Source organism: Micrococcus sp. EWR3.9.1, assembly GCF_052615555.1.
In genome coordinates this window covers 55,810-111,140 of the sequence record NZ_JBQXFD010000007.1, presented here as the reverse complement: position 1 = coordinate 111,140, position 55,331 = coordinate 55,810, and the positions used below count along the sequence as shown (strand labels likewise).

48 protein-coding genes (2 of these 48 only partly in view) are annotated in these 55,331 nt (G+C 74.3%); 22 read left to right on the top strand and 26 right to left on the bottom strand.

The genetic code is table 11. The features are described from left to right. The 4 genes from ACUJ8O_RS06520 to ACUJ8O_RS06505 all read right to left on the bottom strand — a co-directional run. Positions 1–984 carry the 5' portion of an aminotransferase class IV gene (locus tag ACUJ8O_RS06520; RefSeq protein WP_036383651.1) on the bottom strand. It extends 18 nt beyond the left edge of the window, so 984 of the gene's 1,002 nt are visible here — the first part of the coding sequence; the start codon lies at positions 982–984; the stop codon falls past the left edge of the window. Positions 985–1,048: 64 nt separating this feature from the next. Beyond that, positions 1,049–4,330, bottom strand: coding sequence for an MMPL family transporter (locus ACUJ8O_RS06515; RefSeq protein ID WP_371506670.1), 3,282 nt, complete (start codon positions 4,328–4,330; stop codon positions 1,049–1,051). A 155-nt stretch (positions 4,331–4,485) separates the two neighbouring features. Beyond that, the gene (locus tag ACUJ8O_RS06510; RefSeq protein ID WP_044658845.1) at positions 4,486–4,998 is read right to left on the bottom strand and encodes a para-aminobenzoate synthase component I; all 513 of its coding nucleotides are present in this window, start codon (positions 4,996–4,998) and stop codon (positions 4,486–4,488) included. Next, positions 4,995–5,471 carry a MarR family winged helix-turn-helix transcriptional regulator gene (locus tag ACUJ8O_RS06505; protein WP_044658846.1) on the bottom strand — a complete coding sequence of 159 codons (477 nt, stop codon included), beginning with the start codon at positions 5,469–5,471 and terminating at the stop codon, positions 4,995–4,997. Before ACUJ8O_RS06505 ends, ACUJ8O_RS06510 begins: the two co-directional genes overlap by 4 nt. Positions 5,472–5,535: 64 nt before the next feature. Here ACUJ8O_RS06505 and ACUJ8O_RS06500 point away from each other — a divergent pair, with 64 nt between their 5' ends. After that, entirely contained in the window at positions 5,536–7,818 is a 2,283-nt protein-coding gene (locus ACUJ8O_RS06500) for an MMPL family transporter (RefSeq protein WP_371506671.1), read from the top strand. Between the two features lie 77 nt (positions 7,819–7,895). On the opposite strand, the gene ACUJ8O_RS06495 is transcribed toward ACUJ8O_RS06500, so the two are convergent. Further along, on the bottom strand, positions 7,896–8,546 hold the full coding sequence (locus ACUJ8O_RS06495) for a Dps family protein (protein ID WP_036340005.1): 651 nt from the start codon (positions 8,544–8,546) through the stop codon (positions 7,896–7,898). 324 nt (positions 8,547–8,870) lie between these two features. Here ACUJ8O_RS06495 and dnaK point away from each other — a divergent pair, with 324 nt between their 5' ends. From dnaK to ACUJ8O_RS06470, 5 genes are all read left to right on the top strand, one after another. Next, a complete protein-coding gene (gene dnaK / locus ACUJ8O_RS06490; RefSeq protein ID WP_036340002.1) occupies positions 8,871–10,730 on the top strand; it encodes a molecular chaperone DnaK in 1,860 nt (619 codons plus the stop codon). Between the two features lie 161 nt (positions 10,731–10,891). Continuing rightward, complete coding sequence (locus ACUJ8O_RS06485; protein ID WP_010080231.1) at positions 10,892–11,554, top strand: nucleotide exchange factor GrpE; 663 nt, start codon at positions 10,892–10,894, stop codon at positions 11,552–11,554. 69 nt (positions 11,555–11,623) lie between these two features. Beyond that, on the top strand, positions 11,624–12,601 hold the full coding sequence (locus ACUJ8O_RS06480) for a DnaJ C-terminal domain-containing protein (RefSeq protein WP_036337106.1): 978 nt from the start codon (positions 11,624–11,626) through the stop codon (positions 12,599–12,601). Continuing rightward, complete coding sequence (locus tag ACUJ8O_RS06475) at positions 12,598–13,149, top strand: heat shock protein transcriptional repressor HspR (protein WP_371506672.1); 552 nt, start codon at positions 12,598–12,600, stop codon at positions 13,147–13,149. Before ACUJ8O_RS06480 ends, ACUJ8O_RS06475 begins: the two co-directional genes overlap by 4 nt. Beyond that, the gene (locus ACUJ8O_RS06470; RefSeq protein WP_233263206.1) at positions 13,128–14,195 is read left to right on the top strand and encodes an alpha/beta hydrolase; all 1,068 of its coding nucleotides are present in this window, start codon (positions 13,128–13,130) and stop codon (positions 14,193–14,195) included. Before ACUJ8O_RS06475 ends, ACUJ8O_RS06470 begins: the two co-directional genes overlap by 22 nt. Before the next feature lie 22 nt (positions 14,196–14,217). On the opposite strand, the gene trmB is transcribed toward ACUJ8O_RS06470, so the two are convergent. The 3 genes from trmB to ACUJ8O_RS06455 all read right to left on the bottom strand — a co-directional run bounded on the left by trmB (position 14,218) and on the right by ACUJ8O_RS06455 (position 17,358). Then, positions 14,218–15,213 carry a tRNA (guanosine(46)-N7)-methyltransferase TrmB gene (gene trmB / locus ACUJ8O_RS06465; RefSeq protein WP_445373253.1) on the bottom strand — a complete coding sequence of 332 codons (996 nt, stop codon included), beginning with the start codon at positions 15,211–15,213 and terminating at the stop codon, positions 14,218–14,220. Positions 15,214–15,283: 70 nt separating this feature from the next. Beyond that, entirely contained in the window at positions 15,284–16,606 is a 1,323-nt protein-coding gene (locus tag ACUJ8O_RS06460; RefSeq protein WP_445373252.1) for a hypothetical protein, read from the bottom strand. A gap of 5 nt (positions 16,607–16,611) precedes the next feature. Next, a complete protein-coding gene (locus ACUJ8O_RS06455; protein ID WP_036339327.1) occupies positions 16,612–17,358 on the bottom strand; it encodes a DedA family protein in 747 nt (248 codons plus the stop codon). Between the two features lie 200 nt (positions 17,359–17,558). On the opposite strand from ACUJ8O_RS06455, the gene ACUJ8O_RS06450 reads away from it, so the two are divergent. Beyond that, positions 17,559–18,152: a hypothetical protein gene (locus tag ACUJ8O_RS06450; protein ID WP_445373251.1), complete on the top strand. Its 594-nt coding sequence runs from the start codon at positions 17,559–17,561 to the stop codon at positions 18,150–18,152. A gap of 99 nt (positions 18,153–18,251) precedes the next feature. Here the strand turns inward: ACUJ8O_RS06450 and ACUJ8O_RS06445 are convergent, their stop codons facing one another. From ACUJ8O_RS06445 to ACUJ8O_RS06435, 3 genes are read right to left on the bottom strand one after another with little or no spacing between them, the layout of a single operon-like run. Beyond that, positions 18,252–19,055 (bottom strand): amino acid ABC transporter ATP-binding protein, encoded by an 804-nt coding sequence (locus ACUJ8O_RS06445; protein ID WP_036339321.1) that lies wholly within the window; start codon positions 19,053–19,055, stop codon positions 18,252–18,254. 1 nt (position 19,056) lies between these two features. Further along, positions 19,057–19,887 carry an amino acid ABC transporter permease gene (locus ACUJ8O_RS06440; protein WP_052001180.1) on the bottom strand — a complete coding sequence of 277 codons (831 nt, stop codon included), beginning with the start codon at positions 19,885–19,887 and terminating at the stop codon, positions 19,057–19,059. Further along, positions 19,884–20,705: an ABC transporter substrate-binding protein gene (locus ACUJ8O_RS06435; RefSeq protein ID WP_010080238.1), complete on the bottom strand. Its 822-nt coding sequence runs from the start codon at positions 20,703–20,705 to the stop codon at positions 19,884–19,886. The genes ACUJ8O_RS06440 and ACUJ8O_RS06435 overlap by 4 nt, the downstream gene beginning before the upstream one ends. Positions 20,706–21,018: 313 nt before the next feature. On the opposite strand from ACUJ8O_RS06435, the gene ACUJ8O_RS06430 reads away from it, so the two are divergent. Next, entirely contained in the window at positions 21,019–21,720 is a 702-nt protein-coding gene (locus ACUJ8O_RS06430; protein WP_262347842.1) for a hypothetical protein, read from the top strand. Positions 21,721–21,724: 4 nt separating this feature from the next. On the opposite strand, the gene ACUJ8O_RS06425 is transcribed toward ACUJ8O_RS06430, so the two are convergent. Further along, positions 21,725–22,906, bottom strand: a complete 1,182-nt coding sequence (locus tag ACUJ8O_RS06425; RefSeq protein WP_069941133.1) for a YihY/virulence factor BrkB family protein — start codon at positions 22,904–22,906, stop codon at positions 21,725–21,727. Positions 22,907–23,057: 151 nt separating this feature from the next. On the opposite strand from ACUJ8O_RS06425, the gene clpB reads away from it, so the two are divergent. Further along, positions 23,058–25,652: an ATP-dependent chaperone ClpB gene (gene clpB, locus ACUJ8O_RS06420; protein WP_445373250.1), complete on the top strand. Its 2,595-nt coding sequence runs from the start codon at positions 23,058–23,060 to the stop codon at positions 25,650–25,652. Between the two features lie 127 nt (positions 25,653–25,779). Here clpB and ACUJ8O_RS06415 read toward each other — a convergent pair whose 3' ends face one another. Then, on the bottom strand, positions 25,780–27,198 hold the full coding sequence (locus ACUJ8O_RS06415) for a M20/M25/M40 family metallo-hydrolase (RefSeq protein ID WP_445373249.1): 1,419 nt from the start codon (positions 27,196–27,198) through the stop codon (positions 25,780–25,782). Positions 27,199–27,493: 295 nt separating this feature from the next. On the opposite strand from ACUJ8O_RS06415, the gene ACUJ8O_RS06410 reads away from it, so the two are divergent. The 3 genes from ACUJ8O_RS06410 to ACUJ8O_RS06400 all read left to right on the top strand — a co-directional run bounded on the left by ACUJ8O_RS06410 (position 27,494) and on the right by ACUJ8O_RS06400 (position 29,829). After that, entirely contained in the window at positions 27,494–27,700 is a 207-nt protein-coding gene (locus ACUJ8O_RS06410; protein ID WP_036339330.1) for a DUF3073 domain-containing protein, read from the top strand. Then, the gene (locus ACUJ8O_RS06405) at positions 27,697–28,641 is read left to right on the top strand and encodes a Sir2 family NAD-dependent protein deacetylase (RefSeq protein ID WP_095347362.1); all 945 of its coding nucleotides are present in this window, start codon (positions 27,697–27,699) and stop codon (positions 28,639–28,641) included. Before ACUJ8O_RS06410 ends, ACUJ8O_RS06405 begins: the two co-directional genes overlap by 4 nt. A 198-nt stretch (positions 28,642–28,839) precedes the next feature. Beyond that, complete coding sequence (locus ACUJ8O_RS06400) at positions 28,840–29,829, top strand: hypothetical protein (protein WP_036314245.1); 990 nt, start codon at positions 28,840–28,842, stop codon at positions 29,827–29,829. Positions 29,830–29,928: 99 nt separating this feature from the next. On the opposite strand, the gene purM is transcribed toward ACUJ8O_RS06400, so the two are convergent. The 7 genes from purM to ACUJ8O_RS06365 form a co-directional block, all read right to left on the bottom strand. Further along, positions 29,929–31,086 carry a phosphoribosylformylglycinamidine cyclo-ligase gene (purM, locus tag ACUJ8O_RS06395; RefSeq protein ID WP_445373248.1) on the bottom strand — a complete coding sequence of 386 codons (1,158 nt, stop codon included), beginning with the start codon at positions 31,084–31,086 and terminating at the stop codon, positions 29,929–29,931. Next, positions 31,083–32,696 carry an amidophosphoribosyltransferase gene (gene purF / locus ACUJ8O_RS06390; RefSeq protein WP_336575411.1) on the bottom strand — a complete coding sequence of 538 codons (1,614 nt, stop codon included), beginning with the start codon at positions 32,694–32,696 and terminating at the stop codon, positions 31,083–31,085. The genes purM and purF overlap by 4 nt, the downstream gene beginning before the upstream one ends. Beyond that, positions 32,693–33,100 carry a hypothetical protein gene (locus tag ACUJ8O_RS06385; RefSeq protein ID WP_010080248.1) on the bottom strand — a complete coding sequence of 136 codons (408 nt, stop codon included), beginning with the start codon at positions 33,098–33,100 and terminating at the stop codon, positions 32,693–32,695. Before ACUJ8O_RS06385 ends, purF begins: the two co-directional genes overlap by 4 nt. A gap of 141 nt (positions 33,101–33,241) precedes the next feature. Next, positions 33,242–33,643: a sterol carrier family protein gene (locus tag ACUJ8O_RS06380; RefSeq protein ID WP_336575410.1), complete on the bottom strand. Its 402-nt coding sequence runs from the start codon at positions 33,641–33,643 to the stop codon at positions 33,242–33,244. Beyond that, on the bottom strand, positions 33,640–34,713 hold the full coding sequence (locus ACUJ8O_RS06375) for an asparaginase (protein WP_445373247.1): 1,074 nt from the start codon (positions 34,711–34,713) through the stop codon (positions 33,640–33,642). The genes ACUJ8O_RS06380 and ACUJ8O_RS06375 overlap by 4 nt, the downstream gene beginning before the upstream one ends. Before the next feature lie 76 nt (positions 34,714–34,789). Further along, positions 34,790–35,587, bottom strand: coding sequence for an ABC transporter ATP-binding protein (locus tag ACUJ8O_RS06370; protein WP_216881144.1), 798 nt, complete (start codon positions 35,585–35,587; stop codon positions 34,790–34,792). 79 nt (positions 35,588–35,666) lie between these two features. Then, complete coding sequence (locus ACUJ8O_RS06365) at positions 35,667–36,818, bottom strand: ABC transporter permease (RefSeq protein WP_356965122.1); 1,152 nt, start codon at positions 36,816–36,818, stop codon at positions 35,667–35,669. A gap of 186 nt (positions 36,819–37,004) precedes the next feature. Here ACUJ8O_RS06365 and ACUJ8O_RS06360 point away from each other — a divergent pair, with 186 nt between their 5' ends. Continuing rightward, positions 37,005–38,384, top strand: a complete 1,380-nt coding sequence (locus ACUJ8O_RS06360; protein ID WP_445373246.1) for a sensor histidine kinase — start codon at positions 37,005–37,007, stop codon at positions 38,382–38,384. Next, positions 38,381–39,010: a response regulator gene (locus tag ACUJ8O_RS06355; RefSeq protein ID WP_069941145.1), complete on the top strand. Its 630-nt coding sequence runs from the start codon at positions 38,381–38,383 to the stop codon at positions 39,008–39,010. The genes ACUJ8O_RS06360 and ACUJ8O_RS06355 overlap by 4 nt, the downstream gene beginning before the upstream one ends. 42 nt (positions 39,011–39,052) lie before the next feature. Here ACUJ8O_RS06355 and ACUJ8O_RS06350 read toward each other — a convergent pair whose 3' ends face one another. Further along, positions 39,053–39,322, bottom strand: a complete 270-nt coding sequence (locus ACUJ8O_RS06350) for a hypothetical protein (RefSeq protein ID WP_069941146.1) — start codon at positions 39,320–39,322, stop codon at positions 39,053–39,055. 62 nt (positions 39,323–39,384) lie between these two features. On the opposite strand from ACUJ8O_RS06350, the gene purD reads away from it, so the two are divergent. From purD to ACUJ8O_RS06335, 3 genes are all read left to right on the top strand, one after another. Next, the gene (purD, locus tag ACUJ8O_RS06345; RefSeq protein WP_069941147.1) at positions 39,385–40,674 is read left to right on the top strand and encodes a phosphoribosylamine--glycine ligase; all 1,290 of its coding nucleotides are present in this window, start codon (positions 39,385–39,387) and stop codon (positions 40,672–40,674) included. Then, positions 40,671–41,618, top strand: a complete 948-nt coding sequence (locus ACUJ8O_RS06340) for a phosphoribosylaminoimidazolesuccinocarboxamide synthase (RefSeq protein WP_122054582.1) — start codon at positions 40,671–40,673, stop codon at positions 41,616–41,618. The genes purD and ACUJ8O_RS06340 overlap by 4 nt, the downstream gene beginning before the upstream one ends. 173 nt (positions 41,619–41,791) lie before the next feature. Then, the gene (locus ACUJ8O_RS06335) at positions 41,792–42,847 is read left to right on the top strand and encodes a hypothetical protein (RefSeq protein ID WP_069941148.1); all 1,056 of its coding nucleotides are present in this window, start codon (positions 41,792–41,794) and stop codon (positions 42,845–42,847) included. A gap of 39 nt (positions 42,848–42,886) precedes the next feature. On the opposite strand, the gene ACUJ8O_RS06330 is transcribed toward ACUJ8O_RS06335, so the two are convergent. Genes ACUJ8O_RS06330 through ACUJ8O_RS06315 form a run of 4 tightly spaced genes read right to left on the bottom strand, consistent with a single transcriptional unit; the run spans position 42,887 to position 49,786 of the window. Further along, complete coding sequence (locus ACUJ8O_RS06330; RefSeq protein ID WP_036338250.1) at positions 42,887–44,752, bottom strand: ABC transporter ATP-binding protein; 1,866 nt, start codon at positions 44,750–44,752, stop codon at positions 42,887–42,889. After that, positions 44,749–46,587, bottom strand: a complete 1,839-nt coding sequence (locus tag ACUJ8O_RS06325; RefSeq protein WP_041103979.1) for an ABC transporter ATP-binding protein — start codon at positions 46,585–46,587, stop codon at positions 44,749–44,751. The genes ACUJ8O_RS06330 and ACUJ8O_RS06325 overlap by 4 nt, the downstream gene beginning before the upstream one ends. 41 nt (positions 46,588–46,628) lie before the next feature. Beyond that, positions 46,629–47,597 carry a metallophosphoesterase gene (locus tag ACUJ8O_RS06320; RefSeq protein WP_217565102.1) on the bottom strand — a complete coding sequence of 323 codons (969 nt, stop codon included), beginning with the start codon at positions 47,595–47,597 and terminating at the stop codon, positions 46,629–46,631. Positions 47,598–47,602: 5 nt separating this feature from the next. Further along, positions 47,603–49,786: a transglycosylase domain-containing protein gene (locus ACUJ8O_RS06315; RefSeq protein ID WP_217565104.1), complete on the bottom strand. Its 2,184-nt coding sequence runs from the start codon at positions 49,784–49,786 to the stop codon at positions 47,603–47,605. Between the two features lie 68 nt (positions 49,787–49,854). On the opposite strand from ACUJ8O_RS06315, the gene ACUJ8O_RS06310 reads away from it, so the two are divergent. From ACUJ8O_RS06310 to ACUJ8O_RS06300, 3 genes are read left to right on the top strand one after another with little or no spacing between them, the layout of a single operon-like run. Further along, a complete protein-coding gene (locus ACUJ8O_RS06310; RefSeq protein ID WP_010080276.1) occupies positions 49,855–50,022 on the top strand; it encodes a DUF4177 domain-containing protein in 168 nt (55 codons plus the stop codon). After that, positions 50,019–50,519: a RidA family protein gene (locus tag ACUJ8O_RS06305; protein ID WP_095694911.1), complete on the top strand. Its 501-nt coding sequence runs from the start codon at positions 50,019–50,021 to the stop codon at positions 50,517–50,519. Before ACUJ8O_RS06310 ends, ACUJ8O_RS06305 begins: the two co-directional genes overlap by 4 nt. Next, positions 50,509–51,411, top strand: coding sequence for an NUDIX hydrolase (locus tag ACUJ8O_RS06300; RefSeq protein ID WP_371506680.1), 903 nt, complete (start codon positions 50,509–50,511; stop codon positions 51,409–51,411). The genes ACUJ8O_RS06305 and ACUJ8O_RS06300 overlap by 11 nt, the downstream gene beginning before the upstream one ends. Positions 51,412–51,446: 35 nt before the next feature. On the opposite strand, the gene ACUJ8O_RS06295 is transcribed toward ACUJ8O_RS06300, so the two are convergent. Beyond that, entirely contained in the window at positions 51,447–52,124 is a 678-nt protein-coding gene (locus ACUJ8O_RS06295) for a Crp/Fnr family transcriptional regulator (protein ID WP_002854021.1), read from the bottom strand. Positions 52,125–52,298: 174 nt separating this feature from the next. Between ACUJ8O_RS06295 and ACUJ8O_RS06290 the strand changes: the two genes are divergently transcribed. Both ACUJ8O_RS06290 and ACUJ8O_RS06285 read left to right on the top strand, forming a co-directional pair. Then, a complete protein-coding gene (locus tag ACUJ8O_RS06290) occupies positions 52,299–53,654 on the top strand; it encodes a MarP family serine protease (RefSeq protein ID WP_206481392.1) in 1,356 nt (451 codons plus the stop codon). 119 nt (positions 53,655–53,773) lie between these two features. Continuing rightward, a protein-coding gene (locus ACUJ8O_RS06285) for a sodium-dependent transporter (protein WP_445373245.1) crosses the window boundary here: on the top strand, positions 53,774–55,331 show its 5' portion. Its footprint extends 86 nt past the window's final position; only the first 1,558 of its 1,644 coding nucleotides appear in the window; it begins with the start codon at positions 53,774–53,776; its stop codon lies beyond the right edge, outside the window.

Here is a 55,331-nt window from a genome sequence, read left to right as displayed (position 1 = left end):
CGGGTCGCCGCTGACGTGCCGGCCGGGGTCGCCGTCGGCGTCCAGATGGGCCTGCAGCATGCCGGTGAGCTCGTGGTCCACGGGGATCTCGACGCCGTCGACGGCGCGCACCGGCAGGACGCCGCGCACCGAGGAGACGAGCCAGACGCCCTCGGCGCCCTGGAGGTCCGCCGGGACGAGCGGGCCGTAGCCGAGCTCCCAGCCGTCCGCGTGGGCGGCCGCGAAGATCACGGCCTGCGACGTGCCGGCGAGGATGCCCTTCTGGCGCAGCGGGGTGAGGAGGCGGCGGACGCCGTCCTCCCCGGTGCGCACGATCAGCACCGTGGAGGTGGGGCCCTCGAGCAGGTAGCCGTCCGCGCTGGTGAAGACGACGTCGTCGGCGCCGTGCGCGCGGGCGTAGCGCAGGGCGGCCATGTTCACGGCGTAGGAGAGGGTCTTCGCGCCGGTGAGCAGCCACGGGGAGCGCTCGGGGGCCTGCGAGTCGATGCCGCGGTCCAGCAGCAGCACCCGCAGCCCCCGCTGCCGCTCCTCGTCCTGGATCGCCGGGGCCGGGCTCAGCAGCGCCCACGCGGTGGGCGTGGGCACCGCGCCGGGAGCCGCGTCCGGGCCGCGGGTGACGGTCAGGCGCACGGCGAGACGGTCCCCGGGCGCGACGTCGTTGGCCTCGGTGAACGCCCGCAGGCCGAGCGCGACGGCGGCCTCCCACGCCGCCGCCTCGGGGGCGGCCAGCTGCAGGGCGGCGGCGGACGCGGCCAGCCGGCCGAGGTGGGCTCCGAGCTTGCGCATGCGCAGGGTCCCGAGCCCGTCGGCGACGGCGAGCGCCGTCTCGAAGATGCCGTCGCCGCGCGTGACCCCCTGGTCCGTGACGCTCAGGTGCGGGACGGCCGGGTCCGCGAGCCGCGGGGCGGGGGCGCCGTCCGCGTCCGTCTCGAGCAGGACGAGGACGGGCGAGCCGGCGGCGGGGGAGAAGGCGGTGGGACGCATCCGCCCAGGATAGACGCCCGCCCCCGGCCGATCGGGGCCGGGGGCGGGCATCAGTCGGGGGCGGTCAGGCCCGGTGGGCGCCGCCGTCCGGGGCGGGGACGGAGGGCTGCGCCGGGGCGTGGGCGCGCTCGAGCTGGGCGCCCTCCACGTCCACGTCCGGCATGATCCGGTCGAGCCAGCGCGGCAGCCACCACGCCTTCTCGCCGAGCAGGTGCATCAGCGCCGGCATCAGGAGCAGGCGCACCACGAACGCGTCCAGCAGCACGCCGAAGGCCAGGCCGAAGCCCATCGGGCGGATCATCGCGTCGTGGGCGAAGATGAACCCGCCGAACACGGAGATCATGATGATCGCCGCGGCGATCACGACGGCCCGGCCCGAGCGCAGGCCGGTCAGCACGGCCTGGCGGGCGGGCAGGCCGTGGGCGTAGGCCTCGCGCATGCCGGAGGCGATGAACAGCTGGTAGTCCATGGCCAGGCCGAACAGCACGCCGATCATGATGGTCGGCAGGAAGCTGAGCACGGGGCCGGGGTTGTGGACCCCGAACACCGAGCCGAGCCAGCCCCACTGGAAGATGGCCACCACGCCGCCCAGGGCGGCGAACATGGAGAGCACGAACCCGCCGGTGGCGATCAGCGGCACCAGGATCGAGCGGAACACCAGCACCATGATCAGCAGGGACAGGCCCACCACCACGCCCAGGTAGAGGGGCAGGGCGTCGGAGAGCTTCTCCGAGACGTCGATGAACCCGCTGGTCATGCCGGCCACGCCGAGGTTGGAGGCCTCGCCGGCCGGCTCGGTGGCGCGCAGGTCGCGCACCAGCTCCTCGGTGGAGACGGCGTTCGGGCCCTCCTCGGGCAGCACCTGGAACATGGTGACGGTGCGGTCCTCGTTGAAGCCCGCGGGCACCACGGCGTGCGCGTGCTCGAGGCCGGCGAGCTGCTCGCCGACGTCGAGCTGGGCGTCCGTGGCGCGCCCCTCGTCCAGGCCGGCGGGCAGGTCCACGGTCACCACGAGCGGGCCGTTGTAGCCCTCGCCGAACTTCTCGGCGGTGAGCTCGTACGCAACCTGCGAGTCGGAGCCCTCCGGCTCGGACCCGCCGTCCGGCAGGCCCAGGCGCATCGAGCCGACCGGCAGGGCCACGAGCACCAGCAGGGCGACGGCCGCCAGGGCCGAGGCGATCGCGGCCGGGGTGGACATGGTCGAGCGGCGCCCGGCGCGGCGCACGGCGGCGGAGCCCTCGGCGACGGAGGCGGGACCCTCGTCGGCGAGGCGGGCCCGCTCCTTCTTCGAGAGGATCCGCATCCCGGCCAGGGAGAGCAGGGCCGGGGTCAGGGTGACGGCCACCAGCACGGCCACGGCCACGCAGACCGCGCCCACGGTGCCCATCAGGCCCAGGAACGGGATGCCGGTGACGTTCAGGCCCACGAGGGCGACGATCACGGTGATGCCGGCAAACACCACGGCGTTGCCGGAGGTGCCGTTGGCCAGCGCGATCGACTCGTGCAGGCCCGTGCCGCGACGCAGCTCCTGGCGGTGCCGGTTGACGATGAACAGCGCGTAGTCGATGCCCACGGCCAGGCCCAGCATCACCCCGAGCACCGGGGTCACGGAGATCATCTCCACGGCGGAGGAGAACGCGAGCGCCCCGGCGGCGCCCACGCCCACGCCCACCAGCGCGTTGACCAGCGGCAGACCCGCGCCCACGAGGGTGCCGAGCATGACCACCAGCACGATCGCGGCGACCACGAGGCCCACGACCTCGCCCGGGCCGAGCAGGGAGGGCGCGGTGGCGTTGAGCTCCTGGGAGGGATGCACGGCGACGCCGTCGATGTCCGCGCCGGTGAGGGCGCCGGTGACCGCCTCCTTGTCCTCGGCGGTGACGTCCAGGGTCGGCGTGGTGAAGGTGACGATCCCGACGGCGGTGCTGCCGTCCTCGGACACGGTGCGGAAGTCCTCCGCCAGGGCCAGGGTGCGCTCGCCGCGCTCGTACTCGGCCCGGCCCTCGTCGATCTTCTGCTGCTGCGCGTCCAGCTCGGCCTCGGCCTGGTCCAGGCGCTCCGCGCCGGCGGCCAGCTGGGCCCGGGCGTCCTCGAGCTCGGCGACGCCGCGCTCGTACTCGGCCCGGCCCTCGTCGATCTTCTGCTGCTGCGCGTCGAGCTCGGCCTCGGCCGCGTCCAGGGCCTGCTGCCGTCCCGCGGCCACCTGCTCGCGGCCGGCCTCGAGCTCGGCCTCGGACTCCTGCAGCTGCTGCCGGCCGGCGGCGAGTCGGGCGGCGCCGTCGTCGGCCTCCGCCTGGGCGGCCGCGAGCTGTTCGGCGCCCGCGTCGGCCTCGGCCTGGGCTGCCTCCAGCTGCGCGCGGGCGGCGTCGGCCTGGTCCTGAGCGGCCGCCAGCTGTGCCTCGGCGGCGGCGAGCTGCGCCTCCTGGTCGGCGAACTGCTCGGTGACCTGCTCCGCCGGGATGCCGGCGGCCTCGGCCTCGGCCAGTGCGGCGTCCCGGGCCTGCTCGAGCTCGGCGCGGCCCGCGGCCAGCTGCTCGGCCCGGGCGTCGAGCTCGGCCTGCCCGGCCTCGAGCTCGGCCCACCGGGCGTCGAGCTCGGCCTGCGCGGCCTCGAGCTCCTGACGCTGTGCGTCGAGCTTGGCCTGCCCGGCCTCGAGGCGCTCCGCCTGCTCCTCGAGCTCGGCGCGGCCGGCGTCGAGCTGCTCCTGGCCTTCGGCCACCTGCTGCTCGGCCTCCCGGAGCGGGGCCAGGGCCTCGGCCGGCAGGGCGTCCAGGCCACGCTCCTCGAGGTCGGCGCGCGCGGCGTCGAGCTTCGCCTGCCCCTCCTCCAGCTGGGCGGCGGCCTCGGCCAGGCGCTGCTCGGCCGCGTCGGCCTCGGCCGTGCGACGCTCGAGCTCGGCCCGGCCGTCCTCGATCTCCTGGCGTCCGTCCGCGAGGCGCTGCTCGCCGTCGGCCAGCTCGGCGCGGCCCTCGTCGAGCCGGGTGCGGGCGTCGTCCCGCTGGGCCTGGGCCTCGAACGGGTCCACGACGCCCTCCACGGCCGGCTGCTCGGCGACGTCGTCCAGCAGGGCGGTGATCTGCTCGCGCTGGGCGTCGGTCAGGGGGGAGCCGTCCTCGGTGGTGAACACGACCTGGCCCCTACCGCGGGAGGCCTCCGGGAACTCCTCCTTGAGGCGGTCCGTGACCTGGGCGGTGGGCGTGCCGGGGATGGTGACGGTGGAGGAGAGCGTGCCGCCGAAGGCGAGGAACCCGCCGACGGCGAGGGCCAGGGCGAGCACCCAGGCGAGGATCACGAGGAGGGGGCGGCGGGCGGCGCCGAGGCCGAGACGGTAGAGCAGTGTCGCCATGGGAAGGGGAGGTCTCCTTGCGCTGGGGTGGGACGCGGCCGGACGCGGCACGCCGCCTCCGATGCTACACCTAAGCGGAGCGTACCGCTCCGGTCCCGGCGCCCGGCCGGCCCGCACGCAGACCCCCGACGCCCCGACCCCGGGCGGCGCCCCCGTCAGGCGGAGGGCAGGCGCAGGACCAGGTCCGCCGCGGCGCGCGGGGCGTGCCGGGCCAGGTAGTCCTCCTCCTGTGCGGCCCAGCGGTCCCAGTGCGGGGCGAAGGTCTCACCGTCCCGGGCCAGCGCCCGCGTGCGCCGCGCGGGGGTCTCGAGCTCGAGCCACACCGCCAGGTCGAGCAGCGGTCGGGCGGCGGTGCTGAGCGCACCCACGCCCTCGCACACCACGACGTCGGCCGGCGCGGTCCGCCGCGGCGGACCGGGGGCGGCGCGGTGCCAGTCCCACGTGGTCCAGGTCGCCGTGCCCCGCTCCCGCAGCGCGCGCACGACGGCCGGGTAGGGGCCGTCGTCGCCCACCGCGGCGGCCAGCCCGTCCCAGCCCTGGTACATGGACTCGATCTCGATCACCTCGACGCGCGCGAACGGCGCGATCCGGGCCGCGAGCGCGGCGGCGAGGACGGTCTTGCCCGACCCCGAGCGGCCGTCCAGGCCGATGAGCGCCGGTCGGGTCACGGGTCCTCCGGGGTGGGGTCCGTCAGCGCGGCGGTGGCCGCCTCGAGCACCCGCACCGCGGCCCGCAGCTCCGCGACGGAGAACCCCTCGAGGGCGGCGCTCAGCCGCTGGGACATCGGTTGGAACGCGCGCTGCCCGTCGCGGCGGGCCGTGTCCGTGTGCTCCACCAGCACGCGCCGCCGGTCGCCCTCGTCCCGGCGGCGGCGGACGTGGCCCGCGGCTGCCAGGCGGTCCACGAGGGCGGTGGCCGAGGCCCGGGTGAGGTGCAGGTGGGCGCCGAGGTCCGAGGCGGTGACGGGCTCACCGGCCGCCGCGCGGGCCATCAGGTACGCGAGGGCTCTGAGGTCCGTGCGATGCAGGCCGACGCCGCGGCCGGCCTCGTCGACGGCGTGCTCCGCGCTCTCGCTGAAGACGCGCAGCGCGTGGACCACGGCGAGATGCTCCGCGGGGGCGGAGGGGGGCTGCGTGGTCATGGCCGGGAGTCTAGCCAGCCCCCATGGTTGTTTGATCATCGAACCATCCCCTACGCTCGGGGGCATGCCCACCGCGCCCGACCTGTCCGCCTTCCGCACCCCCGCCGCGCCGGGGCGTCCCTCTCGGGGGCTGCGGCTGGGCCTGGCCGCGGCGCTGGCCGTGGTCTGGTTCGCCGTGCTCGGCCTGGGCGGCCCCGTGTTCGGCGCGATCGGCGACGTCTCCTCGAACGACCAGGCCACCTTCCTGCCGGCGTCGGCCGAGTCCACCCGCGCGGGGGAGGAGGCGGCGGCGTTCCAGGACGGCGAGGCCGTGCCCGCCGTCGTCGTGGGCCCGGCGAGCACCGCGGACCCCGCGGCCGCCTTCCCCGCGCTCGCGGACCTCGCGGGCCGGTTGGGCGAGGTGCCGGGCGTGACCGACGTCGCCGGCCCGATCCCCTCCGACGACGGCGCGGCGGTGCAGTTCCTGGCCTTCGTCGACTCCTCGGCCGGGGCCGAGCGGCCCGTGGCCGACGTGGTGGCCGACCTGCGGGAGGTCGTGGCGGACCCGGCGGCCGCCGCCCCCGCCCTCGCCGGGACCGTGGCCGCGGACACCGAGTGGCACGTGGGCGGTCCGGCGGGCCTGGTCGCGGAGCTGGGCGGCGCGTTCGCGGGGATCGACGGGCTGCTGCTGCTCGTGGCGCTCGTGGTGGTGTTCGTGATCCTCGTGGCGGTCTACCGCTCCGTCCTGCTGCCGGTCCTCGTGCTCCTGACGGCCGTGGCCGCGCTCTGCGGCGCGATCGTGGCCGTCTACGGGATGGCCCTGGCGGGCTGGATCCAGCTCAACGGCCAGGCCCAGGGCATCCTCTCGATCCTCGTGATCGGCGCGGCCACGGACTACTGCCTCCTGCTCGTGGCCCGGCACCGCGAGGAGCTGCTGGTCCGCGCGGAGGTCGGGGAGGCGCTGCGGGCCGCCGTGCGCGGGTCCTTCGGCGCGATCACCGCGTCCGCCTCCACCGTGGCCCTCGCCCTGCTGATCCTGATGGCCTCGGACCTCAACTCGACGCGCTCCCTCGGCCCCGTGGCCGCCACGGGTGTGGCCTTCGCGTGGCTCGCCGCCCTGACCCTGCTGCCGGCGCTGCTGCGGCTGACCGGGCGTGCCGCCTTCTGGCCCACGATCCCGTCCCCCGAGCGCGCGCGCCGTCGCACGGAGCGCCGCGCCGCCCGGGGCCGGGCCTTCACCCCGCCGCGCGACGGCGCGGGCCGGCCCATCGCCGGCCTCGAGGAGGACCACGGGGTGTGGACGCGGGTGGGCACCGTTGTCGCGCGCCGGCCCCGCCCCGTCTGGGTCGCCACGACAGTCGGGCTCCTCGCCCTCTGCGGCGGCCTGCTGCAGCTGCGCGCGGACGGCGTCGCCCAGGAGGACGTGCTGCTCGGCGACTCCGACGCCCGGCAGGCCCAGGCCCTGCTGACCGAGCACTTCGACGCCGGCGCGGGCGCCCCCGCCCAGATCCTCGCCCCGGCCGGGGACGCGGAGGCGGTGCTCGCCGCCGTCACGGAGGACCCCGGCGTGGCCGAGGCCGCGGTCACCACGGACACCCCCGAGGCCGCCGCGGGCCTGCCCCCGGGCGCGCTCGACGCGGAGGGCGGGACGGGCGCCGCGTCCGCGCCGGAGCCGCAGCCCCGCGTGGTGGACGGCCGCGTGCTGGTCTCTGCCACCCTGGCGGACCCGGGCGAGTCCCTCGCCGCGCAGCAGACCGTGGCCCGCCTGCGCGACCGGCTCGCGGACCTGCCCACCTCGGGCGAGATCCTCGTGGGCGGCCCGGCGGCCCAGGCGCTGGACACGAACGTCACCACGCAGCGCGACCTGCGGGTCGTCATCCCGCTGATCCTCGCGATGCTGCTGGTCATCCTCGCGGTGCTGCTGCGCTCGCTCCTGGCACCCGTGCTGCTCGTGGTCAGCTTCGGTGCGGCCCTGGGCGTCTCGGCCCTCGTGTTCCGGCACGTGTTCGGCTTCGAGGACGCCGACCCCACCGTGCCGCTGTACGGCTTCGTCTTCCTCGTGGCGCTCGGGATCGACTACACGATCTTCCTGATGACCCGGGCGCGGGAGGAGACCCCGCGGCACGGCACGCGGGCGGGCGTGCTGCGCGCCCTCACCGTCACGGGCGGGGTCATCACCTCGGCCGGCGTCGTGCTGGCGGCCACCTTCGCCGCGCTCGCGGTGATCCCGCTGATGTTCATGGTGCAGTTGGCATTCATCGTCGCGTTCGGCGTGCTGCTGGACACACTGGTGGTGCGCACGCTGCTGATCCCCGCGCTCGTCCGGGACATCGGCCCGCGCGTCTGGTGGCCGGCGCGGGCCGCCTGAGCCCGGACGGCGACAGAGGGCCCGACCGGCGGTGCGGTCGGGCCCTCCGTGCACGCGGGCGCCTCAGGGGCGCGCGGTCACTTCTTCTTCGACTTCTTCGCGTTCGAGGCCGTGGCCTTCTTGGCAGCCGACTTCTTCGTGCGAGCGCCCTGCGGGGCGGGCGCGGCCTGGTCGTCCTTCACCCGGCCCGCGGCGGCGGCCTCCGTGGCCGCACCCGCGCTGCTCAGGCGGCCGTCGTCCGTGGTCAGGAAGGAGCGCATGAACCACTGGAACAGCTCGAGCTGGGCCACCTGGTCGATGAGGATGTCCTGGGTGACCGGGTCGAGGTCCTCGGTGGCGTCGATCGCGGCGCGGTGATCCGTCACGACGCCGTCGTAGACGAGGTCCAGCGCGGCCAGGTGCTCCAGGGTCGTCGCGCGGCCCAGCGTGTAGTCGTCCCACGTGCGGGCGGCCACGAGGGCGCCCGGGGTGCCGGCGGGGGAGACGCCGAGGGTGGCGATGCGCTCGGCGACGACGTCCACCATCGCGCGGACCAGCTCGATCTGTGGGTCGAGCATCTCGTGTACGCCGATGAAGCCCGGACCCACGACGTTCCAGTGGGCGTGCTTCAGGGTGAGCTGCAGGTCGTTGAGGGCGTGCAGGCGACCCTGGAGGATCTCGGCGATGCGGCGGCCCGTGCTCAGGGACAGGCCCGGGACGGTGTACTCGGCGGCGTTCTTCTCGGCCATGGTGGTGCTCCTTCTCCGTCGGGACGGGCGCGCCGTCGGCGACGCCCCGTGTTCCGCCATTCAACCGCGCGAGACCCGCGCGCTTCCAGGGCCCGGCGCCTGCACCGGGACGGATCAGGGATGGACCCGGGCCCCGGGAATGGATCGCGGACGGCCCGCGTTGACCCTCGCAGAAGCAGAAGTGAGTGAAGTCGACTCAGGTTCACTTGACAGTCCACCGCCCCGGTGGCAACCTGAGTCATGAAGGCTCAATTCCCTGCGGCGCCGGTGCCCCGGCCCGCGGGTCCGGCCCCCGCTTCACCGTCAGACAGGAAGGACCCCATCATGTCCCGTGCAGTCGGCATCGACCTCGGCACCACCAACTCCGTTGTCGCCGCCCTCGAGGGTGGCGACCCGGTCGTCATCGCGAACGCCGAGGGCGCCCGCACCACCCCGTCCGTCGTCGCGTTCTCCAAGGGCGGGGACGTCCTGGTCGGCGAGGTCGCCAAGCGCCAGGCCGTCAACAACCCCGAGCGCACCTTCGCGTCCGTCAAGCGCCACATGGGCACCGACTGGACCACCGAGGTGGACGGCAAGAAGTACACCCCGCAGGAGATCTCGGCCCGCACGCTGATGAAGCTCAAGCACGACGCCGAGGAGTACCTGGGTGAGAAGGTCACCGACGCGGTGATCACCGTGCCCGCCTACTTCAACGACGCCGAGCGCCAGGCCACCAAGGAGGCCGGCGAGATCGCGGGCCTGAACGTCACCCGTATCATCAACGAGCCCACCGCGGCCGCCCTGGCCTACGGCCTGGAGAAGGGCAAGGAGGACGAGCTCATCCTGGTCTTCGACCTGGGCGGCGGCACCTTCGACGTGTCCCTGCTCGAGGTCGCCAAGGACGAGGACGACTTCGCCACCATCCAGGTGCGCGCCACCGCCGGCGACAACCGCCTCGGCGGCGACGACTGGGACCAGCGGATCGTGGACTGGCTGCTCCAGCAGGCCAAGTCCAAGGGCGCGGACCTGTCCAAGGACAAGATCGCCCTGCAGCGTCTGAAGGAGGCAGCGGAGCAGGCCAAGAAGGAGCTCTCCTCGGCCACCTCCACCAACATCTCGCTGCAGTACCTGTCCGTGACCCCCGAGGGCCCGGTGCACCTGGACGAGCACCTCTCCCGCGCCAAGTTCCAGGACCTCACCAAGGACCTGCTCGAGCGCACCCGCAAGCCGTTCGAGGACGTCATCAAGGAGGCCGGCGTCAAGGTCTCCGACATCGACCACGTGGTCCTCGTCGGCGGCTCGACCCGCATGCCCGCCGTCTCCGACCTGGTGAAGGAGCTGACCGGCGGCAAGGAGCCCAACAAGAGCGTGAACCCGGACGAGGTCGTCGCCATCGGCGCCGCGGTGCAGGCCGGCGTGCTCGCCGGCGAGCGCAAGGACGTGCTCCTGATCGACGTGACCCCGCTGTCGCTGGGCATCGAGACCAAGGGCGGTGTGATGGCCAAGCTCATCGAGCGCAACACGGCCATCCCGACCAAGCGCTCCGAGACGTTCACCACGGCCGAGGACAACCAGCCCTCCGTGTCCATCCAGGTCTTCCAGGGCGAGCGCGAGTTCACCCGGGACAACAAGGCGCTGGGCACCTTCGAGCTGACCGGCATCGCCCCGGCCCCGCGCGGCATGCCCCAGATCGAGGTCACCTTCGACATCGACGCGAACGGCATCGTGCACGTCTCCGCGAAGGACAAGGGCACCGGCACCGAGCAGTCGATGACCATCACGGGCGGCTCCTCGCTGTCCAAGGAGGACATCGACCGCATGGTCAAGGACGCCGAGGCCCACGCGGACGAGGACAGGAAGCGCCGTGAGGCCGCCGACCGCCGCAACCAGGCGGAGCAGTCCGCGTACTCCGTGGACAAGCTCCTGCAGGACAACGCGGACAAGCTGCCCGAGGACGTCAAGACCGAGGTGCAGGCCGACGTCGACGCCCTGAAGGCCGCCCTGGAGAAGCAGGACAACGACGACGAGGTCGCCGCCGCGTTCGAGAAGCTCCAGGCCTCCCAGGTCAAGATCGGCGAAGCCCTCTACGCCCAGCAGGGCGCGGAGTCGGCCGACGCCGGCGCCGAGTCCGCCGCCCCGCAGGACGACGACGAGGACATCGTCGACGCCGAGGTGGTCGACGAGGACGACGAGAAGAAGGCCTGACACCCCGGTGCCGGGGAGGGCGTCCACGCCCGCCCCGCCCGGAGGCCCACGACGCCGGCGGGCCGGCCCGGCAGCGCCCCTGCCGGGCCGGCCCGCCGGCCTTCCCGCACCACCCCCGCGCGGCGGACCCGCCGCGCCCACCCGCTTCGAAAGGACACACCATGAGCGCCGACCAGCAGCGTCCGCACGGCTCCTCCGATGCCGAGCGCGGCTCCGAGGAGGAGCCCATCGTGTTCAACGACCGTCGCCGAATCGACCCCGAGACCGGTGAGCCCCGGGTCTCCGCCGAGAGCGCGGCCGAGCAGGCCGAGGACGGCGACGCCCTCGCCCAGGCCGAGCGCATCCTCGACGAGGCCGGCGCGCAGGCCGGGACCGAGGCGCCGCAGCCCGCGGCCTCGGACCGCGAGGCCGAGCTCGAGACCGACCTGCGCCGGCTGCAGGCCGAGTTCGTGAACTACAAGCGTCGCGTGGACCGCGACCGCGACCTGGCCAGGGACGCCGGTGTGGTCAAGGCCGTCACCGCGCTGCTGCCGGTGCTCGACGACATCGACGCCGCCCGCGCCGCCGGCGACCTGACGGACGGTCCGTTCGCCGCGATCGCGACCAAGCTCGACACCGCCCTGGCCGGCCTCGGCCTCGAGCGCCACGACCAGGAGGCGCTGGCCGGCGTCGAGTTCGACCCGGCCGTGCACGAGGCCGTGATGCGCCAGCCGCACGCAGAGGTGCCCGCGGACCACGTGGTCCAGGTCTTCCGCAACGGCTATCTCCGGGACGGCCGCGTGCTGCGCGCCGCCCAGGTGATGGTCTCCGCCGGAGACGAGTGACCCCGTCGGCCGGCGGCCCACCCCGCCGCCGGCCGACCCCCCTGACCGATGCACACGAGAGGAGGCACCATGGCCTCGCAGGATTGGATGGACAAGGACTTCTACGCGACCCTGGGGGTGTCCAAGGACGCCTCCGAATCGGACGTGAAGAAGGCCTACCGCAAGCTCGCCCGCACCCACCACCCGGACCAGAACCCCGGGGACGAGGCGGCCGAGAAGAAGTTCAAGGAGATCTCGGAGGCGTATGCCGTCCTGAGTGACCCCCAGGAGCGCCAGGAGTACGACGCGATCCGTGCGATGGGCGGCGGCGCCCGGTTCTCCGCCCCGGGCGGTGCCGGCGGCGGCGGCTTCGAGGACGTCTTCGGCGGCATGTTCGGCGGCGGGGGCGGCCCCCGCACCACGCAGTCCGGGCCCGACCTGTCGGACCTGTTCAGCGGGATGTTCGGCGGCGCCGCCGGCCAGACCGGCGGCTTCGGCGACGCCGGCTACCCGCGGCCGCGCCCCACGAAGGGCGCGGACCGCACCGCCACCACCACGATCTCCTTCCGCGGTTCGATCCAGGGCACCACGGTGTCCCTGCGCGCCCCGGACGGCGAGACGATCGAGGTGAAGATCCCGAAGGGCATCCGCGACGGCCAGAAGGTCCGGGCCCGCGGCAAGGGCTCGCCCGGTGCGGCCGGCCGCGGCGACCTGCTGGTCACCGTGCACGTGCGCGAGCACGAGTTCTTCCACCGGGACGGGGACGACCTGCGCATCACCGTGCCCGTCACCTTCCCCGAGGCCGCCCTCGGCGCCACGATCGAGGTGCCCACGCTGGAGCGCCCCGTGAAGGTGAAGGTGCCGGCGGGCTCCCAGTCCGGCCGCGTGCTGCGCCTGAAGGGCCGCGGTGTCGAGCGCGGGACGACGACGGGTGACCTGCTCGTGGAGCTGCACGTCACCGTGCCCACCGAGCTCGACGACGACGCCCGCGCCGCCATCGAGGCCCTGCAGTCCGCCCTGGCCGGCGACGATCCGCGGCGGGAGCTGGCCCGGAAGGCCGCCTGGTGAGCGCCCGCGACGGCGCCGCCCGCGCGGACCGGGGCCGCGAGCCGGGTCTTGACCGGAACGCCCCCGTCTTCGTGATCTCCGTGGCCGCCGAGATGGCGGACATGCACCCGCAGACCCTGCGCCAGTACGACCGGCTCGGCCTCGTGGTCCCCGCCCGCCAGGGCGGACGGCAACGCCGCTACTCCCTGGCCGATGTCGAGCGGCTGCAGACCGTGCAGGCCCTGAGCCGCGAGGGCATCTCGCTGGAGGGCATCCGCCGCGTGATCGCGCTGCAGCGCGAGGTCGAGCAGCTGCAGGACACCGTGGTCGAGCTGGCGGCCCAGGTGGACCGCCTCCACCACGCCTCCCGCCTGGCCCGCGTCTTCACCGTGGGCTCCGGCGGCGACGTCTCGGCCCGGTACGCCGACCGGATGGCCGTCCGCCGTCACGCCGCGGCACGGACCGAGGCCGACGCCGCGGGCCAGGCCTCCCCGGGTGTCCTGCGGACGCTGCCCTCCGGCGGTGCCCGCCCCCGACGGGTCCTCACGTGGCAGCCCGAGCAGGACTGAGCCGGGCGTCGTTCGGGGTGGCCGCACGGTCCCGCGTCCGGGAGCGGCTGCGCGCCGACATGGCCCGGCGCGACGGCCTGGGCCGGCGGGCCCGCAGCGCCCTGGACGGGATCGTCCACGCCCTCAAGCCGGAGGGCATGGACCCGCACCTGCCCGCCCGGCATCTGCTGGACTACGTCCTCGACGGCCCGGACGGTCCGCGCGCGGTGGTCGCCGCGGGAGACCCCGCGACCGCCACCCACCTGACCTGGCTCGTCTCCGGCATGGGCATCCGCCCCCAGACGGCCATGTGGGGGACGGCCCGGGAGGCCGCCCACCTCGCCGCCGCCCAGCGCGCCGCCGGCGCACCCCGCCCGGTCGTCATCGCGTGGCTCGGCTACCCCGCGCCCACACCCTGGCGGGTGGTGCTCGACGGCCCCGGCCGGCGCGGCGGCGCGATGCTCGCCGCGGATGTGCGGGCCTGGTGGGAGTTCATGCGCCACGGGCCGGGGGAGGACGACGCCGCCGCCCCGGCCCTGCGCGCCCGCGGGACCGCCGTGCACGGGGCCATGGAGGCCCACTCGTACGGCTCGCTGGTGGCCGCGCACGCCCTGCGCCTGCTCGCGGACCGGGGCCTGCAGCCCGACGACGCCGAGGCCCCGTGGCCGGCCGAGCGTCCCGTCGAGGCCCTCGTGGTCTCGGGCGCGGTCGGCCTGCCCGCCGCCCTGGCAGCCCGGGCCGCGCACCTCGGCCTGCGGTCCGGACGGGTGTTCCGCGCCCTGGCCCCGGGCGACCTCCTCGCCCGGGTCGGCCGTGCGGTGGGCCGTCGTCGGGACTGGACGGACGCCGCCGTGCTGCCGGTGGCCCCGCGGCCCGGCCTGGCGGGGGCCGGCGTCCGCGGCCACCACACGGCCCGCTGGTCGCCGACGGCCCCCGGGGACGCCCCGAGGGGCTACCGGGACGCCGGGTCCGTGACGCTCGCGGCGACCGCGCGGGTGACCGCCGGCCTGCCGCTGCCGCCCGTCCCGGACGGCGCCGACCCGGCCGGGCCGGTCGCCCCGGCCTGAGCGGCCCCGTCGGGCCCCGTGCTCAGCGGCGGCGGTACGCCAGGTCGAACACAAGGCGTCCGGCCCGCTGGGACTTCGCCTCGAAGCTCGTGATCGGTCGACCCTCGAACCGGGGCGCCCAGCCGCCCTCGTGGTCCACGGGGTCCGCGGCCGCCGCGCCGGCCCGCGCCTCACCCAGGCCGGCCCGCAGCGGGCGCTCCTCCTCGGCCGCGCGCTCCCAGCCCGCGGGCAGCGGCTGGGCACCCACCTCGGTCTCCCTGCCCTCGCGGCGCACCCGCGTGAGCGGGGAGTCCTCGCCTGCGGCGCGCCCGGGGAAGAGGTTCTCGAACTCCGGGTGCGCCTCGAGCACCTCGCGCATCTGCACGGCGTAGCCCGACCAGTCCGTCGCCAGCCGCAGCACCCCGCCGGGGGCGAGCACCCGCGCCACGCGGTCCGCGAAGGCGGGGGAGACCAGGCGGCGCTTGTGGTGCCGCTTCTTGTGCCACGGGTCCGGGAAGAACACCCACACCTCGGAGACGGAGCCGGGCGTGAGCAGGGCGTCCAGCAGCTCGGGGGCGTTGGCCTCCACGGCGCGGACGTTCTCCAGGCCCTGCTGCTCCACGCGCGTCATGAGCGCGGCCAGGCCGGGCACGTAGACCTCGACGGCGAGCACGTTCCAGTCCGGCCGGTCGGCGGCGGCCTGCGCCGTGGACTCGCCCAGCCCGGAGCCGATGTCCACCAGCAGGGGGGCCTCGCGCCCGAACACCCCGGCCCAGTCCAGTCGGGCCTGGGCGTCCACCGAGGTGGCGCCGCGGCCGCGGGGCACGTCCACGAGGACCCGCTCCGCCTGGCGGTCCCACACGGCCTGCCGCCCCGCGTTCAGGCGCGCACCGCGTCGGACGAAGGAGACCGGCTCCCGTCGGACGAGGGCGGGGTCCTTGTCCCGATTGTGGTCGTGCGCGTGGACGCGCTCGGCGGGCGGCGGGACGGCGTCGGGGTCGGGTGCGTCCGGGCGGGGGCGGGAGAGGTGCTCAGTCATCGCCCCGATCCTGCCACGGCCGTGCGTCGACGGCGCCGACCGCGGTCGCCGCCGGCGCCCGGCGCCGGGGTCAGGGGGTGCCGCTGGAGCGGTCTCCCGACGTGGGCGGCGCGGGCGCCGAGGCCGTCGTGGCGGTCGGCTCGGGCGCGGACTCGGTCGGGTCCGGCGCGGGGGCCGTGGCCGGCGCGCTCGTGGACGGACCGGACGGGCTCGGGGACGTGGGGGTCGGCGTCGCGGAGGTCGGCGACGGGTCGGGGGTGCTCGGCGTCGGACTGCCGGATCCCGTGCCCGACGGCGAGGACGAGCTGGCGGGCGACGTCGGGGAGGACGGCGTGGCCGAGCCGGTGGACGTGGGGACCGAGGAGGACGGGGCCGTGCTGCTCGGCACCGTGCTGCTCGGCACCGGGGTGGTCGCGCTGGGCGTCGGGGCCGCCGTGTCGGCGGGTGCGGACGGGGGCGGCACGGGTGCGTCGGTGGCCTCCTGCGTCCGCGAGGACGTCTCGGGCTCCGGCTCGGGGGCGGGCTCCGGCTGCTGCTCCTCGAGGGTCGGGGTGGAGCGGTCCGGCAGACGCAGGTCGGCGGGGGCGGAGGCGGCGTCCGCGGCGACGTGGCCCAGGTCGGACAGCCAGGGGGCTGCCGTGTCCCGGGGGATCCGCACCGTCAGCACACCCGCGGCGGCCGGCGCCATGGACGCCTGGTCCGCCTCGAGCATCAGGCTGCCGTCCGGGAGGAAGACCACCGCGTCCCAGACGCGACGGTTCTCCACCTGCTCCGGCGCGTCGACCGCCGAGTCCAGGCGCGAGCCGATCACGTCCGGGTCGTTGGCCATGCGCTGGCGCACCTCGGCGCGGAACGCGTCCCAGCCGTCGGGGGTGAAGAGATCGGCGGTCTCGAGCACGCGGTCCTCGCGGGCCGAGTACCAGATCACGTGCGAGGTGGACACGGAGTCCGTGCCGCGCCGTTCCGTGGCGAGCAGGCGGGCCGCGGCGATGTCCTCGGCCACGACGGCGAGCTGCGGCTGGATCTCCAGGCGCGGGTCCGCGCTGGGGTCGGTGTCCCGGCGGTACTGGTCGATCTGGGCGCGCACGGCCCCGGCCATGGCCTCCGTCCAGGCCGGCGCCCCGGGCACCTGCAGCCACGCCCCGTGGTGGTCCGGGTCCTCGCCCTCGAGCACGGCGATGCTCGCCTCCGGCACCCTCTCGAGGTCGTGCGAGGGGACCTCGAGCGTAAACGGGGCCATGTCCATGGACGGCAGGGCGGAGGCCGCCGTCGTGGCGGGCGCAGGCTCGGGCTGCGGCTCGGTGCGAGCACAGGCGCTCAGCGCCACCAGGGCGACGGCGGCCAGGCCGAGGGCCGCGCGGCCACGGCGGGGGGAGGGCAGGACGGGACGCATGCGATTCACTTCCGGTGGTCGGAGGACTCCAGGATGGCCTCGACGCGGGCGGCCATCTCGTCCGCTGTCGGCGGGCGCCAGTCCGGGTCGTTCCGGCGGCGGGCGTCGCGGCGCAGGCGCAGGGCCACCCAGATCGCGAGGAAGGCCAGAATCAGGACCAGGACGATGTTGGAGAAGACGTCCGCGTACTCGGAGATGACGTGGAACCGCTCCCCGAGCGCGTAGCCGCCGTAGACGAAGATCGCGTTCCAGATCAAGGAGCCCAGCGCCGTGAACAGGGTGAACTTCGCGAGGTTCATCCGCTCGATGCCCGCGGGGATGGAGATCAGGGAGCGGAACACGGGGACCATGCGGCCCAGGAACACGGTCCAGTAGCCGTAGCGGATGAACCAGCGCTCGGTCTTGGCCACGTCCTCCATGTCCACCAGCGGCATGCGGTCCACGATGCGGTACATGCGGCGGCGGCCGAGCCACGCGCCGATGCCGTAGAGGGCCAGTGCGCCGACGATCGAGCCGACCGTCGCCCAGACCAGCGCGGCATGCGGGCTGAAGGCGCCGCCGGCCGCGGTGAAGCCGGCCAGGGGCAGGATCACCTCGGACGGGATGGGCGGGAAGATGTTCTCCGCGAAGACGGCCAGGCCGACGCCGATCGGGCCGACCGCCTCCATGACGTCCACGACGATGTTGCCGAGCCAGCCGTAGTCGGTGGGCGCGGCGGCGGCCACGCTCAGGGGTGTGACGAGGGGGAGCATGCGCCCCATTGTCCATCATCGACCGCCTCCGCGACGTGGTGGAGGCGCCGACGTCGTCCGCTCTGCGCGCACAGTCGCGCCTCCGGGCGGGCGGGAGCGGGCTGCCGTTGGTAGTGTCAGAGGCGCTGACCGCTCACCGACCGTTCGCGCCACACCCCACTCCACGTGCGTGCCGCGGGCCCTACTGGAAGGAAGACTCCATGAGCATCGTCCAGATTCCGCTGCGCCTGGCCTCCGGCGCGTTCATCCTGAACTCCGGCCTGAACAAGCGCGGCATCTCCGCGGAGCAGGCCCAGGGCCTGCGCGACATGGGCGCCCGCGGCCTGCCCGCGCTGGCCAACCTGTCGCCGGAGCAGTTCAAGAAGTTCCTCGTGACCACGGAGATCGGCGTGGGCTCGGCCCTGCTGGCCCCGTTCGTCCCGGGCTGGCTCGCCGGCTCCGCCCTGACCGCGTTCTCCGGCGGCCTGTTCTCCATGTACCTGAACACCCCGGAGATGACCGAGGCCGACGGTGTGCGTCCGTCCCAGGAGGGCACCGCCGTCGCCAAGGACATCTTCCTGGTCGGCTCCGGCCTGGCCATCGCCGCCGACTCCGTGGCCAACCGCCCCGGCAAGCGTCGCAAGGCCGCCAAGAAGCGCGCCGCCCGCATCGAGGGCGCCCGCGACGCCAAGGTGCAGGCCATCCGTGATGCCCAGGACGAGAAGGTCGCTGCGATCCACGCCGCCCGTGAGGAGCAGGTCGCCGCGCTGCGCGAGGCCCGTGACGAGCTGAAGAAGCTGCGCAAGAAGGCCTGACGCCCCCGCCGCACGCCTGAGGGGCCCCGCCCGGACCATGGTCCAGGCGGGGCCCCTCACGCATGCGCCCGCCCACCGGGGCACGGCGGGTGGGCAGGCTCAGAGGTCGATCTCGGTGGGGTGCAGCACGCGGCGCAGGAAGTCCTGGGTGCGCGGCTGCTGGGGGTCGGAGATCACCGCGGCGGCCGGGCCGGCCTCCACCACGACGCCGCCGTCCATGAACACGACCCGGTCGGCCACCTCACGGGCGAAGCCCATCTCGTGGGTGACCACGAGCATGGTCATGCCGTCGCGGGCCAGCTGACGCATGATCGCCAGGACGTCGCCGACGGTCTCGGGGTCGAGGGCCGAGGTGGGCTCGTCGAAGAGCATCAGCTGCGGGTCCATGGCCAGCGCACGGGCGATCGCCACGCGCTGCTGCTGGCCGCCGGAGAGCTGGTCCGGGTAGCGGTCCTCGAGCTCGGCCAGGCCCACGCGGGCCAGCTGCCGACGGGCGATGTCCGCCGCCTCGGCCTTGCCCCGCTTGAGCACCTTGAGCTGGGCCACGGTGCAGTTCTCCAGCACGGACAGGTGCGGGAACAGGTTGAACTGCTGGAACACCATGCCCACGTGGCGGCGCAGCACGTCCAGGTCCACGTCCTCGTCCGTGACCGTGAACTCACCGACCGTGACGACGCCCGAGTCGGGCTTCTCCAGCAGGTTCACGCAGCGCAGGAGGGTGGACTTGCCCGAGCCGGACGGGCCGATCAGGCACACGACCTCGCCAGGGGCGACCTCGAGGTCGATGCCGCGCAGCACGTGGTTGGCGCCGAAGGACTTGTTGAGGCCGGCCACATGCACGCCGGCGGCGTCCGCGGCGGCCACCGCGCCGAAGGATCCGGTGATGGGGTTCTGCTGGGCCATCTCAGTGCCCCTTCTTGGTCGAACGGGCCTCGAACCGGCGGGCCAGCAGGGACAGCGGCACGGTGATCACGAGGTAGAACAGGCCGGCCACGAGGATCGGCGTCATGCCGGCGTCGAGGGCGGAGATGCCGTCGCGGCCGAACTTGGTGAGCTCGTACTCGTGCGCGGCCAGGCCGAGCACGTAGACCAGCGAGGAATCCTTGGTCAGGAGGATGACCTCATTGGTGAGCGGCGGCAGCACGATGCGGAACGCCTGGGGGATCACGATGGTGACCATGGCCCGCCACGTCGGCATGCCGAGGGACCGGGCCGCCTCCATCTGGCCGCGGGGCACGGCCTGCAGGCCGGCACGCAGGGTCTCGGCGATGTAGGCGGCCGAGACCATGCCCAGGGCCACCATCACGACGACGGGGATCGGCCAGGACACCCCGAACGCAAAGGGCACCCCGTAGCCGAAGGCGAGGAACACCAGCAGCGCGGGGACGCCGCGGAAGAACTCGACGTAGGCGGTGGCCAGCCACCGGTACGGGCCGAACGAGCTCAGGCGCATGAGCGCGAGCACGATGCCGCCCAGGAGGCCGACGACGAACGAGGTGACCGTGTAGAACAGCGTGTTGCCCAGGCCCACGAGGATCACGTTGGGGAACATCGGGGCCACGGCGGGGAAGTTCAGGACGTTCTCGGCGAGCGTGCCCCAGTCGATGAGGACGGCCAGGACGACGAGGGCGAGGACGAAGACGGCCGCCTGGATGATCAGGGACAGCCGGCGACGGCGGCGCGCACGGCCGGGCTTCATGGCCGGTGCGGGCGAGACGGGGGTCTGCGTGCTCATCGGTAGTCCTCCTGTGCCTGACCGAACCAGCGCTCCTGGAGCTCGGCCACGGTGCCGTCGTTGCGCAGCTCCTGCAGCGCGCGGTTCACGGCGGAGCCGAGCTGCGCCTTCTGCGGGCCGACCGCCATGCCGAGCTGCTCGCCCGTGGGCAGCGACTCGACCACCTCGAAGCGATCGTCGTCCTTGAGCGAGTAGAGCAGCACGGACTGGTTGCCCAGGGCGGCGTCCACGGTGCCGGCCTGGAGGGCCTGGATCTGCATGCCGCCGTCCTCGAACTGCACGGGGCTCAGGCCGTTCTGCTGGGCGTACTCGTCGCCGGTGGTCGCGGCCTGCACGCCGATCCGGCGGCCCTTCGCGGACTCGACGTCGGTGATGCCGGAGCCCTTCTTCGCGACCAGGACGAGGTCGTCGTCGAGGTAGGGGAGGGTGAAGGCCATGACGCGCTGGCGGGCCTCGGTGATGGAGATCGACGAGGCGTTCACGTCGCAGCCGGTGAGCGAGGCACCCGACTCGATCGCCTCGAAGGAGGAGTCGATCACGTTCACCCCGAGACCCAGCTTCTCCGCCACCGCCTCGACCAGCTGAATGTCGTAGCCGGTCAGCTCACCCTTCTCCTCGAACTCGAAGGGCGGGTAGGGGATGTCGGAGCAGACCGTCAGGACGCCGGGCTGGACGAGGCCGTACGAGGTGCTCAGGTCGTCATCGGACACGATGCCGGCGGATCCGGCGTCGCCGCCGAGGACGGCGCAGCCGGTGAGCAGCGCCGCCGACGCGGTGAGCCCCACGGCGCCGAGGAGGCGGGAGTGGATGCGGGTCATGGAGTGCCTTCTGTGCCGCCGTCGGGAGGACGGGCGTGCGGGTCGGAGGGAGCCGGCAGAGTGACGTGTTCCGCCGTGATTGGTGGTCATCGTAGTGCGTCGGGCCCGTCGCGGGCGCCGGGAGACGACTCGTCGCCGCGGAGCGAGCCGATCGACCGGTGGCCCTGCCGCGGCCCGCCCCAGCAGACGAAGGCTGGCCTCGCGCTGTGGGGATTGCCAGGCTGGTCACATCGTCGTCACCCGGTCTGAGAGGTCTCTCATCCTCCGCACCGCCGCCCCCGCCCGCCCCGTCGCCACCCTGTCCCTGCTCGCGGTGGGCGCCCTCGCGCTCGTCGGCTGTGCCGGGGGCGGCGGCGAGGCCTCGTCCTCCGCGTCGGCCGACGCGTCCGAGTCCGGCCCGACGGGGGCCGGCTCGGACCTCACGGACGAGCAGGAGGAGCGCGTGGAGGCGCTCGAGGACGTCCTGCTCACGCCCCAGACCGCGCCCGACGGCGTGTTCACGGACATGGAGACCCAGGCCGGCGGCGGTGGCGAGCCGATCAGCACCAGCCTGAGCCTGACGGGCGTCACCCCCACGGGCGCCTGCGCGGACCTCATCGAGCAGATCAACACGCAGCAGGCGCCCGGGCTCGGCGGTGCGCTGGCCCAGTACGAGGTGGACCCGGCCGCCGTCACCGGCCTGGCCGGTTCCCAGGCCGGGGCGTTCGGCATGGTCGCGGTCACCGAGGACGGCACCGATCTGCTGGCGCCCTTCGGCGAGCTGGCCGACACGTGCGGCACGTTCGGCGACCCGGACGGCGTCGAGGCGGCCTTCACGACGGTGCCCGGCGTGCCGGACGCGGTCCACATCGCCCTGGGGAACTCGGGCATGGACACGGCCGTGTTCACCATGACCGTCGGCGGCGTCACGGACGGGGACGAGCTCGTGTACCTCGGCATGGTGGGCCTCGACGAGGAGATCGCGGCCGAGACGCTGCGTGCCCAGGTCGAGGCGTTCGAGAAGCGGGAGCGCTGACCTCTCAGTCGTCGGGCCGCGGCGTCGGCTCGAGGCGGGCGCCGTCGTCGGACACCGGGTCCGCGTGGAACGGGCTGCCCGAGCTGACGTCCTCCGGGCCTCGCCCTCCCGACTCGACCGCGAGGAGGCGCCCCTCCTCGGAGAGCAGGGGTGTGGCCTCGATCGTGAGGCTCTCGCCGGCGCGCACGGCCTCGGCCACGAGCCGGGCCAGGCGGCGGATGCGGGCCTCGTACCGTTCGAAGTCCTCGAGCACCGCGGTGTGCCGCGTCGCCAGCTGGATCTCGACGGAGGCGTCGATGCCGACGGCCAGCTGGCGGGCACGCAGCACCTCCGCGTCGAAGGCGGCCCCGGCCAACAGCACGATGCACGCCACCCACGCGAGGGCGAGCACGCCGATCGCGGAGTTGATCCGCCCGACCACGGCGAACTGGCCGAACCGGTCCGTGATCCAGCCCAGGGCCACGGTGGCGCCGAAGAGCAGGACCACCACGGCCACGGCGCCGAGCGAGAGCGGGCGGTAGCGGGGCTGCCGGACGTTGGGCCCCAGGCGGTAGGCGAGGGTCACGATCAGGGCGATCACCACGAGGATGACCGGCCACTTCACCACGTTCCACGTCTGGACCGTCTCCTCCGGCAGGCCGACGGCCTGGCCGAGGCGCTGGGAGAGGTCCCCGCCGACGACCACCAGGATCGTGATCAGCACGGCGCCGAGCATGAGGGCGAGCGTCTCGACGAAGACCACGAGGCGGAAGTGGAGGAAGGGCCGGCCCTCGCGGGTGTCGTGGATGCGGTGCATGGCCCGGTGGAACGCGCCGACGGCGCCCGAGGCGGACACCACGGTGCCGACGGCCCCCAGGACGACGGCGCCGGTGCCGGGCCCGGCCGAGCCGAGGGTCAGGATCCACTCGCGGACGACGTCGGGCGTCAGCGACGGCCAGATCTCGGCGGCCAGGTGCGCCGCGGCGTCCACGGTCTCCTCCTCGACGCCCAGCAGCGAGACCACGGAGAGCAGGGCGACGACGGTGGGCAGCAGAGACAGCGCCCCGAAGAAGGTCATGGCGGCGGCCACATCCCAGACCTGCAGCTCGAAGAGCCGGTGCAGGGTGCGGCGCAGGACGTACAGCAGGGACACCCGCGGTCGGGTGTACGTGCGGAGGCGCCGGGGCGCCGCTGTGGAGCCGGCCATGGCACCAACGTACCGGCGCGCGGGGGAATAGCCCTGGCACGAGGGGAGTTGAGCTACATAGACTCAACTTTGTCTCGGCGGTGGGAATGGCCCGCCGTCGACGGTTGTCCGACACCCCCGGGACACGGGGGAGAGAAGGAGCGAGGCGCACATGGATGCCAAGTTCACCACCAAGAGCCAGGAGGCGCTCTCGGCCGCGGCCATGAACGCCTCCACCGCCGGCAACCCCCAGATCGAGCCGGCCCACCTGCTGAAGGCCCTGATGGACCAACGGGAGTCCGTCGCCGTGGCCGTCCTCAAGGCCGCCGGGGCCGACCCCGACGCCGTCTCCACGGCGGCCTCCTCGGCCATCCAGCGCCTGCCCTCCACCCAGGGCAGCACGGTGGCCCAGGCGCAGCTCTCGCGCGCCGCCCTGCAGGTCCTGCAGAACGCGCGCACCCAGGCCGAGCAGCGCTCGGACCAGTTCGTCTCCACCGAGCACCTGCTGCTCGGCGTGGCCGCGGATCCGGGCGAGGCCGGTGAGGCACTGCGCTCGAACGGGGCGAGCCTCGAGGCGCTCGCCGCCGCCCTGACCCAGGTGCGCGGCGACTCCCGCGTCACCACCCAGGACCCGGAGACCACCTTCCAGTCCCTGGAGAAGTACGGCACGGACCTCACCGAGCTCGCCCGCTCCGGCAAGCTCGACCCGGTGATCGGCCGCGACGCCGAGATCCGCCGCGTGGTGCAGGTGCTCTCGCGCCGCACCAAGAACAACCCCGTGCTCATCGGCGAGCCCGGCGTCGGCAAGACCGCCGTCGTCGAGGGCCTGGCCCAGCGGATGGTGGCCGGGGACGTCCCCGAGTCCCTGCGCGGCAAGACGCTGATCAGCCTGGACCTGGGCGCCATGGTCGCCGGCGCCAAGTACCGCGGTGAGTTCGAGGAGCGCCTGAAGGCCGTCCTCGAGGAGATCAAGGCCGCCGAGGGTCAGGTCGTCACGTTCATCGACGAGATCCACACCGTCGTGGGCGCGGGCGCGTCCGAGGGCGCCATGGACGCGGGCAACATGCTCAAGCCCATGCTGGCCCGCGGCGAGCTGCGCCTGATCGGCGCGACCACCCTGGACGAGTACCGCGAGAACATCGAGAAGGACCCCGCTCTGGAGCGCCGCTTCCAGCAGGTCTACGTGGGCGAGCCCAGCGTGGACGACACAATCGCCATCCTGCGCGGGCTCAAGGAGCGCTACGAGGCCCACCACAAGGTGGCCATCGCCGACTCCGCGCTCGTGGCCGCGGCCGCGCTGTCCGACCGGTACATCACCGGCCGCCAGCTGCCCGACAAGGCCATCGACCTCGTGGACGAGGCCGCCTCACGCCTGCGCATGGAGATCGACTCCGCCCCGGAGGAGATCGACGTCCTGCGCCGCCAGGTGGACCGCCTGACCATGGAGGAGCTCGCCCTCGAGGGCGAGACGGACCCGGCATCCGTCGAGCGGCTCGAGGCCCTGCGCGCCGAGAAGGCGGACCGCGAGGAGGAGCTCACCGCCCTCACCGCCCGCTGGGACGCGGAGAAGGCCACCCTGAACGAGGCCGGTGACCTGCGCGCCAAGGTGGACGAGCTGCGCTCGCTGGCCGAGAAGGCCCAGCGCGACGGCGACCTCGCCGAGGCCTCCCGCCTGCTGTACGGCGAGATCCCCGCGCTGGAGAAGCAGCTCGAGGAGGCGGACCGCGCCGCCCGCGAGGCCGACCGCTCGAGCACCGAGCCGATGGTCTCCGAGGAGGTCACGGCGGACGACATCGCCGAGGTGGTCTCCGCGTGGACCGGCATCCCCTCCGGCCGCATGCTCACCGCCGAGTCCGAGAAGCTGCTCACCATGGAGGAGCACCTCGGCGAGCGGCTGATCGGGCAGCGGGACGCCGTCGTCGCCGTCGCGGACGCGGTGCGCCGCTCGCGGGCCGGCATCGCGGACCCGAACCGGCCCACCGGCTCGTTCCTGTTCCTGGGCCCCACGGGCGTGGGCAAGACCGAGCTCGCCAAGGCGCTCGCGGAGTTCCTCTTCGACGACGAGCGCGCCATGGTGCGGATCGACATGTCCGAGTACGCGGAGAAGCACTCCGTCTCCCGCCTGGTCGGCGCCCCTCCGGGATACGTCGGCTACGACGAGGGCGGCCAGCTCACGGAGGCCGTGCGGCGTCGCCCGTACTCGGTGGTGCTGCTGGACGAGGTGGAGAAGGCCCATCCCGAGGTCTTCGACATCCTGCTCCAGGTGCTCGACGACGGCCGCCTCACCGACGGCCAGGGCCGCACCGTGGACTTCCGCAACGTGATCCTGATCCTGACCTCGAACCTGGGCTCGCAGTTCCTCGTGGACCCGACCCTGGACGAGGCCGCCAAGCGCGAGTCCGTGATGTCCGTGGTGCGCGGGGCGTTCAAGCCCGAGTTCCTCAACCGCCTGGACGAGATCGTGCTGTTCGACGCGCTCACCGTGGCCGAGTTGACGCGGATCGTGGACCTGCAGGTCGAGTCCCTGCAGGCGCGCCTGACGGACCGCCGCCTCACCCTCGAGGTGTCCGACGCCGCCAAGGCGTGGCTCGCCGAGACCGGGTTCGACCCGGCCTACGGCGCCCGGCCCCTGCGCCGCCTGGTGCAGCGCGAGATCGGCGACCAGCTGGCCCGCGGCATCCTCGCCGGGGAGATCGCGGACGGGGACACCGTGGTCGTGGACCGCGTCGAGGGCGAGAACGGCCTCACCGTGACCCGGAAGGGCTGACGCCGGGTCCGACGGACCGTGTTCCTCCTCCCTCTGGCACGTCGGGGGCGGTTTCGGGTGGTATCCAGCCTGGATACCACCCGAAACCGCCCCCGACGGCATCTGTGAGACGGACGGGCCGCTCGGGTCAGCGGGTGCCGAGGGCGCCGGCGTCCTGCTGGAGGGTGCCGATCAGGTTCGCCACCGCGCGGGCCGTGTGGGTCAGCGTGGTGATGGAGACGTTGTCGATGTCGTCCTGGGGCGTGTGGTAGTTGTCGTCGCGGATCGAGAGCAGGCCCGTCGAGGCGATGCCCGCGTCCACGAACGGCGCGTAGTCCGAGCGGCCGTTGCTGCCCTCGGGCTGGTGTGCGTGGCCGTCGCGGTCGAGCTGCGCGCCGAGCAGGGACTCAGCACCGATCGACCAGTCGGCCGTGAGCACGCCCAGCGTGTTCTGGTGGTCCAGCGGGGCCACCATGTCCAGGTTGGTGTAGAGGATGATGTCCTCGCGCTCCGCGGCGGTCAGGGTGTCCACGTAGTGGTGCGAGCCCAGCAGGCCGATCTCCTCGGCACCCCACAGGGCGAAGCGGACCTTGCTCTCGGCCTTGTTGGCCTTGGCGGCCTGGCGCGCGACCTCGAGGGTCGCCGCCACGCCCGAGGCGTTGTCGTGGATGCCCGGGCCCTCCGGCACGCCGTCCAGGTGGGCGCCGAGCATCACGACGTCGTCGTCGCTGCCCGTGCGCGTCTCCGCCAGCACGTTCCAGGTGGGCCGCTGCTCCACGAGCTGCTCGAGGTCCAGGGTGACGGTGGCGCCGCCGGCGCGGGTCTGGGCCAGCAGGTCGGCGCCCAGCTCGCGGGTCACGCCCACGGTCCCGACGACGTCGCCCGGCGCGGCGCCCAGGGTGCCGTTCAGTGCGCCCTCGGCGTTGTTGTAGATGATGACGGCCTCGGCGCCCGAGGCGGCCGCGACCTGGGACTTCTGGGCGAAGGTGCAGTCGCCCCGGGAGACCAGGGCGACGCTGCCGGTCAGGTCCGCGCCGGCCCAGTCCGCGTCGGCGCAGCCGGTGGCGGCGCCGGCGGGGGCGGCGAGCGGGGCGTCGGTGACCTGCGCCGACGGCGAGGACGTGAAGACGGTGTGCTCGAGGTCGCGCTGGACGGGTCCGGTTTGCTGAAGCCGGTCCCGCAGGGTCTCGGTGTAGGTGATCTCGAACTCCTGGAGCTCGACGTCGTAGCCGGCCTCCTCGAGCTCGCCCACGGCGTAGTCGAGCGAGGCCTGGAAGCCCGGCGTGCCCGCGGCGCGGTTGCCGTGCTCGTCCGCGATGGCCGCGAACGCCGTGATGTCCTGGCGGAGGTGGTCCGAGGAGATGGAGCGGACCAGCTTCTTCGGGGAGTTCGGGTTGCCGCCGGCGCGGTTCTGCCCGGGGCCCAGGCCACGGTCGGCGGTCTGCGTGGTGCCCATGGGGGCCTTTGCCGGGGCGGCCGGGGCGGCCGGGGCGGCGAGTGAGACGGGGGCGGCGGTCAGCGTGGCGGCCAGGGTGGCGGCGGCCAGCAGGGTGGGGGTGCGGCGCATGGGCATCCTCATCGTGGGGGGCGTATGTGACGTACGCAACATAGCCCATCGTCCAGCGACCGTGCAGGGTGTGTGTCACGCCTGTCCAGCCGGGTGCCGCCCGTGCTGCGGCCGCCCGCGCCGCACCCGGCGCCGCCGCACGCCCCGCCGGACCGGGCCGGCCGTCGTCGTCCTCGGGCCGTCCAGCCGGTCATGTATCCTTGTCCGCACGAACCATATTGACCAGTGAGTACCTCGGCGGGCCCCTGTGCGCCACAGATCCGAGGCGGCGAGAGATGCGAAGGGGGTCACGCTCATGGGGCGCGGCCGTCAGAAGGCTAAGGCCACGAAGCAGGCACGGGAGATGAAGTACTTCTCTCCCGGAACAGACCTCTCGGCACTGGAGCGAGAGCTCACGGGCGGGCGCACGCGCAGCCCGGAGCCGGACCAGGAGCCCGAGTACGAGGATCCCTACGAGGACCTCTACGCGGAGGACGAGGACGACGACGCACGGGCGCGATGACGCCCGCACGGCATCCGGCCCTGGACGGGCATCAGGCCGCCCTGCGGTCGATCGCCAGGGTGGTGGATGAGACAGCACCGCTGCAGGACCCCGAGACGGCGTCTCGGGGTCTGCTGCGTCTGATGGAGGAGTTCCGCCCGCTCGTGATCACCGGGGCCGGCGTGTCCACGGACTCCGGCATCCCGGACTACCGGGGGCCGAACGGGTCCCTGCACCGCCACCGGCCGATGACGTACCAGGAGTTCCGGGACGACCCGGCCGCCCGCCACCGCTACTGGGCGCGCTCGTTCGTGGGCTGGCGCCGCATGGACCAGGCCCGGCCGAACGAGGCGCACCGCATCCTCGCGCGCTGGGCGGCCGAGGGGCGGATCGCCGGCATCCTGACCCAGAACGTGGACGGGCTGCACGCCGAGGCCGGACGCGCGGCGGGCATGCCGGAGGACCGGCTGATCGAGCTCCACGGCGACCTGGCGCGCGTGGCCTGCCTGAACTGCGGGGCCACCGAGTCCCGCCGTGACCTGGACCTGCGGCTCGAGGCCGCCAATCCGGGCTACCTCGAGCGCGTGGCGATCGACCCGGACGCCGTGAACCCCGACGGCGACGTCTCCCTCGACCAGCACTGGGTGGAGGAGTTCACGATGGTCGGTTGCCGGGTCTGCGGCTCCGTGAAGCTCAAGCCGGACGTCGTGTACTTCGGTGAGTCCGTGCCCGCGGCGCGGCGCGCGGCCGCGGAGGCGATGGCCGACGACGGCGGCACGGTGCTCGCCGTCGGCACCTCGCTGGCCGTGATGAGCGGCTACCGGTTCGTGCTGCGGGCCGAGCGGGCCGGGCATGAGACGGGGCTGATCAACCTCGGCCCCACCCGCGCCGACGCCAAGGCCCGCTGGCGCTGGCGCGCCCCGGTCGCCGACGCGCTGGCCTGGCTCGACGCCCGCCTCTGACCCCCACCCACGTTTTCGTTCGGGAAACGGCGGACGCCGGGGCGTTTTCGTGCGGGAAACGGCGGGCGCCGGGGGTGTGGACACCGGGTGGCCCGGGGCCACGCACGACTCCTGCACAGGTGGCGCCGCCGGCGTCGTCGTCCACGGTGGGTGCTCCTGAGCGGGCGGGATAGGCCGGGTTGAGCCATCGTCACGGGCATGGACACGTCTTCCCTGCCCCTGCCGGACATCGTCGAGACCGGCCGGCCGTTCACCCGTGGCGACCTGCGCGCGGCCGGGGTCTCGGAGCGACTGGTCCGCGGCGGTGACGTGCGGCGCGTGACGCATGGGGTCCATCGGCTCCGGACTGACCACCTCGGCTCGTGGGCGGATCTCGGCTACGCCGAGGCGCCCGCTCCCTTCGCGCCGGAGGAGACGGCCGCGATCGTGGAGGCGAGCGGGGGAGTGGCCTCCCACCTCACGGCGCTGCTCCTGCACCGCGTGCCGCTGCCGCCGTTCCTGGCGGAGGACGGCACGGTGCACGTGTCCCGGCCGCACCCGCGCGGGGCGAGCGTCCGACCGGAGATCACCTCGCATGCCCGCCTCGTCCCGGCCGCGGACGTCACAGCCCTCCACGGGATCCGCCTGACGAGCCTGGAGCGATCCTGGGCGGATCTGGCCGCGCTGCTTCGTCCAGGCATGCTCGAGCCCGTCGTGGCGGCCGGGGACGCCCTCATCCATCGGCCGTGGTCGCCGGAGGGGCGTCGCTCACCACGGACCACGACGGCGGCCCTGCGGTCCGCGCTCCTGCGTGCCGGACGGTTCAAGGGAGTGCGCACCGCCCGTGCCGCACTCGAGCTGGTGCGGGTGGGCGCGGATTCCCCGCAGGAGACAGCCCTGCGACTGGCCCTGCTCCACGCCGGCCTGCCCGAGCCGGAGCTCCAGCTGGTGCTGCACCCGGGCCGGGCCCGGTCACCGGACGCGGATCTGGGGTGGCGGCAGTGGCGCTTGGTGGTCCACTACGACGGCGGTCACCACCTCGATCCTGCACAGCTCGCGGTGGACTCGTGGCGAGACGAGGGATGGGCGCGCGCGGGCTGGACGCAGATCTGGGCCACGGTGGACGACGCGCGGGACGACTTCCGGCGCGTCGTCGCCGAGGTGCAGACGCACCGGGCCCGGCTCGGCGGGCGGATCTTCGCGTCGTGAACCGCCGTTTCCCGAACGAAAACGCCCCGGAGGCCGCCGTTTCCCGAACGAAAACGCTCCGGAGGCCGCCGTTTCCCGAACGAAAACGCCCCCGGGGGGTCAGGCGGCGTACTGGCCGCGCATCAGCACGGCGCCGCCGTCGACGCCCTTGGCGCCATGCACGAAGTCCAGGCCCGCGGCCGCCGCGTCGTCGGTGAGGGCGCCGATGGTGCCCATCTCCCACGCGTCGATGCCGGCGTCCACGAGCACGGAGATCGCCTTCGCGGCCACCTCCGGGTCCACCACGGCCACCATGCCCACGCCGAGGTTGAGGGTGCGCTCGAGGTCGGACTGCGGAACGCGGCCGAGCTCGCCCACCAGGCGGAACACGGGCGGCAGGGACCAGGTGTCCCGCTCGACGGTCGCCATGAGGCCCCGCGGGAGCACGCGCGCCAGGTTCGCGGCCAGGCCGCCGCCGGTCACGTGGCTGAACGCGCGCACCGGCAGGTCCGAGCCGCCGTCGTGGCCGTTGAGGCGCTGCACCAGGTCGAGGCAGGCGCGGGAGTAGATGCGGGTCGGCTCGAGCAGCTCCTCGCCGAGGGTGCGGCCGAGCTCGGTGACCTCGCGGTCGAGGGACCAGCCCGCGGCGTTCACCACGCGGCGCACGAGCGAGTAGCCGTTCGAGTGGATGCCGGAGGAGGCCATGCCGATCACGACGTCGCCGGACTGCACCCGCTCCGCGCCCAGGACCATGTCCGCCTCGACCACGCCGGTGGCCGCGCCCGCCACGTCGTACTCGTCCGCGGCCAGCAGGCCCGGGTGCTCGGCGGTCTCGCCGCCCACGAGCGCGGTGTCGGCCAGGCGGCAGCCCTCGGCCACGCCGCGCACGATGTCCGCGATGCGCTCGGGCACGACCCTGCCGCATGCGATGTAGTCGGTCATGAACAGGGGCTGGGCGCCGACCACCACGATGTCGTCCACGACCATGCCCACGAGGTCCTGGCCGATGGTGTCGTGCTTGTCCATCGCCTGCGCGATCGCCACCTTCGTGCCGACACCGTCCGTGGACGTGGTCAGCAGCGGCTTGCGGTACTGCAGCAGCGCGGAGGCATCCCACATGCCGGCGAAGCCGCCGATGCCGCCCATGACCTCGGGGGTGTGGGTGGCCTTCACGGCGTCCTTCATCAGCTCGACGGCGCGGTCGCCGGCCTCCACGTCGACGCCGGCCGAGGCGTAGGTGATCGGGGCGGCGGAGGAGGGGGTCTGGTTCGGGGTCACAGCGGGGTCCTGTCCGTCTCGGTGAGCAGCTTCTCGTCGTCGGCGTCCGGGCCGGGCTCGCAGCCCGTGGCGGTCACGGTGGTGGTCTCGCCGTCCTCGTCCAGCACCACGGTGGACGCGGGCGACACGGCGACCGGCTCCAGCAGGCCCTTGCCACGCTCGCCCTCGTCGGCCAGTGGGATCGGGTAGTCGCCGGTGAAGCAGGCGGTGCACAGGCGCTCGCGCGGCTGCCCGGTGGCCTCGATCATGCCCTCCTCGCTGATGTAGGCCAGCGAGTCGGCGCCGATGGACGCGGCGATCTGGTCCACCGCGGCGCCGTTGGCGATGAGTTCGGCGCGGGTGGCGAAGTCGATGCCGTAGAAGCAGGGCCACTTCACGGGAGGGGAGGAGATCTTCACGTGCACCTCGGCGGCGCCGGCCTCTCTGAGCATCCGCACGACGGCGCGCTGCGTGTTGCCGCGCACGATCGAGTCGTCCACCACCACGACGCGCTTGCCGGCCACCACGGTGGACTGGACGTTGAGCTTGAGGCGGATGCCGAGCTGGCGCAGCGTCTGGGACGGCTGGATGAAGGTGCGGCCCACGTAGGCGTTCTTCACGAAGCCCTGGCGGAACGGCAGGCCCGAGGCGTCCGCGTAGCCCACGGCGGCGGGCGTGCCGGACTCGGGCACGGGGATCACGACGTCGGCCTCGACCGGCTGCTCGAGCGCGAGGCGGCGGCCCATCTCCACGCGGGACTCGTACACGGAGCGCCCGGCGATCGTGGCGTCCGGCCGGGCCAGGTACACGTACTCGAACACGCAGCCGGCCGGCTTCGACTCGGCGAAGCGGGTGGAGCGGATGCCCTCGTCGTCGATCGCGATCATCTCACCGGGCTCGACCTCCCGGATGAACGAGGCGCCGACGGTGGCCAGGGCCGACTGCTCGGAGGCCACCACCCAGCCGCGCTCGAGGCGGCCGAGCACGAGCGGGCGCACGCCCTGCGGGTCGCGGGCGGCGTAGAGGGTGCGCTCGTCCATGAACACGAAGCAGTAGGCGCCGCGGATCTTCGGCAGCAGCTCGAGGGCGGTCTCCTCGAGGCGGTCCCCGGGGGCGCCGTGCAGCAGGGCCGTGACCAGGGCGGTGTCCGTGGTGTTGCCCTGCTTCATCTCACCGTGGGTGTGGCGGCCCTCCTCGGCGTGCACCATGCGCAGCAGCTCCGCGGAGTTCACGAGGTTGCCGTTGTGCGCCAGGGCGACCGTGCCGTCGTCGGCGGTGGCGCCCAGGGTGGGCTGGGCGTTGGCCCACTTGTTCACGCCGGTGGTGGAGTAGCGGCAGTGGCCGACGGCGATGTGGCCGCTCAGCGCGGTGAGCGTGGCCTCGTCGAACACCTGGGAGACCAGGCCGATGTCCTTGTAGACGGCGATGCGCCCGCCGTCCGAGACGGCGATGCCCGCGGACTCCTGGCCGCGGTGCTGGAGCGCATACAGGCCGTAGTAGGCCAGTTTCGCGACCTCCTCGCCCGGCGCCCACACGCCGAACACGCCGCATTCGTCCTGCGGCCCCTGGTCCTGGGGGTCGAGGGCGGCGGTCAGGCGGCCGTCGCCTCGTCGGGTGCGCGGTGCGATCACTGCTCGGGGGTCCTTTCGGTGGGGGTGGTGCGGGCGGGCGGGGCGCCCGCGTCCACGCGGTCCAGGCGGACGTCCGCCACGGCCGGGTCGTCGGTGCGCTCGAGGACCACGGTGCGCGCGGTCGACCGGGAGCGGCGGTCCAGCAGCAGCCACACGAGCAGTCCGAGCACGCCGGTGCCGAGCATGCTCAGCAGGGCCGCGAAGCCGAACGTCTCCGAGAAGGAGAGCGGGATGCCGGAGTACGGGTCCGCGGGCGGGGTGGGGGAGGCGTGGACCGCGGTGGTGATCACGAGGGCGATCAGCAGGCCGAGCGCGAGCGCCACCGCGAGCACCGCGGTCAGCCGCGGGGCGCGACGGACGGTGTAGGCGCGCTGATCGGGGGTCGGCTCGGGGGCGGAGGTCATGCGCGCCAGTCTATCGAGTCGGCCGCTGGGGCCAGTCGCGCGTGCCCGCGGCGGTGCAGGCACTCCGGCATCCCGCGACGAGGAACGGTGCCGACGTTCGAACGGTCGGTGCCGCCGAGAGGACTGCCGGGCACCCCTCGCTCACGGCCGCACGAGCGGCAGGTGCGCGCCGAGGTCGGCCCGCACGCCCGAGGCGCGCACGCCCCCGGACGCCGTCGCGTCCTCCCAGGTCGTCAGCCCCGTCGCCAGAGACAGCCATGTCACGGCGTCCATCTCCACCACGTTGGGCGGGGTGCCGCGGGTGTGCCGGGGTCCGGGGAGGCACTGGGCGACGCCGAAGGGCGGCACGCGCACCTCCACCGAGTTCCCGGGCACGCGGGTCGCCAGCTCCTCGAGCGCGAAGCGCACCGCCGTCGCCCGCGTGGGGCGCGGCAGCGTGGCGGCCGCCGCGGGGTCCTGCGCGTGGGCGCGTGCCCACGACAGCAGCGCCGCGTGGCCCTCGACGACAGGCACCCGGCGGCGGGGGACGGAGCCGGTGGTCACGCCCGCGCTTCGAAAGCCGGCAGGACGTCCCCCACGAGGTCCCGCACCGGCGCGGCCAGGCGGATCTCACCGACCGGCTCGCCCCGGCCGAGCACCGGGGGCACGACGGCAGCCAGCACGCCCGGCAGCGTCGCCCGGTCCACGTAGTCCGGAGCGAACCGGGCCAGCAGTGCGAGCGCGACCAGGTCGCCGGCCCGCGTGCCGCCGTCGAGCGCCTTGACGGCCACGGCCGTGCCGTCCGGCGCGGCCATGACGAGCACGCCGTCCGCGCCCGCCTTGGCGAGCAGGCCGAGCTCACGCATCACCACGGTGTTGGAGCTCGTCTCCCCGTGGACGGCCCACGGGTGCTCGAGCATCGCCGTGGCGACGGCGGCCGCGTGCGGATCCGCGTCGGCGCGGCCGGGCGCCGCGGCGACCCGCCCGATGCCGCGGGCCAGGCTCGCCAGCGAGATGACGGCGGCCGGGGCGCCGCAGCCGTCCACACCGGTGTGGGCCACCGGCTCGCCGCAGTATTCGGCGATCACCGCGTCCACCTCCTGCTGCAGGGGGTGCGCCGGGTCGAGGTACGTGGCGACGTCGTGCCCGGACGCCGCGCAGGCCGCGAGGAAGCCGGCGTGCTTGCCGGAGCAGTTGAAGGCCAGCGGGGTCGCGGCGGCGGCCTCGCCGTCGCGGCGGACCTGGGCGACCACCTCGGAGGTGTCCGCGGGCCAGGCCGGCGGGCACCGCAGGGCGGACGCGTCGAGGCCGGCGTCCGCGAGCATGCGCTCGGCCAGCGCCTGGTGCCGGAGCGTGCCCCGGTGCGAGCCGCACGCGATGGACAGGGCCTCACCCTCCAGCGCCGCCCCGTGGCGCAGCGACGCGATGGCCTGGAACGGCTTCAGCGTGGAGCGCGGGTAGATCAGCGCGTCCGCGGGGCCGAGGGCGGCCAGCACCCGCCCGTCGGGGCCGGTCACGACGGCGGCGCCCGCCGTCCGGGACTCGACGAAGCCGTTGCGGACGGTCTCCACGAGCTCGACGGCGTCGGACAGGGCGAAGGTCTCGCCCGCGGGGGCGACGGTGGCGTGGGTCATGCGGTCCAGGGTAGCGAGGGCCCCGGACGCGCCGGGCGTCCGGGGCCGGTGGGCCGGGTCCGGCGGCGTCAGCGGCTCACTCCGCGGAGAGCCGCCCGTCCACCATGGTCAGGGTGCGGTCCGTGGCGGAGAGGAACTCGTGGTCGTGTGTGACCATGAGCGTCGCCACCTGCTCCTCGCGGGTCAGCGTGCCCAGCAGGTCCACGACGGCGGCCGAACGCTCGCGGTCCAGGGCGGAGGTGGGCTCGTCCACGAGCAGCAGCGTCGGCGAGGCCATGAGCGCGCGCACGATGTTCACGCGCTGCCGCTGGCCGCCCGAGAGCTGGTGCGGGCGCTTGCCGGCCTGGTCGGCCAGGTCGACGCGCTCGAGCAGCTCCAGGGCCCGGGCCTTGGCGGCCCTGCGGTCGGCGCGGGTGGCGTCGCGGTCCAGGTGCACGGTCAGCTCGAGCTGCTCGGCGGCGGTCAGGGACGGGATGAGGTTCGGCTGCTGGAAGATCATGCCGATCTCCTGGCCGCGCAGCGCGGTGCGCTCCTTCCGGGACAGTCCGGCCATCTCGCGGCCGGCCACGGACACGCTGCCGGAGGTGGGCGTCACGAGGCCCGCGGCCACCGCCAGCAGGGAGGACTTGCCCGAGCCGGACGGGCCGACCATCGCGGTGAAGGTGCCGGGGAGCAGGTCCAGGCTCACCTCGTCCAGGGCCCGCAGCACGCCGCGCTCGCCGTCCGGGTACTCCAGCACGAGGTCGCGCACGGAGAGCGCGGGGATGGCGTCGGACGCGGCGGCAGAGCGCTCGCCGGCGACGCGGTGGGCGGCCGCCGCGGCCGGGATGCGGAGGGCGTCGAGGTCGGCCTGCGGGGCGGTGAGGGCGGTCATGGGGAGGTCCTTTCTCCAAGCGGGGGCGAGGCGGAGCCGAGGGGGACGACGGCGCCGGGCGGCGCCGTCGTCGGGGCGCTCAGTTGCCGCCGAGGGCGACCAGCGGGTCGATCCGGGTGACGCGGAAGACCGCGACGACGGCGGCGAGCATGCCGAGCACGAGGACCCCGGCGGCGGGCACCGCGGTGGTGGCCCACGAGAGCTCGAACGGGACGGCCCGCCCCGCGAACGCGCCGATCACGGCGGCCAGCCCGGTGCCCACGGCCACGCCGCCGACGAGCACGAACGCGGCCTGCGCGAGCGAGTCCTTCAGCACCCAGCCGTTCGAGCCGCCGAGGGCCTTGAGCACCGCGATGTCGCGGGTGCGCTGCACCGTCCAGATGGACAGGAACGCGATCACCACGAGCGCCGAGATGCCGTACAGGAAGCCCTGCATGGTCATCAGGGAGCCGTTCTCGGACCGGTAGCTGGGCAGGGCGGCGTAGGAGCCCTTCACGGTCTCCGCGACGGTGCCCGCGGCGTCGTCGCCGGCGGCGGCCACGGCGTCGACGTCGGCGCCCGCGTCGAAGCGCACGAGGCCGGCGGTGCCGAGCACCGCGTCGTCGGCGGTGTGCGAGATGGCGTTCCAGTCCTCGAGCGCCAGCCACGTCACGGGGGAGTGGGAGTAGTACTCGGTCGGCACGACGTCGGCCACGGTGTAGACGAAGCCGGAGACCGCGACGGCGTCACCCGCCTGGGCGTGGAGGGAGTCGGCCACGTCCTGGCTGAGCACGATCTGCCCGAGCTCGACGCCGGCCGGCGCGTCGGAGCCGCCCGGGGTGAGACCGATGAACGCGGTGGTGGCCACGCCGGTGGTGGGCTCGCCGGACACGTCCGCGCGGCCCTGCGGGTCCGTGTCCACGGGGTGCTCGAGCCCGATGGCCCGGCCCTGGCTCACACCGAGCGGCTCGACGGAGGCCACGCCGTCCGTGGCCGCCCACGCGTCGCGCTGGGCCACGGTGAACTCGGACTGGGTGAACGACGCGGTGGGCTCCTGGCCCGCCGCACCGCCGAAGACCAGACGCTGCACGCCCTGCTCGCCGAGGCGGTCGATCGCGGCCGTGTTCTGCCCGCCCAGGCCGGCCGTGAGGCCGGAGAGCATGACGAGCAGCAGGCTGATGAGGGCCACCACGGAGCCCATGAGGGCGAACCGTCCGGTGGCGAAGCGGAGGTCGCGGAGTGCGAGGAACACGGGGCGCGTCCTTTCCTGACGAGGTCTGTCCTGAGGTTGCCTCCACGGTCTCGCGCGGGGAGGGGTCGCCACATCGCCCGCGGCGGCTGGACCCGGTCAACCGAATGGTTGATCCCGGCGGCGCAGCGGCGCGGCCCCGGGGCCCGGGGGCGTTGTCGCGTCCGGGGCGCGCCCTAGGGTGGAGCCATGTCCGTCGCACCCCGCGCCGCCGTGCCCCCCGCGCCCACCGAGACCGGCACCACCGCCGTGCTCGCCGGCCTGCGCGTGGCCCTGCACGTCACGTTCGCCGCGCTGCTCACCGTGGGGCTGGCGCGCGCGCTCGCGGACCGGTCCCCGGAGGCGTCCTCCGGTCCGTTCCCGGCCACCACCCTGGTGCTGCTGACCGCCGCGCTGGCGGGCGTCTACCTGGCCGGGACCGTGCTGGAGCGGCGCCGGTGGGCCCGGGGCGACGACGTCGGCCGCGGTCCGGCGGTCGCCTGGCTGGCCCTGGTGCTGCTGCTGTGGGGCCTGCTCGTGGCCCACCACGGCGACTTCGCGTGGGTCGCCTTCCCCCTCTTCTTCGTCGTCCTGCACGTGGTCGACCGGGTGGCCCGGCAGGCCTGGGTGCGCCACGTGGTCGGGCCCGCGCTGGTGGTGGCGATGGCCGTCGTCGTGGTGGCCGGGATGGCGGCGGGCGCCGGCGGCGTGCGGGTGCCGGCCGTGATCGGTCCGCTGGTGGGCGCCGCCGTGGCCGTGGTGCTCTCCGGGGCGTACCGCGCCCTGCACGCCGAGTCCGAGCGCCAGCGTGCCGTGGCCGAGCAGCTGCGCGCCGCGCAGGCCGAGCTCGCGCGCACCGAGCACCGGGCGGGGGTGAGCGCCGAGAGGGAGCGGCTCGCCCGCGAGATCCACGACACCCTCACCCAGGGGCTGGCCTCGATCGTGCTGGTCTCGCGCGCGGCCCAGGACGCGCTCGACGCCGCCGACCCCGCCCTCGCCCGGCAGCGCATGGAGACCGTGCGCGCCACGGCCGCCGAGAACCTCGCCGAGTCCCGCCGCTTCGTCCGCGACCTGCGCGGCACCGGGGCACCGTCCCTCGTCGAGGCGCTCGAGCGCGCGGTCACCGGGTTCGCCGACCGGCAGGCCGCCGCCGGGACGCCCGTGGCCGCGGACGTCGAGGTCGTGGGCGAGCCGGTCGCGGTCGCCGAGGCCGTGGAGACCGCCGTGCTGCGGGCCGTGCAGGCGTCCCTGGCGAACGTCGGCGCCCACGCGGGCGCCCGCCGCGCCCGCGTCACGCTGGGCTACCTCGGCGACGAGCTGACGGTGGACGTGGCCGACGACGGCGCGGGGTTCGACCCGGCCGTCGTCGCGGCCCACGCCCGGGCCGGAGCCTCCGGCGCCGACCCGGGGGCGGGGACCGGCGTGGGACTGGCGAGCGTGCGCGAGCGCCTCGCGGCGGTGGGCGGCGAGGCCACCGTCGAGTCGGCCCCTGGCGAGGGCACCGTGGTGGCGCTGCGGGTGCCGCTGGTCGCCGCCGGGGCCGGCCGGGGCGCGGATCCCGAGGAGACCGAGAGCGAGGAGACCGCATGAACGTGTGCGTGATGCTGGTGGACGACCACCCCGTGGTGCGGGCGGGGGTGCGGGCCGTTGTCGAAGCGCACCCGGACCTGACCGTGGTGGCCGAGGCCGCCGACGGGGCGGAGGCGATCGGCGTCCTGGAGGCGGGCGAGCCCGCGGTGGACGTCGTGCTCATGGACCTGCAGATGGGCGCGGGCATGGACGGCGTGACCGCCACCCGCGCGGTGCGGGAGCGGTGGCCGGGGGTGCAGGTGCTCATCCTGACGACCTTCGACACGGAGGCGGACATCCTCGCGGCCGTGAACGCGGGCGCCGCCGGCTACCTGCTCAAGGATGCCCCGAGCGAGGAGATCGCCTCGGCGGTGCGGCAGGCGGCGGCGGGGCACAAGGCGCTGGCCCCGCAGGTCGCGGCCACGCTGATGGGGCGCATGTCCGGCGGCTCCGAGGTGCTGTCCGAGCGGGAGATCGAGCTGCTCGAGCTGATCGCGCGGGGCGCCACGAACAAGGTGGCCGCGAAGGAGCTGTTCATTTCCGAGGCCACCGTGAAGACGCACCTGGTGCACATCTTCCAGAAGCTCGGCGTGGACAACCGCACCCGCGCCGTCGACGAGGCCCGGCGACGGCGCATCATCCGCTGACCGACAGGCCGGGGCGGCCGACCCCCGCGGACCCGGTCCTGCTCAGCGGCGCCGCACGTACCGGGTGATCACCGCCGCGGCGACGGCGGCCAGCGCCAGCACGCCGAGCGCGGCGGGCAGGCTGAGGTCGCCGCGCTGGACGCCCAGCCCCCGCAGCGTCCAGAAGACGATCAGGGCGCACGTGAACATCACGCCGACGAACGTCCAGGCCGTTCGCAGCCCGGGTCCCAGCCCCGCACCGGGCCGGTGGCGGGGGTCACGGGGATCACGGTCGTCGCCGGGCTGACCGTGGTGGAGGGGAGGCATCGTCATGCGCTCCACCGTAGGGGCCACGGGCCGGACCGGGCCAGGGCCACCGCGTAGGCTTGAGGCTCGTGAAGACCCTTGTGCTCGGCAACGGCGGCCGCGAACACGCGCTGCTCACCGCCCTCTCCCGTGATCCGCAGGTCAGCGCCCTCCACGCGGCGCCCGGCAACGCCGGCATGGCCGACCTGGCCACCCTCCACGCCGTCGAGGCCACCGACCCGGCCGCCGTCGTGGAGCTCGCGCGCGAGCTGGGGGCCGACCTCGTCGTCGTCGGTCCCGAGGCCCCGCTGGCCGCCGGCGTCTCCGACGCCCTGCGCGAGGCCGGGTTCGCCGTGTTCGGCCCCTCGCAGGCGGCCGCGCAGCTCGAGGCGTCCAAGGCCTTCGCCAAGGAGGTCATGGCCGCCGCGGGCGTGCCCACCGCCGGCTCCCGCGTGTGCACCACCGCCGCGGAGGCCGCCGCCGCCCTCGATGAGTTCGGCGCCCCGCACGTCGTCAAGGACGACGGCCTGGCCGCGGGCAAGGGCGTCGTGGTCACCTCCGACCGCGCCGAGGCCCTCGCCCACGCCGAGGCCTGCTTCGCCGCCGGCGGCACCGTGGTGATCGAGGACTTCCTGGACGGCCCCGAGGTATCCCTCTTCGTGATCTGCGACGGCGAGGACGCCGTCGCCCTCACCCCCGCGCAGGACTTCAAGCGCATCCACGACGGCGACGCCGGCCCCAACACCGGCGGCATGGGCGCGTACACGCCGCTGCCGTGGCTGCCCGAGGGCTTCACGGACGAGGTCATGGACCGGGTGGCCCGCCCCGTGCTCGCCGAGATGGCCCGCCGCGGCACCCCGTTCACGGGCGTGTTGTTCTGTGGCCTGGCCGTGACCGCCAAGGGCGTGGAGGTCATCGAGTTCAACGTGCGCTTCGGCGACCCCGAGACCCAGGCCGTGCTCGCCCGCCTCGAGACACCCCTGGGCGGGCTGCTCGCCGACGCCGCGGCCGGCCGGCTCGGCGCGGACCGTCGGCTCGAGTGGAGCGACGACGTCGCCGTGGACGTGGTCATGGCCTCGGCCGGCTACCCGGCCTCCTCCTCGACGGGCGACGTGATCACCGGGCTGGCCGACGCGGCCGCCCTCGAGGGCGTGCACGTGATCCACGCCGGCACCGCGGCGTCCGGTGAGGACGTGGTGACGGCGGGCGGCCGGGTGCTGGCCGTCGTCGGGCGCGGGGCGGACCTGGCCCAGGCGCGTGAGCGCGCCTACGCGGGCGTCGAGCGGATCCGGTTCGACGGGGCCCAGTGGCGCACGGACATCGGACTCAAGGCCGAGCGCGGCGAGATCACCGTGCCCGGGACGGGGGGAGCGAAGTGAGCGGGGAGCGCGTGGGGTTCACGGGGGCCGAGGCCCTCTGGCTGCCGGGCTGGCGGCACGTCTACTCGGGCAAGGTGCGGGACCTGTACGAGCCCGCCGACGCCGAGCCGGGACGGTCCGCGACGCTGCTCGTGGTGGCCTCCGACCGGATCAGCGCCTACGACCACGTGCTGGAGCCGCCGATCCCGGACAAGGGCACCATCCTCACCCGGCTGACCCTGTGGTGGTTCGAGAAGCTGGCCGAGGGCTACAACGGGGCCCACGCCGAGCCGGTCGAGCACCATGTGGTGGGCACGGACGTGCCCGCGGCCGTGGCCGGGCGGGCGATGGTCGTCAAGCGCCTGGACATGTTCCCCGTGGAGTGCATCGCCCGCGGCTACCTGACAGGGTCCGGCCTGGCCGAGTACCGCGCGTCGGGCACGGTGGCCGGCCTGCCGCTGCCCGCCGGGCTCGTGGACGGCTCGCGGGTCGACCCGCCGATCTTCACGCCGTCCGCGAAGGCCGAGGTCGGCGAGCACGACGAGAACATCACGTTCGAGCAGATGGTCGAGCGCGTGGGCACCGAGGCCGCCGAGCGCCTGCGGTTCCTCACCCTGGACCTGTACGCCCGCGCCGAGGCGATCGCCCGCGAGGCCGGCATCATCCTGGCGGACACGAAGGTCGAGTTCGGTGTGGACCCGGCCACCGGCCAGGTGGTGCTGGGCGACGAGGTCCTCACCCCGGACTCCTCCCGGTTCTGGGACGCCGAGGACTACGAGCCCGGCCGCCCCCAGGCGAGCTTCGACAAGCAGTTCGTCCGCGACTGGCTCACGGGCCCCGACTCCGGTTGGGACAAGACCAGCGGGGAGGCCCCGCCGGCGCTGCCCGCCGACGTCGTGGCCAAGACCCGCGACCGCTACGTGGAGGCGTACGAGCGCCTGACGGGCCGCCCCTTCGACGCCTGACCCGCACTTTCGAACGTGAGATAGGCCCTCTCTCACGTTCGAAAGTCCCCATTCGCCCGATTTCACGTTCGAAAGTCCGGGGCGGGGCGGGGCGGCTCCTGCACAGGGGCCCGGCCCCGCACAGGAGGGGGTCGGACGCCCGCCCACGACGACGGCGCCCGCATCCTGACCGCATGCCACGCCGCCCCGCACCCCTTCCGCCGGCCCTCGCCGGCCGCGTCTTCACCCGGCGCGAAGCCCTGGACCGCCTCTCCCTCTCCTCCGACCGGCTGCGCAGCCTCGACCTGCGCCAGGTCACCCACGGGGCACACCGCGCGGTCGTCGACGTGCCGGGGTCGTGGGCCGCGCTCGGATACCCCCGCCCCGTGGCGGCCCTGCCGCCGGAGGAGGCCGCTGTCGTGGTGGCTCTGACCCGTGGGGTCGCCTCGCATCTGACGGCGGCGCGGCTGCACGGGCTCGTCCTGCCGTGGTGGGCCGAGGAGGACACACGGGTGCACGTGAGCCGGCCGCACCGCACGGGTCGGACGGGGCGCGCGGGCGTCGCCTGCCACGGACGCACGGTGCCGGCCGAGGACCGCGTGGAGGTGCACGGGGTCCCGGTCACCTCGCTCGAGCGGACGTGGGTGGACCTCTGCTCCCTGCTGCGGCCGGATCAGGTGGCGGACGCCGTCGTCGCGGGGGACGCGCTCGTGAACCGTCCGTGGGTGGACGGGTCCCGACTCCCGCCGCGCACGACGGCGTCGCGGCTCTCCGCGGCGCTGGAGCGGGCGGGCCGGTTCAAGGGCGTGCGGGTGGCTCGGGCCGCGCTGGCGCTGATCCGGGTGGGGGCGGACTCGCCTCCGGAGACGCGACTGCGGCTGGCGCTTCTCGACGCCGGCCTCCCCGAGCCGCGCCTGCAGGCGCAGCTGGTCTCACCGGCGGGGGAGCGGACCGACGCGGACATGGTGGTCGAACGGTCCCGCGTGGCCCTCCACTACGACGGCGGCCACCATCGCACGCCGGAGCAGCAGCGACGCGACGCACGGCGGGACCGTCTCTGGCAGGAGGCCGGCCACCTGTCCATCACGGTGATGGGCGCCGACCTGGCCGAGGACTTCCGGACCGTGGTGGCCGCCGTCGTCCGCCACGACCGGGCCGCGCGGGCGACCTCCACCATCTCCGCTCCCGCCCCCGCCGCAGGACTTTCGAACGTGAAATCGGGCGAATGGGCACTTTCGAACGTGGGATAGGCCCTCTCTCACGTTCGAAAGTGCCCGGCCCGGGGCCCATCAGGCGAGCGAGTCCTCCCAGGCCCGGTGCAGCGCCGCGAACCGCCCGTCGGCCGCCACCAGCTCGGCGGGGCTGCCGTCCTCGACGATCCGGCCGTCGTGCATCACGAGCACCCGGTCGGCGGTCTCGACGGTGCTGAGCCGGTGGGCGATGATCAGTGCCGTCCGGTTCCCCAACAGCCGCTCCAGCCCGGCCTGCACGAGACGCTCGCTCGGCAGGTCCAGCGACGACGTCGCCTCGTCCAGGATCAGCACGGCGGGGTCCGCGAGGAACGCCCGCGCGAACGACACGAGCTGCCGCTGTCCCGCGCTCAGCCGCCCGCCGCGCTTGGCGACGTCGGTCGCGTAGCCCTCGGGCAGCCCCAGGATGAAGTCGTGCGCCCCCACCGCCCGGGCGGCCGCCTGGATCTCGGCCTCGGTGGCGTCGGGCCGGCCGAGGGCGATGTTCTCCGCGATCGACCCGGAGAACAGGAACGCCTCCTGGGTCACCATCACCACGTTGCGCCGCAGATCCGCCTGGCTGAGCTCGCGCAGCTCCACCCCGTCCAGCGTCAGCGAGCCGGCAGAGACGTCGTAGAACCGGGCGATGAGCTTGGCCAGCGTCGACTTGCCCGCACCCGTCTGGCCCACCACGGCCACGGTCTGCCCGGCCGGGATCACGAGGTCGAACTCCGGCAGCACCACCCGGTCCGGTCCGTAGCTGAACACCGCGTCCCGGAACTCCACCCGCCCGGACGCCACGCCCGTCCCCGGAGCGTCGGCCCCGGGCAGCGGCGTGGGCTCGGCGGCCTCCACCACGGTGGGCTCCTCCTCGAGCAGGCCGGAGACCTTCTCGAGCGCCGCCGTCGCGGACTGCAGCGACGAGTAGAACATCGCCACCATCTCCATGGGCTGGAACACGCGCCGTCCGGCCAGCAGGAGCGCCACGAGCACCCCCACCTCGAGGTCGCCGTCGAGCACGCGCAGGCCCCCGGTCACGAGCAGCGCCGCTACCGTGAGGTTGCCCGTCGCCACGAGCACCGGCTGCAGGATGCCGAACAGGTTGAGCGTGGCCACCATGTCGTCCCGGTAGGCCGTGGCCAAGTCGCGGTACCGCGCGTCGTTGTCCCGTTCCCGCCGGAAGGCCTGGACCGCGCGGATGCCGGTCATGGTCTCCACGAAGTGCACGATCGACCGTGCCGAGGACACCCGCGACCGCCGGTACGCCTCCTCGGACCGCACCTGGTACCAGCGCGTCACGATCGCCACCGGCACGGCCGCGCCCAGCAGCACGAGGAACGACGGCGGGTCCAGCAGCAGGATGGACGCCGCGGTGAACGACATGAACATCAGCCCGGACACGAGCGAGGACACGCCCTGGTCCAGCAGCTCCCGCAGCGCCTCCAGGTCCGAGGTCTGCCGCGAGATCACCCGCCCGGACGTGTACCGCTCGTGGAACCCGAGGCTCAGCCGCTGCGTGTGCCGGAACACGCGCAGCCGCAGGCTGAGCAGCATGGCCTGGCTGGCCCGCGCGGTGAGCCACGTGTACGCCCCCAGCAGGCCCCCGGAGACGAGGGCCGCCGCCACGTACGCCCCGCCCACGGGGACGAGGATGGGCCAGACGGACTCGCCGGCCCGCACGGCCTCGACGACGCGCGGCAGCTCCGCGTCGATCGCCCAGGCGATGATCAGCGGCCCGGCCGCCCGCGCCGCGTTGGACACGAGCACGAAGACCACGGTGACCAGCAGCGTCCCCCGGACCGGCCGCGCGAGCTCGCCGAGCAGCCGGAAGGACCGGCGCCGGATGTGGCGGCGCTCCGCGCGGGTGTAGTCGAGGTCCTCTTCGGCCCCCACGCCGCGCACGCGGCTCACGTCGGCGGCGCTCATGCCTGCTCCTCCGGTCGGCTCGAGATGATGTGCCGGTACACGGCGCTGCGGGCCAGCAGTTCGGGGTGCGTCCCCACGTCCTCGATCCGCCCGTCCGCCAGCACCGCGACCCGGTCCGCCAGGGCCACGGTGGAGGGACGATGCGCCACGATCAGGGTGGTCGTCCCGTCGAGGACCTCGCGCAGGCGCGCGGTCACGGTCTCCTCGGTGCGCACGTCGAGGGCGGAGAGGGGGTCGTCCAGCACGAGCACGTCCGGGCGCGCCGCGATCGCGCGGGCGAGGGCGATCCGCTGGCGCTGTCCGCCGGAGAGGCTGAGGCCCTCCTCGCCGATCTCGGTCTCGACGCCGTCCGCCAGGTCCGCCACGAAGCCCGCCTGCGCGGTCTCGAGCGCGAGGTCGAGCAGGGCGTCCGCCGCGGGGGAGTGGAGGCCGTCCGCGAGCACGTCCGCCGGGGCGCCGAGCAGCACGTTCTGCCGGATGGTCGCGGAGAACAGCGTGGCGTCCTCGAACGCCACGGACACCCGCCGGCGCAGCTCCTCGAGCGGCATCCGGCGCACGTCCACCCCGTCCACGCAGACGGAGCCCGCCGTGACGTCGAGCAGCCGGGGGACCAGCTGCAGCAGCGTCGACTTGCCGGCGCCGGTCGCGCCGACCAGGGCCATCGTCTCGCCGGGCACCAGCTCGAGGTCGACGCCGTCGAGCAGGTCGCGCTCCCCGCGCCCCGGGTCCGCGTCCGGCCAGCGGAAGCGCACCCCGCGGAACGCGAGCGCGCCGGTGGCCGGGGGCACGACGGCGGCCTCCCCGGTGGGCGAGGCGATGTCCACGGGCGTGGCGAGGACGTCCACGTGGCGGTCGATCGCCGTGCGGGCCGAGAGCGTCATGCCCATCAGCTGGCCCACGGACTCGACCGGGCCGGCCAGCACGGCCGCGGTGGCGAAGTAGGCGGCGAGCGCGCCCACCGTCAGCTCCCCGGTCGCCACGAGCCACAGGCCCAGGGCGAGGCCCAGGCCCAGCACCGTCTCCGGCAGGGCCACGATGAGCGCGATGAACCGGGCCAGCACCGAGGCCTTGTGCACCTCGGTGCCCTGCAGCGTGCGGGCGCGCCCGCGGAAGCCGTCGAGGGCGTGCGCGCCGCGGCCGAACGCCTTGAGGACGCGGATGCCGTGCACCGACTCCTCGACGGACGTGGCGAGGTCCCCGGCCTGGTCCTGGGAGAGCCGGGACGCGGCGCGGAAGTCGTTGCGGAACCCGAACGACGCCCACATGATCGGCACGGCCGCGGCGAGGTAGAGCAGGGCCAGCTGCCAAGACAGCAGGAACAGCAGGACGAGGCCGACGGTGATGGTCACCACGTCCACCACGAGCATGACCGAGCCGAACGCGATCCACCGCCGCAAGAGCGAGAGGTCGCCCTGGGCCCGGGAGAGCAGCTGCCCCGAGGGCCACGCGTCGTGGAACGCCACCGGCAGGCGCTGGAGCCGTTCGAACAGGGCGATGCGCGCCCGGTTCTCCACCCCGGCGGCCGGCGGGAGGATGAAGTACCGGCGCAGGCCGATGAACGCGGCCTCGGCGAGGCCGAGCACGGTGAGCAGGCCGGCGGCCCGCCACACGTCCGCGCGGGAGTCGGGGGAGGAAGGCCGGGCGAGCACGGTCTCCGTGAACACGGTGTCCACGAGCAGGTGGATGACCTGCGGGATGGCCAGGGCCACGAGGCCCGCCGCCATGGCCGAGGCGAGCCCGAGCACCCAGCGCGCCCGCACGCCCTCGAGGTACGGTGCGATCCCGCCCAGGGCGTCACGCAGGGACGAGGCGCCGGGAGAGGTGGTGCGGGTCACGGGGCTCCACTGTACCCGCGGCCCCGGACGGGACAGGCGGCTCAGCCCCGCGGGACCAGGTCCAGCACCACGGCCTCGGGCCGGCACGCGAACCGCACGGGCGCGGACGGCGCGGTCCCCAGGCCGGCCGACACCTCGAGCGGGACGGTCCGCCCCGCGGCCGTCCACGTCGAGACCCCGGAGGCCTGCCGGCGCGGCAGGTCGCAGTTGGTGACGAGCGCGCCGAGGAACGGCACGCAGACCTGCCCGCCGTGGGTGTGGCCGGCGAGCAGCAGATCGGCGCCGTCGACGGTCATGGCGTCCAGCACGCGGCGGTACGGGGCGTGGGTGACGCCCAGCCGGAACCGCCCGTCGCCGCCGGGCCGCCCGGCGCCGTCGTCGTGTGCGGGGCCGGGGAAGCCGGCCCAGGCGTCCAGACCGAGGTGCGGGTCGTCGGTGCCGGCGGCGAGGACCTGGAGCGTGGTCCCGGCGCGGGTCGGCACGGCCAGGGCGACGCCCCGGTTCGTCAGGTCGGCCCAGCCGGCGGCGCGGAACGCGCCGAACAGGACGTCGGAGGGAAGCCGGGGCCGGTCCGCGTCCATGCGCGAGGGGCCCGCGAAGTACCGCAGGGGGTTGGCCGCCTTGGGCGCGTAGTAGTCGTTGGAGCCGGGCACGAACACGCCCGGCCGCGCCAGCAGCGGCCCGAGCGCGTCGAGCACGAGCGGCACCGACGCCGCGGCGGACACGTTGTCCCCCGTGTTGACCACGAGGTCAGGCTCGAGTACATCCAATCCGCGCAGCCACGCCCGCTTGGCCCGGTGCCGGGGCAGCAGGTGGATGTCCGAGAGGTGCAGCACCCGCAGCGGCGCCGACCCGGCCGGCAGTACGGCCAGTCGGTGCGTGCGCACCGTCCGGGCCTCGGCCTCGACGAGGCCCCAGGCCAGGCCGAGGCCCGCCGTCGTGGCCATCCCGACGGCGGCAGGCGCTGCGGAACGGAGCATGCGGCGGGTGCGGGAGGCGGCGGGGCGCATCGCGGTCAGTAGCCCGGGACCGCCTCGGGCAACGGCCCGCCCCGGTCCAGGTCGTCGATGTGGAACTGGCGTCCGTCCGGGTGCTCGCCGGCCTCGCCCGGGTCCTCCGACTGCGGGCCGTCCCACTCGGGCAGTTCACCCGGCGGGAACTTCTCCTTGGCCAACTGGTTGTACTCGAGCCAGGACGGGCCGTTGATGGAGGTCGAGTAGAACGGGTTGCGGACCTCGCCGTTGACGGTCTCGCCCGTCATGGTCTTCAGGTTGTTGTAGCGGCCGGTCCACACGGCGGTGGCCAGCTTGTTGGTGAACCCGACGAACCACGTGGAGGACACGTTGTCGTTCGTGCCCGTCTTGCCGCCGAACTCGTAGCCGGCGCCCTCCTCGGCGATGTTGAAGCCGCCGATGTGGCGCAGGACCGGCATCAGCTCCCGGACGTGGTCCGGGTCGATGACCTGGTCGCACTGCGGGTCGGCGACGTCGTACTGGTTGCCGGCGGTGTCCGTGACCTCCAGGATGGCGCGCGGCTCGCAGTACAGGCCGTTCGCGGCGATGGCGGCGTACGCGCCGGCCAGGGAGAGCGGGGCCACCGAGTCCTTGCCGAGCAGGAAGGACGGGTCGTCCGGCTGCAACGGGGAGCTGTCCAGGGCGCGGGTGACGCCCAGCTGGGTGGTGAGGCTCGTGATGTCGCACAGATCCAGCTGGTACGCGGTGGCGACGGTCGGCGTGTTCACCGACCAGAAGAGGCCCTCGTCCACGCGCACCTGCCGCAGCATGCCCGGGACCACGTTCTTGAACTGCCAGGTGCCGCCGACCGTGGTGTAGCCGCCCGGGCGGCACGAGGCAGCGAACCGCGTGCCCGTGGGGTAGACGTTCCGGGAGGCGTCCACGGAGTCGACCAGGCGGTTGCCGTTGCGCAGCCACGTCAGTGCCACGAAGGGCTTGAGCGTGGAGCCGGCCTGGAAGCCCTGGCCGCCACCCCACTGCTTGTCCACGTTGAAGTTCAGCGAGGTGTGGCCGAGCTCGTCCTGGATGGCGTACTCGGTGTTCTGGGCCATGGTGCGGATGTTGCCGGTGCCGGCCTCCACCGAGGTGAGCGCGTGGCCGGCGCCCAGCGACTCGTTGTTGGGCACCGAGGCGCGCAGGTTCTTCTCGGTCTCCTTCTGGAGCGTCGAGTCGATCGTCGTGCGGATGGTGAGCCCGCCGCGGTCCAGCAGGGCCTGGCGGGACTGGACGTCCGGGCCGAACGTGGGGTCGGCGAGGATCTGCCGCTCCACGTAGTCGCAGAAGTAGGTGCCGAACTTGGCGTAGAGGCAGCCCGAGGGGCGGGACTCCATGACCACCTCCATCGGCTGGGCGACGGCGTGGTCGTACTCCTCCTGGGAGAGGTAGCCGTTGTCCTTCATCGCGTTCAGCACGAGGTTGCGCCGCTCCGTGGCCTCCTCCGGATTGCGGGCCGGGTCGAACCGGGTGGGGGACTGGACCATGCCGGCCAGCGTGGCGGCCTCCCAGCTCTCCAGGTCGGCGGCGGACTTGCCGAACACGTACTGCGAGGCGGCCTCGACCCCGTAGGAACGGCCGGAGAACAGCACGATGTTGAGGTAGCCCTCGAGGATCTCGTCCTTCGACATCTGCTTCTCGACGGCGACCGCGAGCTTGATCTCCTTGACCTTGTCCGCGATGTTCTTGGAGCCGGAGAGCGTGAGGCGGGAGTCGCCGCGGATCTGCTGCACGTTCACCAGCATGTTGTTCACGAACTGCTGGGTGAGGGTGGAGGCGCCCTGCGTGGAGTCGGAGGTGGCGTTGTTCACGGTCGCGCGGATGAGGCCTCGTGCGTCCACGCCCTCGTGCTCGTAGAAGCGCTCGTCCTCGATGGCCACGATCGCGTGCTGCATGTGCTCCGAGATCTCGTCCAGCGGGACCGGGGTGCGGTTCTCCTCGTAGAAGACGGCGATCTCCTCACCGTCCTCCGAGAGGATGCGCGACGGGACGGAGACCGGCTCCGCGGGCAGCTCGTCCGGCAGCTCCTCCAGCATCTCCCGGCCCGACGCGGCGGCGACACCGGCCAGGCCCGCGACGGGCAGCAGGAGGGCCGCCACGAGCAGGCCGGCCACCGCCGAGAGGCCCACGAAGGCGAGGAGGCGGCCGAGAGCGCTCGAGGGGGCGGGGAAGCGGGTCGTGCGGGAGGCCATGGGCGCGAGTGTAGCGCGGGCACCTGGGACCTCTTCCGGGGTCCGCGCCGGTGGCTAGGGTGGGTCCCATGACTCAGCAGACGCAGTGGGAGTACGCCACGATCCCCCTCCTCATCCACGCGACCAAGCAGATCCTCGACCAGTGGGGCGAGGACGGCTGGGAGCTCGTCACGGTGATCCCGGGCCCCGAGGGGAACAACCCCGTGGCCTACCTCAAGCGTCCGAAGGCGGCGTGAACGTGACGGCGCAGTCCTCGGCCCCCACCTGGGGCGACGGCGCCGTCGCGGCCCGCCTCGCGGCGCTCGGCATCGACCGACCCGCCGTCGCGGCGCCGGTCGGCTCCTACGTCCCGGCCCTGCTTGACGGCGACCTCGTGCTGACCTCAGGCCAGCTCCCCTTCGTGGCCGGCGCCCTGCACGCCACCGGCAAGGTGGGCGCGGAGGTCACCCCCGAACGCGCCCAGGAGCTCGCGCGGGCGTGCGCCGTGAACGCGATGGCCGCGGTGCACGAGCTGCTGGGGGACCTGGACCGAGTCGCCCAGGTCGTCAAGGTCGTCGGTTTCGTGGCCTCCGACCCCGCGTTCACCGGTCAGCCCGGCGTGGTGAACGGCGCCTCGGACGTGCTGGCCGAGATCTTCGGCGAGGTCGGCCGCCACGCGCGCTCCGCCGTCGGCGTGGCCGTGCTGCCCATGGACGCTCCCGTCGAGGTGGAGATCACCGTCCGTGTCCGCTGACCCGGCCGGCATGCTGCTGCCGGTCCCGGAGCAGGAGGAGGACCTCACCCGCCAGTGGCTGGACCGGCGCTTCCGCCAGGTCCGCCCGGCCCGGCCCGGGTCGGCCGTGGTGCTCGTACGCGACGGCGACGACGGCCCGGAGGTCTTCCTCCGCCACCGCGCGGGACGCACCCCGCTCGGCCGCGTGGGCCTGCCCGGCGGCGCGCTCATCGAGTCCGACGCCGACTCCTGCCCGTGGTACGGGCCCGAGCCCTCCCAGTGGGCCCGCACGTTCGGGACCACGGACCGGCGGCGTGCGCGGCAGCACGTGGTGGCCGCCGTCCGCGAGCTCCACGACGAGGCCGGAGTGCTCCTCGCCGGCCGCTCCGACACGGACGTCGTGGCCACGGCGCGCATCGAGACCTGGGGCGGGGGCCGCAGCTCGCTCGAGGAGGGCTCGGAGAGCCTGCCCCGCCTGCTGGCCGCGCGCGGCCTCGGACTGCGCACCGACCTGCTGCGCCCCGTCATGCGCTGGCAATCCGCGCCCCACGTCCACCGACGCTTCGACACGGCCGTGTTCGCTACGACGACCCCACCGCTGCAGTCCGCGCCGACAGCAGAGGAACCCGGTCCCGAACTCCAGGCGTGGGTGCCCGCGCGTCGCGCGCTCGCCGGCCCGCTGCGGCTGCCCGGACCCGCCGGGGCGGAGGGCACGGCGCCCTTCGACCAGGTGGCGACCCCACTGACGCAGGTGATGGTGCGTCGGGTCGCGGCGCACCGGACGGCCGCCGCCTTCCTGCTCTCCGTCACGCCCTGTGCCCGGCGCGACCCCGTGCCGGAATACCACCTGGTCACCGAGGCCGGCGACGACGGCACCCCCCGGATGCGCGTGGAGCGGGCCACCCGGGACTGACCGGGGTGGCCCGCTCCACGGCAGGGCGGGGGGCGTCAGCGCGAACGCTGACGCAGACGCTGCAGGTCCAGGATGACCACGGCGCGGTTCTCCAGGCGGATCCAGCCGCGCTGGACGAACTCGGCCAGGGCCTTGTTCACGGTCTCGCGGGACGCGCCCACCAGCTGGGCGAGCTCCTCCTGCGTGAGGTCGTGCGCCACCAGCAGGCCGTCCGCGGCCGGCCGGCCGAAGCGGTCCGCGAGGTCCAGGAGCGCCTTGGCCACGCGGCCCGGCACGTCCGAGAACACCAGGTCCGCCAGGGACTCGTTGGTCTTGGACAGGCGCTGGGCCAGGGCCTGGAGCAGCTGGACCGACACATCCGGCGACGAGGCGATGGCGCGGCGCAGGTTCTCATGGCGCAGACCGGCCAGGCGCGTGGCGGACACCGCGGTGGCGGTGGCGTTGCGCGGGGCGGGGTTGAACAGGGCCATCTCGCCGAAGATCTCGCCGGGGCCGAGCACGGCCACGAGGTTCTCGCGGCCGTCCGAAGCGGTGCGGCCGAGCTTGATCTTGCCGGACATGATCACGTACAGCTGATCGCCCTGGTCGCCCTCGTGGAACGCGGACGCGCCGCGGGAGAGCTCCACCTCGGTCAGCTCCGAGGTGAGGATGGCGAACACCTCGTCGTCCAGGTTGGTGAACAGCGGAGCCTTCCGCAGAACCTCGAGATCCATGTGTGCGTGTCCTCTCTGTGGGCAGTTCCTCACACCGCGGCGGAGGAGCCGCCCGGTTCACTGGCGTCCATTGTGCCCCATACCCCCGTGCGGGCCGATACCCTGGATCCTCCACCGGGCGCGCGGGCGGTCCCCGCGCGTGGCCGGTGCCGTCGCATCCGAAGGAGGTCGCCCATGCCGCTGGGTCTGACGTGGCTGGACGTCCTGCTCATCGTCGCGCTCGCGATGCTCCTGGTCCAGGGCCACCGTCGCGGCCTGTGGGTGGTGCTGGGCAACCTCGTCGGCCTGGTCGGCGGTGCCGCGATCGCGTTCTACGCCCTGCCGGAGGTGGCGGAGTTCGTCACCGCGCCGCAGTGGCGGTGGGCCGCGCTGATCGCCACCCTCGTCCTGCTCGTGGCGGCGGGCCAGTACGTGGGCGCCGCCATCGGCGAGGCGATCCGGCTGCGCGTGAACCTGCCGGCCCTGCGACTCGTCGACCGCCTGCTCGGCGCGCTCGCCGCCGGTCTCGCGGGCGCCCTCGTCCTCTGGCTCGTGGCGTTCTCCATCGCGGCCTCCGGCTCCACCGCGGTCACCCGTGAGGTGAACCGCTCGCAGGTGATCACGGCGCTGGACACCGTGATGCCCGACTCGCTCCTGGCCTGGGCCGCCCGCTCGCGCTCCGCCGTCGCCGACCTGGACGTGCTGCCGGAGCTCGAGCTGCCCGCCCCCGTCCCGGAGTCCGACGACGGCGTCCGCGCCGCCCCGGCCCCGGCCGCGACGCCGGGTCTGCCCTCGGCCGCCTCCTCCCCGTCCGACACCGCGACGTCCGCCCCGTCCGCCTCGGCGACCCCCGAGGAGCCCGACGACGCCGCCGCGCCGTCGGCCACGACGACCGCCCCCGCCTCGTCGACGTCGACGGCCGCCCCCTCGACTCCCGCCGCCTCCTCGGCGTCGGCCGCCGTCGTCCGGCTGACCGGGACGGCCGCGCAGTGCAACCAGGTGCAGAGCGGCTCGGGCGTGGCCGTGGCCCCGGACCGCGTGCTCACGAACGCGCACGTGGTCCTCGGCGTGGACGCCCCCACCGTGACGGACCGCGCCCGCGGCGTGCACGCGGCGCGGATCGTCCACCTGGACACGGCGCACGACCTCGCCGTCCTGGCGGTCGACGACGCGAACCTGCCCGTCATGCCGGTCGGCGCCGAGCTGACGGGCGGCGCGTCGGCCTCCGTCCTGGGCTATCCCGACGGCGGCCCGTTCGCCTCCACCCCCGCGACCGTGCAGGCCGTCGGCGAGGTGCCGCTCGGCGACGTCCTGACCGGTGCCGCGAGCATGGTGGACGTCTACACCCTCGCGGCGGACATCCGCCACGGCTACTCGGGCGGCCCGGTGGTGGACACGGCCGGGAACCTGGCCGGTCTGGTGTTCGCCCGGGCCCCGGGCTCGGACGCCGTCGGCTACGCCCTGACGGCGGACACCATCGCCCCCGTCGTCGCCGCGGCCCCGGAAATGACGGCCACGGTCCCTTCGGGGGACTGCGTCCCGGGCGGCTGAGCCGGCGCCGCGCCACGCGCCTGATGCCCGCATTCCGGACCGGACTGTCCGGCAACGGCCCGTGTCGACTATTGTGTCCTCCGTCACACTCGAGTTTTCCCGACCCCCGGAGGTCCTGCATGTCCAGCACCGTCTCCGCGCCCGCGTCGGCGCCGAAGCGCACCCGGGAGGAGTTCACCGGCCGGTGGGCCTTCATCCTGGCGGCCATCGGCTCCGCCGTGGGCCTCGGCAACATCTGGCGCTTCCCCTACGTCGCCTATGAGAACGGCGGCGGCGCGTTCGTCATCCCCTACCTGATCGCGCTGCTCACCGCGGGCATCCCGCTGCTGTTCTTCGACTACGCGATCGGCCACCGCTTCCGCGGCTCCGCGCCGCTGGCGTTCCGGCGCCTGTCCCGGTGGACCGAGACCGTCGGCTGGTGGCAGGTGCTCATCTGCGTCGTCATCGGGATCTACTACGCCGCGATCATCGGCTGGGCGATCATGTACACCTGGTTCTCCGTGGACCAGCGGTGGGGCGACGACCCGGAGACCTTCCTCATGGGCGACTACCTGCAGGTCGCCGACGACCCGTCCCCGTCCTTCGACGTCGTCTCGGGCGTCTTCTGGCCCATGCTCGCCGTCTGGGTGATCACGCTGCTCATCATGGGCTTCGGCGTGCGCCGGGGCGTGGCCCTGGCCTCGATGGTCGGCATCCCGCTGCTCGTCGTGATGTTCCTGATCCTCGTCGGCATCGCCCTCACCCTGCCGGGCGCCGCCCAGGGCCTGGACGCGCTGTTCACGCCGAACTGGGCCGCGCTGGCGGACCCGGGCGTCTGGATCGCCGCCTACGGTCAGATCTTCTTCTCGCTGTCCGTCGGCTTCGGCATCATGATCACCTACGCTTCCTACCTCAACCGCCGCACGAACCTCACCGGCTCCGGCCTGGTGGTCGGCTTCTCCAACTCGGGCTTCGAGATCCTGGCCGGCATCGGCGTGTTCTCCGCCCTGGGCTTCATGGCGCAGGCCTCCGGCGTGTCCGTGGCCGAGGTGGCCGGCAGCGGCATCGGCCTGGCGTTCATCGCCTTCCCCACCCTGATCTCGCAGGCCCCGCTCGGCGCCCTGATCGGCGTGCTGTTCTTCGGCTCGCTCGTGGTCGCCGGCTTCACCTCGCTGATCTCGATCCTCGAGGTCGTCATCTCCGCCGTGAAGGACAAGCTCGGCTGGGGCCGCTGGACGGCCACGATCGTGGTGATCGGCCTGTCCGGGGTGGTCTCCCTCGCCCTGTTCTCCACCACCACGGGCCTGCAGATGCTGGACACCATGGACGCGTTCGCCAACAACTTCGGCATCGTGGGCGCGGCGCTCCTGTCGGTGCTCCTGGTCACCGGTGCGCTGGGCTCGGCCCGTCGCATCACGGCGCACCTCAACGCCGTCTCCTCCTTCAAGGTCGGCCGCGGGTACGTGCTGCTGATCGGCGTGCTCATGCCGATCGTGCTCGCCTACATCTGGCTCTCCTGGATCATGAAGGTGATCGCGGAGGGCTATGAGGGCTACCCGGGCGACTTCCTCGGCGTCTTCGGCTGGGGCATCGCGCTCGGCTCCGTCGCCCTGGCCGTCCTGCTCTCCCTGATCCCGTGGTCCCGCAAGTCCAACCTCTACGCGGAGGACCTGGACAGCGAGATCCACGGCGACCTCA

Coding starts and splice junctions, on each gene's coding strand:
- ACUJ8O_RS06515 (WP_371506670.1), bottom strand. CDS start 4,330: ATGGCGACACTGCTCTACCGTCTCGGCCTCGGCGCCGCCCGCCGCCCC.
- ACUJ8O_RS06505 (WP_044658846.1), bottom strand. CDS start 5,471: ATGACCACGCAGCCCCCCTCCGCCCCCGCGGAGCATCTCGCCGTGGTC.
- ACUJ8O_RS06500 (WP_371506671.1), top strand. CDS start 5,536: ATGCCCACCGCGCCCGACCTGTCCGCCTTCCGCACCCCCGCCGCGCCG.
- ACUJ8O_RS06495 (WP_036340005.1), bottom strand. CDS start 8,546: ATGGCCGAGAAGAACGCCGCCGAGTACACCGTCCCGGGCCTGTCCCTG.
- dnaK (WP_036340002.1), top strand. CDS start 8,871: ATGTCCCGTGCAGTCGGCATCGACCTCGGCACCACCAACTCCGTTGTC.
- ACUJ8O_RS06485 (WP_010080231.1), top strand. CDS start 10,892: ATGAGCGCCGACCAGCAGCGTCCGCACGGCTCCTCCGATGCCGAGCGC.
- ACUJ8O_RS06480 (WP_036337106.1), top strand. CDS start 11,624: ATGGCCTCGCAGGATTGGATGGACAAGGACTTCTACGCGACCCTGGGG.
- trmB (WP_445373253.1), bottom strand. CDS start 15,213: ATGACTGAGCACCTCTCCCGCCCCCGCCCGGACGCACCCGACCCCGAC.
- ACUJ8O_RS06460 (WP_445373252.1), bottom strand. CDS start 16,606: ATGCGTCCCGTCCTGCCCTCCCCCCGCCGTGGCCGCGCGGCCCTCGGC.
- ACUJ8O_RS06455 (WP_036339327.1), bottom strand. CDS start 17,358: ATGCTCCCCCTCGTCACACCCCTGAGCGTGGCCGCCGCCGCGCCCACC.
- ACUJ8O_RS06450 (WP_445373251.1), top strand. CDS start 17,559: ATGAGCATCGTCCAGATTCCGCTGCGCCTGGCCTCCGGCGCGTTCATC.
- ACUJ8O_RS06445 (WP_036339321.1), bottom strand. CDS start 19,055: ATGGCCCAGCAGAACCCCATCACCGGATCCTTCGGCGCGGTGGCCGCC.
- ACUJ8O_RS06440 (WP_052001180.1), bottom strand. CDS start 19,887: ATGAGCACGCAGACCCCCGTCTCGCCCGCACCGGCCATGAAGCCCGGC.
- ACUJ8O_RS06435 (WP_010080238.1), bottom strand. CDS start 20,705: ATGACCCGCATCCACTCCCGCCTCCTCGGCGCCGTGGGGCTCACCGCG.
- ACUJ8O_RS06425 (WP_069941133.1), bottom strand. CDS start 22,906: ATGGCCGGCTCCACAGCGGCGCCCCGGCGCCTCCGCACGTACACCCGA.
- clpB (WP_445373250.1), top strand. CDS start 23,058: ATGGATGCCAAGTTCACCACCAAGAGCCAGGAGGCGCTCTCGGCCGCG.
- ACUJ8O_RS06415 (WP_445373249.1), bottom strand. CDS start 27,198: ATGCGCCGCACCCCCACCCTGCTGGCCGCCGCCACCCTGGCCGCCACG.
- ACUJ8O_RS06410 (WP_036339330.1), top strand. CDS start 27,494: ATGGGGCGCGGCCGTCAGAAGGCTAAGGCCACGAAGCAGGCACGGGAG.
- ACUJ8O_RS06405 (WP_095347362.1), top strand. CDS start 27,697: ATGACGCCCGCACGGCATCCGGCCCTGGACGGGCATCAGGCCGCCCTG.
- ACUJ8O_RS06400 (WP_036314245.1), top strand. CDS start 28,840: ATGGACACGTCTTCCCTGCCCCTGCCGGACATCGTCGAGACCGGCCGG.
- ACUJ8O_RS06385 (WP_010080248.1), bottom strand. CDS start 33,100: ATGACCTCCGCCCCCGAGCCGACCCCCGATCAGCGCGCCTACACCGTC.
- ACUJ8O_RS06375 (WP_445373247.1), bottom strand. CDS start 34,713: ATGACCCACGCCACCGTCGCCCCCGCGGGCGAGACCTTCGCCCTGTCC.
- ACUJ8O_RS06370 (WP_216881144.1), bottom strand. CDS start 35,587: ATGACCGCCCTCACCGCCCCGCAGGCCGACCTCGACGCCCTCCGCATC.
- ACUJ8O_RS06360 (WP_445373246.1), top strand. CDS start 37,005: ATGTCCGTCGCACCCCGCGCCGCCGTGCCCCCCGCGCCCACCGAGACC.
- ACUJ8O_RS06355 (WP_069941145.1), top strand. CDS start 38,381: ATGAACGTGTGCGTGATGCTGGTGGACGACCACCCCGTGGTGCGGGCG.
- ACUJ8O_RS06350 (WP_069941146.1), bottom strand. CDS start 39,322: ATGACGATGCCTCCCCTCCACCACGGTCAGCCCGGCGACGACCGTGAT.
- ACUJ8O_RS06335 (WP_069941148.1), top strand. CDS start 41,792: ATGCCACGCCGCCCCGCACCCCTTCCGCCGGCCCTCGCCGGCCGCGTC.
- ACUJ8O_RS06330 (WP_036338250.1), bottom strand. CDS start 44,752: ATGAGCGCCGCCGACGTGAGCCGCGTGCGCGGCGTGGGGGCCGAAGAG.
- ACUJ8O_RS06320 (WP_217565102.1), bottom strand. CDS start 47,597: ATGCGCCCCGCCGCCTCCCGCACCCGCCGCATGCTCCGTTCCGCAGCG.
- ACUJ8O_RS06315 (WP_217565104.1), bottom strand. CDS start 49,786: ATGGCCTCCCGCACGACCCGCTTCCCCGCCCCCTCGAGCGCTCTCGGC.
- ACUJ8O_RS06310 (WP_010080276.1), top strand. CDS start 49,855: ATGACTCAGCAGACGCAGTGGGAGTACGCCACGATCCCCCTCCTCATC.
- ACUJ8O_RS06295 (WP_002854021.1), bottom strand. CDS start 52,124: ATGGATCTCGAGGTTCTGCGGAAGGCTCCGCTGTTCACCAACCTGGAC.
- ACUJ8O_RS06290 (WP_206481392.1), top strand. CDS start 52,299: ATGCCGCTGGGTCTGACGTGGCTGGACGTCCTGCTCATCGTCGCGCTC.